Annotated in this window: 59 protein-coding genes (2 of these 59 cut by a window edge); 10 read left to right on the forward strand and 49 right to left on the reverse strand. The window is 51.4% G+C overall.

Going from position 1 to position 57,671, the window contains the following annotated elements:
* The 24 genes from EDM56_RS31770 to EDM56_RS04005 form a co-directional block, all read right to left on the reverse strand.
* Window positions 1–243, reverse strand: the 5' portion of a protein-coding gene (locus tag EDM56_RS31770; protein WP_246009248.1) for a D-alanyl-D-alanine carboxypeptidase family protein. The gene continues 954 nt to the left of window position 1, outside the view; only the first 243 of its 1,197 coding nucleotides appear in the window; its start codon is at window positions 241–243; its stop codon lies off the left edge, out of view.
* Window positions 244–947: 704 nt separating this feature from the next.
* On the reverse strand, window positions 948–1,310 hold the full coding sequence (locus EDM56_RS03895; RefSeq protein ID WP_122916565.1) for a YraN family protein: 363 nt from the start codon (window positions 1,308–1,310) through the stop codon (window positions 948–950).
* Entirely contained in the window at window positions 1,307–1,600 is a 294-nt protein-coding gene (locus EDM56_RS03900; RefSeq protein ID WP_122916566.1) for an EscU/YscU/HrcU family type III secretion system export apparatus switch protein, read from the reverse strand. Before EDM56_RS03900 ends, EDM56_RS03895 begins: the two co-directional genes overlap by 4 nt.
* Window positions 1,597–3,360 carry a hypothetical protein gene (locus EDM56_RS03905; RefSeq protein WP_122916567.1) on the reverse strand — a complete coding sequence of 588 codons (1,764 nt, stop codon included), beginning with the start codon at window positions 3,358–3,360 and terminating at the stop codon, window positions 1,597–1,599. The genes EDM56_RS03900 and EDM56_RS03905 overlap by 4 nt, the downstream gene beginning before the upstream one ends.
* 17 nt (window positions 3,361–3,377) lie before the next feature.
* Complete coding sequence (locus EDM56_RS03910) at window positions 3,378–4,163, reverse strand: ribonuclease HII (RefSeq protein ID WP_122916568.1); 786 nt, start codon at window positions 4,161–4,163, stop codon at window positions 3,378–3,380.
* A gap of 144 nt (window positions 4,164–4,307) precedes the next feature.
* On the reverse strand, window positions 4,308–5,189 hold the full coding sequence (ylqF, locus tag EDM56_RS03915) for a ribosome biogenesis GTPase YlqF (RefSeq protein WP_122916569.1): 882 nt from the start codon (window positions 5,187–5,189) through the stop codon (window positions 4,308–4,310).
* Window positions 5,190–5,218: 29 nt separating this feature from the next.
* Window positions 5,219–5,782: a signal peptidase I gene (gene lepB / locus EDM56_RS03920; RefSeq protein WP_122916570.1), complete on the reverse strand. Its 564-nt coding sequence runs from the start codon at window positions 5,780–5,782 to the stop codon at window positions 5,219–5,221.
* A gap of 112 nt (window positions 5,783–5,894) precedes the next feature.
* The gene (gene rplS, locus EDM56_RS03925; RefSeq protein WP_122916571.1) at window positions 5,895–6,242 is read right to left on the reverse strand and encodes a 50S ribosomal protein L19; all 348 of its coding nucleotides are present in this window, start codon (window positions 6,240–6,242) and stop codon (window positions 5,895–5,897) included.
* A gap of 188 nt (window positions 6,243–6,430) precedes the next feature.
* Window positions 6,431–7,159 carry a tRNA (guanosine(37)-N1)-methyltransferase TrmD gene (gene trmD, locus EDM56_RS03930; RefSeq protein WP_122916572.1) on the reverse strand — a complete coding sequence of 243 codons (729 nt, stop codon included), beginning with the start codon at window positions 7,157–7,159 and terminating at the stop codon, window positions 6,431–6,433.
* Between the two features lie 9 nt (window positions 7,160–7,168).
* Window positions 7,169–7,687 carry a ribosome maturation factor RimM gene (rimM, locus tag EDM56_RS03935; RefSeq protein WP_122916573.1) on the reverse strand — a complete coding sequence of 173 codons (519 nt, stop codon included), beginning with the start codon at window positions 7,685–7,687 and terminating at the stop codon, window positions 7,169–7,171.
* On the reverse strand, window positions 7,632–8,102 hold the full coding sequence (locus tag EDM56_RS03940) for a YlqD family protein (RefSeq protein WP_122916574.1): 471 nt from the start codon (window positions 8,100–8,102) through the stop codon (window positions 7,632–7,634). The genes rimM and EDM56_RS03940 overlap by 56 nt, the downstream gene beginning before the upstream one ends.
* 132 nt (window positions 8,103–8,234) lie before the next feature.
* Entirely contained in the window at window positions 8,235–8,462 is a 228-nt protein-coding gene (locus EDM56_RS03945; protein ID WP_122916575.1) for a KH domain-containing protein, read from the reverse strand.
* A gap of 23 nt (window positions 8,463–8,485) precedes the next feature.
* A complete protein-coding gene (rpsP, locus tag EDM56_RS03950) occupies window positions 8,486–8,758 on the reverse strand; it encodes a 30S ribosomal protein S16 (protein ID WP_122916576.1) in 273 nt (90 codons plus the stop codon).
* Between the two features lie 93 nt (window positions 8,759–8,851).
* Window positions 8,852–10,297: a signal recognition particle protein gene (gene ffh, locus EDM56_RS03955; RefSeq protein ID WP_122916577.1), complete on the reverse strand. Its 1,446-nt coding sequence runs from the start codon at window positions 10,295–10,297 to the stop codon at window positions 8,852–8,854.
* Window positions 10,298–10,308: 11 nt separating this feature from the next.
* The gene (locus tag EDM56_RS03960; RefSeq protein ID WP_122916578.1) at window positions 10,309–10,647 is read right to left on the reverse strand and encodes a putative DNA-binding protein; all 339 of its coding nucleotides are present in this window, start codon (window positions 10,645–10,647) and stop codon (window positions 10,309–10,311) included.
* A 121-nt stretch (window positions 10,648–10,768) separates the two neighbouring features.
* Entirely contained in the window at window positions 10,769–11,308 is a 540-nt protein-coding gene (locus EDM56_RS03965) for a GNAT family N-acetyltransferase (protein ID WP_122916579.1), read from the reverse strand.
* Window positions 11,309–11,314: 6 nt separating this feature from the next.
* Complete coding sequence (ftsY, locus tag EDM56_RS03970; RefSeq protein ID WP_122916580.1) at window positions 11,315–12,316, reverse strand: signal recognition particle-docking protein FtsY; 1,002 nt, start codon at window positions 12,314–12,316, stop codon at window positions 11,315–11,317.
* A 22-nt stretch (window positions 12,317–12,338) separates the two neighbouring features.
* The gene (gene smc / locus EDM56_RS03975) at window positions 12,339–15,911 is read right to left on the reverse strand and encodes a chromosome segregation protein SMC (RefSeq protein ID WP_122916581.1); all 3,573 of its coding nucleotides are present in this window, start codon (window positions 15,909–15,911) and stop codon (window positions 12,339–12,341) included.
* A gap of 201 nt (window positions 15,912–16,112) precedes the next feature.
* Entirely contained in the window at window positions 16,113–17,837 is a 1,725-nt protein-coding gene (locus EDM56_RS03980; protein ID WP_183192281.1) for a methyl-accepting chemotaxis protein, read from the reverse strand.
* 199 nt (window positions 17,838–18,036) lie between these two features.
* Complete coding sequence (locus EDM56_RS03985) at window positions 18,037–18,789, reverse strand: SDR family NAD(P)-dependent oxidoreductase (protein WP_122916583.1); 753 nt, start codon at window positions 18,787–18,789, stop codon at window positions 18,037–18,039.
* 36 nt (window positions 18,790–18,825) lie between these two features.
* Window positions 18,826–20,172 (reverse strand): glutamine synthetase family protein, encoded by a 1,347-nt coding sequence (locus EDM56_RS03990; RefSeq protein WP_122916584.1) that lies wholly within the window; start codon window positions 20,170–20,172, stop codon window positions 18,826–18,828.
* 4 nt (window positions 20,173–20,176) lie between these two features.
* A complete protein-coding gene (locus EDM56_RS03995) occupies window positions 20,177–21,364 on the reverse strand; it encodes a M20 metallopeptidase family protein (protein ID WP_122916585.1) in 1,188 nt (395 codons plus the stop codon).
* Between the two features lie 67 nt (window positions 21,365–21,431).
* The gene (locus EDM56_RS04000) at window positions 21,432–22,772 is read right to left on the reverse strand and encodes an APC family permease (protein ID WP_122916586.1); all 1,341 of its coding nucleotides are present in this window, start codon (window positions 22,770–22,772) and stop codon (window positions 21,432–21,434) included.
* Window positions 22,773–22,804: 32 nt separating this feature from the next.
* Window positions 22,805–23,962, reverse strand: a complete 1,158-nt coding sequence (locus EDM56_RS04005; protein ID WP_246009249.1) for an amidohydrolase family protein — start codon at window positions 23,960–23,962, stop codon at window positions 22,805–22,807.
* A 299-nt stretch (window positions 23,963–24,261) separates the two neighbouring features.
* Here EDM56_RS04005 and EDM56_RS04010 point away from each other — a divergent pair, with 299 nt between their 5' ends.
* Window positions 24,262–26,046, forward strand: coding sequence for a sigma-54 interaction domain-containing protein (locus EDM56_RS04010; RefSeq protein ID WP_246009250.1), 1,785 nt, complete (start codon window positions 24,262–24,264; stop codon window positions 26,044–26,046).
* A 56-nt stretch (window positions 26,047–26,102) separates the two neighbouring features.
* On the forward strand, window positions 26,103–26,729 hold the full coding sequence (gene cdaS / locus EDM56_RS04015; RefSeq protein ID WP_122916588.1) for a sporulation-specific diadenylate cyclase CdaS: 627 nt from the start codon (window positions 26,103–26,105) through the stop codon (window positions 26,727–26,729).
* Window positions 26,730–26,809: 80 nt separating this feature from the next.
* Here the strand turns inward: cdaS and rnc are convergent, their stop codons facing one another.
* From rnc to EDM56_RS04080, 13 genes are all read right to left on the reverse strand, one after another.
* On the reverse strand, window positions 26,810–27,496 hold the full coding sequence (rnc, locus tag EDM56_RS04020) for a ribonuclease III (protein WP_122916589.1): 687 nt from the start codon (window positions 27,494–27,496) through the stop codon (window positions 26,810–26,812).
* 30 nt (window positions 27,497–27,526) lie between these two features.
* Complete coding sequence (gene fabF / locus EDM56_RS04025) at window positions 27,527–28,768, reverse strand: beta-ketoacyl-ACP synthase II (RefSeq protein WP_122916590.1); 1,242 nt, start codon at window positions 28,766–28,768, stop codon at window positions 27,527–27,529.
* 120 nt (window positions 28,769–28,888) lie between these two features.
* Entirely contained in the window at window positions 28,889–29,122 is a 234-nt protein-coding gene (gene acpP / locus EDM56_RS04030) for an acyl carrier protein (RefSeq protein WP_122916591.1), read from the reverse strand.
* Window positions 29,123–29,197: 75 nt separating this feature from the next.
* On the reverse strand, window positions 29,198–29,938 hold the full coding sequence (gene fabG / locus EDM56_RS04035; protein WP_122916592.1) for a 3-oxoacyl-[acyl-carrier-protein] reductase: 741 nt from the start codon (window positions 29,936–29,938) through the stop codon (window positions 29,198–29,200).
* Window positions 29,932–30,882, reverse strand: coding sequence for an ACP S-malonyltransferase (fabD, locus tag EDM56_RS04040; protein WP_122916593.1), 951 nt, complete (start codon window positions 30,880–30,882; stop codon window positions 29,932–29,934). Before fabD ends, fabG begins: the two co-directional genes overlap by 7 nt.
* Window positions 30,883–30,900: 18 nt before the next feature.
* The gene (locus EDM56_RS04045) at window positions 30,901–31,905 is read right to left on the reverse strand and encodes a beta-ketoacyl-ACP synthase III (RefSeq protein ID WP_122916594.1); all 1,005 of its coding nucleotides are present in this window, start codon (window positions 31,903–31,905) and stop codon (window positions 30,901–30,903) included.
* Window positions 31,906–31,910: 5 nt separating this feature from the next.
* A complete protein-coding gene (gene plsX / locus EDM56_RS04050) occupies window positions 31,911–32,918 on the reverse strand; it encodes a phosphate acyltransferase PlsX (protein WP_122916595.1) in 1,008 nt (335 codons plus the stop codon).
* A 24-nt stretch (window positions 32,919–32,942) separates the two neighbouring features.
* Window positions 32,943–33,530, reverse strand: a complete 588-nt coding sequence (gene fapR, locus EDM56_RS04055; protein WP_122916596.1) for a transcription factor FapR — start codon at window positions 33,528–33,530, stop codon at window positions 32,943–32,945.
* A gap of 97 nt (window positions 33,531–33,627) precedes the next feature.
* The gene (locus EDM56_RS04060; RefSeq protein ID WP_122916597.1) at window positions 33,628–34,590 is read right to left on the reverse strand and encodes an ABC transporter ATP-binding protein; all 963 of its coding nucleotides are present in this window, start codon (window positions 34,588–34,590) and stop codon (window positions 33,628–33,630) included.
* 51 nt (window positions 34,591–34,641) lie between these two features.
* Window positions 34,642–35,430: an ABC transporter permease gene (locus EDM56_RS04065; RefSeq protein WP_122916598.1), complete on the reverse strand. Its 789-nt coding sequence runs from the start codon at window positions 35,428–35,430 to the stop codon at window positions 34,642–34,644.
* Between the two features lie 2 nt (window positions 35,431–35,432).
* Window positions 35,433–36,215, reverse strand: a complete 783-nt coding sequence (locus tag EDM56_RS04070; protein ID WP_122916599.1) for an ABC transporter permease — start codon at window positions 36,213–36,215, stop codon at window positions 35,433–35,435.
* 125 nt (window positions 36,216–36,340) lie between these two features.
* Window positions 36,341–36,511, reverse strand: a complete 171-nt coding sequence (gene rpmF / locus EDM56_RS04075) for a 50S ribosomal protein L32 (protein WP_122916600.1) — start codon at window positions 36,509–36,511, stop codon at window positions 36,341–36,343.
* Between the two features lie 193 nt (window positions 36,512–36,704).
* On the reverse strand, window positions 36,705–37,220 hold the full coding sequence (locus tag EDM56_RS04080) for a YceD family protein (protein ID WP_122916601.1): 516 nt from the start codon (window positions 37,218–37,220) through the stop codon (window positions 36,705–36,707).
* 178 nt (window positions 37,221–37,398) lie between these two features.
* Between EDM56_RS04080 and EDM56_RS04085 the strand changes: the two genes are divergently transcribed.
* The gene (locus tag EDM56_RS04085) at window positions 37,399–38,616 is read left to right on the forward strand and encodes a nucleotidyltransferase (RefSeq protein ID WP_246009261.1); all 1,218 of its coding nucleotides are present in this window, start codon (window positions 37,399–37,401) and stop codon (window positions 38,614–38,616) included.
* Here EDM56_RS04085 and EDM56_RS04090 read toward each other — a convergent pair.
* Together EDM56_RS04090 and EDM56_RS04095 are read right to left on the reverse strand one after the other, a co-directional pair.
* On the reverse strand, window positions 38,600–39,640 hold the full coding sequence (locus tag EDM56_RS04090; RefSeq protein ID WP_246009251.1) for a SepM family pheromone-processing serine protease: 1,041 nt from the start codon (window positions 39,638–39,640) through the stop codon (window positions 38,600–38,602). The two genes, EDM56_RS04085 and EDM56_RS04090, sit on opposite strands and share 17 nt — an antisense overlap.
* Window positions 39,637–40,434 carry a patatin-like phospholipase family protein gene (locus EDM56_RS04095; RefSeq protein ID WP_122916604.1) on the reverse strand — a complete coding sequence of 266 codons (798 nt, stop codon included), beginning with the start codon at window positions 40,432–40,434 and terminating at the stop codon, window positions 39,637–39,639. The genes EDM56_RS04090 and EDM56_RS04095 overlap by 4 nt, the downstream gene beginning before the upstream one ends.
* Before the next feature lie 141 nt (window positions 40,435–40,575).
* Between EDM56_RS04095 and ylbJ the strand changes: the two genes are divergently transcribed.
* Window positions 40,576–41,805: a sporulation integral membrane protein YlbJ gene (gene ylbJ, locus EDM56_RS04100; protein ID WP_122916605.1), complete on the forward strand. Its 1,230-nt coding sequence runs from the start codon at window positions 40,576–40,578 to the stop codon at window positions 41,803–41,805.
* Between the two features lie 11 nt (window positions 41,806–41,816).
* Here ylbJ and coaD read toward each other — a convergent pair whose 3' ends face one another.
* Both coaD and rsmD read right to left on the reverse strand, forming a co-directional pair.
* A complete protein-coding gene (gene coaD, locus EDM56_RS04105) occupies window positions 41,817–42,299 on the reverse strand; it encodes a pantetheine-phosphate adenylyltransferase (protein ID WP_122916606.1) in 483 nt (160 codons plus the stop codon).
* Window positions 42,296–42,868 (reverse strand): 16S rRNA (guanine(966)-N(2))-methyltransferase RsmD, encoded by a 573-nt coding sequence (gene rsmD, locus EDM56_RS04110; RefSeq protein ID WP_122916607.1) that lies wholly within the window; start codon window positions 42,866–42,868, stop codon window positions 42,296–42,298. The genes coaD and rsmD overlap by 4 nt, the downstream gene beginning before the upstream one ends.
* A gap of 437 nt (window positions 42,869–43,305) precedes the next feature.
* On the opposite strand from rsmD, the gene EDM56_RS31360 reads away from it, so the two are divergent.
* The 3 genes from EDM56_RS31360 (at window position 43,306) to EDM56_RS04125 (ending at window position 44,787) form a co-directional block, all read left to right on the forward strand.
* Window positions 43,306–43,449: a hypothetical protein gene (locus EDM56_RS31360; RefSeq protein ID WP_183192282.1), complete on the forward strand. Its 144-nt coding sequence runs from the start codon at window positions 43,306–43,308 to the stop codon at window positions 43,447–43,449.
* 170 nt (window positions 43,450–43,619) lie between these two features.
* A complete protein-coding gene (gene lgt, locus EDM56_RS04120; protein ID WP_122916609.1) occupies window positions 43,620–44,402 on the forward strand; it encodes a prolipoprotein diacylglyceryl transferase in 783 nt (260 codons plus the stop codon).
* 145 nt (window positions 44,403–44,547) lie between these two features.
* Complete coding sequence (locus tag EDM56_RS04125) at window positions 44,548–44,787, forward strand: hypothetical protein (protein ID WP_122916610.1); 240 nt, start codon at window positions 44,548–44,550, stop codon at window positions 44,785–44,787.
* Here the strand turns inward: EDM56_RS04125 and EDM56_RS04130 are convergent.
* The 7 genes from EDM56_RS04130 to EDM56_RS04160 form a co-directional block, all read right to left on the reverse strand.
* Complete coding sequence (locus tag EDM56_RS04130) at window positions 44,755–45,927, reverse strand: MFS transporter (protein WP_183192283.1); 1,173 nt, start codon at window positions 45,925–45,927, stop codon at window positions 44,755–44,757. The two genes, EDM56_RS04125 and EDM56_RS04130, sit on opposite strands and share 33 nt — an antisense overlap.
* 269 nt (window positions 45,928–46,196) lie before the next feature.
* On the reverse strand, window positions 46,197–47,216 hold the full coding sequence (locus tag EDM56_RS04135; protein ID WP_122916612.1) for an inorganic phosphate transporter: 1,020 nt from the start codon (window positions 47,214–47,216) through the stop codon (window positions 46,197–46,199).
* Window positions 47,209–47,826, reverse strand: a complete 618-nt coding sequence (locus tag EDM56_RS04140; protein ID WP_122916613.1) for a DUF47 domain-containing protein — start codon at window positions 47,824–47,826, stop codon at window positions 47,209–47,211. The genes EDM56_RS04135 and EDM56_RS04140 overlap by 8 nt, the downstream gene beginning before the upstream one ends.
* Before the next feature lie 263 nt (window positions 47,827–48,089).
* Window positions 48,090–48,644, reverse strand: a complete 555-nt coding sequence (locus tag EDM56_RS04145) for a GGDEF domain-containing protein (RefSeq protein ID WP_183192284.1) — start codon at window positions 48,642–48,644, stop codon at window positions 48,090–48,092.
* Between the two features lie 207 nt (window positions 48,645–48,851).
* The gene (locus EDM56_RS04150) at window positions 48,852–50,567 is read right to left on the reverse strand and encodes a diguanylate cyclase (protein WP_122916615.1); all 1,716 of its coding nucleotides are present in this window, start codon (window positions 50,565–50,567) and stop codon (window positions 48,852–48,854) included.
* A complete protein-coding gene (locus EDM56_RS04155) occupies window positions 50,554–53,607 on the reverse strand; it encodes an ATP-binding response regulator (RefSeq protein ID WP_122916616.1) in 3,054 nt (1,017 codons plus the stop codon). Before EDM56_RS04155 ends, EDM56_RS04150 begins: the two co-directional genes overlap by 14 nt.
* 15 nt (window positions 53,608–53,622) lie before the next feature.
* Window positions 53,623–54,006, reverse strand: a complete 384-nt coding sequence (locus EDM56_RS04160; RefSeq protein WP_122916617.1) for a response regulator — start codon at window positions 54,004–54,006, stop codon at window positions 53,623–53,625.
* 359 nt (window positions 54,007–54,365) lie between these two features.
* On the opposite strand from EDM56_RS04160, the gene EDM56_RS04165 reads away from it, so the two are divergent.
* Entirely contained in the window at window positions 54,366–55,712 is a 1,347-nt protein-coding gene (locus EDM56_RS04165) for an APC family permease (RefSeq protein WP_122916618.1), read from the forward strand.
* Between the two features lie 53 nt (window positions 55,713–55,765).
* On the opposite strand, the gene EDM56_RS04170 is transcribed toward EDM56_RS04165, so the two are convergent.
* Entirely contained in the window at window positions 55,766–56,023 is a 258-nt protein-coding gene (locus EDM56_RS04170; protein WP_122916619.1) for a DUF2573 family protein, read from the reverse strand.
* 140 nt (window positions 56,024–56,163) lie between these two features.
* On the opposite strand from EDM56_RS04170, the gene EDM56_RS04175 reads away from it, so the two are divergent.
* Together EDM56_RS04175 and EDM56_RS04180 are read left to right on the forward strand one after the other, a co-directional pair.
* A complete protein-coding gene (locus tag EDM56_RS04175; RefSeq protein ID WP_122916620.1) occupies window positions 56,164–57,237 on the forward strand; it encodes a type III polyketide synthase in 1,074 nt (357 codons plus the stop codon).
* Window position 57,238: 1 nt separating this feature from the next.
* On the forward strand, window positions 57,239–57,671 hold the 5' portion of the coding sequence (locus EDM56_RS04180) for an isoprenylcysteine carboxyl methyltransferase family protein (protein WP_122916621.1). Its footprint extends 74 nt past the window's final position; only the first 433 of its 507 coding nucleotides appear in the window; its start codon is at window positions 57,239–57,241; its stop codon lies off the right edge, out of view.

The raw sequence follows: 57,671 nt of genomic DNA on the forward strand, positions 1-57,671 counted from the left end.
ACTTGATTCTGACCCTTCTGGTGTCACTGGTTTCCCCAGGGTAACTGTTGGTTGAGCAAGATTGCTTGGCTGTTCGTCTCCACCTCCATGCTGAGACACATCCTCAGCACACCCTGCAACGATAGGCAGCAACGCCCCGCATATCCCAATTGCTACGACGAATGAACAGCCATTTTTCCATAATCGCATGCTTGACGCCTCCATCGCGACGAAATCGTCCGTTTTTCCCATTTTACCATACATTTCCGCTTCTTCCCTTTCCTGATCGTACTGCTAATTCACAAGTAAAAAGCCACCCCTCCATTCACGGATATAGGTGACCTCTCCTCCTGCAGGCTATGCACGATTATTTTTTTCGCTACTACGCGTAGGCGACAGTAATCACCCCACCAGGATCCGTCTCGGAACAGTGCCGGCAGCAGGTTATCACAGATCTGCTCGAATGCCTGCTCTTTTTGTTCAGGTGTAAAATCGGTGAAGAACGGACCGCTAAACAGTCAATCCAGTGTTTCATTCCTTCATCGCCATCTGCCTGCGGGGTTAGGCGTTCAAAGAGCAGCGCATATTCCACATGGAACCCTTGTTGCTCCAGCAAGCCAGTATATTCTCCAATCGTTGGGAATTACAATGGATTTCGCAATTCCGCTTCCAAGCCACGCTCTTTCAACGATTCAAAAACAGTTTGTGAGACACGCATCGGCCGTTTCATCCAATGGAGTGCGGCATTCGAAAATTCGGCAAAATCTATAAACGTTATTTCACATATAGCTAATACCTATATCAATACACAAAAAAGGAACCTCCTTTCAAAACAGGAGGTCCATCAAAGTGTTGGAGGAGTTCATCGCGTCGAGTACATTACATACTACGCAGCGAGTTCTCGCTCTGATGTAGACGTTTCCCCAGTAGGCACGCCTATTTGTTCGATCCCAATCTTTCTGACGGATTCAGAACGCATTTTGCAGATGCTCGATTTTTGGTGGTTCGGCGTTTTGCAGCAATATCGAGATAACGTCAAACCGCAGAATTTCCCCGTTGCCACCATGCTCCTGCAGGTAGGCAAGAGCAGTTTGGCGGAGCTTTTGCCTCTTTTGCACCGTAATTGCTTCTGTCGGTGTCCCATGCGTCAAACTTCTGCGTGTTTTTACCTCGACAAAAACGAGCGTACTACCTTGGCGGACGATTCTGTCGATTTCCCCATGACGCGTTCGAAAATTGCGCGCGAGTATTTCATAGCCTTGCTCTTGCAAATACGCTTCCGCCATATCTTCACCTGCCTGTCCCAACTGGCTGCGTGAATAGCCCTTCATGTTTTTTTCCCTTGTTTATCCAAACGATAGACAAACGCGAGGATTCCTGCCACGACTTGATACAGTTCAGGTGGAATTTGCTGATTGAGATCAAGCTTGCCCAACACTTCAACCAGTGAAGGGTCTTCTTGCACTGGGATACTGTGCTCTTTTGCTTGCTTTAAAATGTTGTCTGCAATATAGCCCTTGCCTTTCGCCACCACCACCGGCGCGTCTGCCACACCTGCTTGATAACGAAGGGCAACTGCTTGTTTTCGCTTGGTTTGTTCCTGTAATGGCTCATCACTCATACGCGGATATCCATCCCTTTGTATTCATTCAGCATCGATGCGCGACCCGATTTGACTTCTACGGTGCTTGTGCTCTTTGATCCTTCCGGGATCGGCAGTGCCCGCAAATTGGATAGCTGATAGCCTAGGTCCCGCAGCTCGGCAGAAAGTGCCCCTTTGCCGGCAGAGAGCAAAGGTTCGATCCATTGCATGTTGTTGAACACTTGAATGCCGATGATCCGATTGACAATCGACACATCTACCATGGTGATTCCCAACTGCTCCATATCCAAATTGAACAACAGGCGGCAATTGTCCGAATCGAGTTGTCCGCCATCTTTTTTCTTTGATTCAATCTGTATGAAAGCGTTCTGCTCCCCTTGGTCCGTCCGCATCGGTATTTGCATAACAATCTGTGCCAGCGCTTGATTCGGCGGCTGTACCAGCATGAGCTGCTGGCCTGTTACCTGCGCAAGTAAACTGTCGGCAGCCTCCTTCAGCCCTGGTGATTGATGTGCAGCAGGACTTTGTGCGATTTGCATGGCAAGCGACTTGATGTTATCAAGTGTATCGGCCTGCTGTGGATCGATTTTGCCTGTCACACTTTGCTGTAAAAGATGCCGTTCATGTGTGATGCCCAATTGTCGAAACAGCTCTTTCAGCGGATTGATCGTCTCCTGTGAGGAACCATCCACTTGACCGGAAAACGTGCGGGTATCGTCTAATGTTTGATGGGATTGTACGTGCGCTTCCGCCGTTTGCGCATCGGGTTGACCGATACTCCCTACAAATGATCCAGCTTGTACTTGCAACCCTTTTTGCGTGAGCTGTGGTTGCGAGACAGTTGATGGTGATACGCCTGAATCCGCTCCGCCTTTCGCCTGAATTTGCTGCAATGAGTTCAGCTCGTTTGGTTTGCTGCCTTCTTTTGGGACAGACACCGGTAGTTCAGTAGGTTGGCCAGCGCGCACATCCATACGTTCAGTTCCTTTTTGCTGTGGTTGACCACCTTCTCCTGTGGTGATCGACTCGATCAAGTTGCCCAACACTGCGAGCCGCTCCTTCAATTGCAAAGCGGTCTGCTTCAGAGCGGTAGTCGTATCTGGAGTAACTGCGCTTTGCTGAATCACGCTTTTTGCTCCGGATGCCTGCTCAGTTGCCCCTTTGCTAAATCCGTCTATCTCAGCCGTTGTTGAGGCCAAAAACCGATCAAGCTCATGAGAGACAGCCTGTAGCGCCGTCCCGATCGTTTGTGTCGGAGATAGGAACGCCTTTACCGCTCCTACCACGTCTTTGGTCAACGGCAAGCCGCGTTTCATCGCTAGGACGAATGCCTCTGTCGTTGAAGCAGACGGGGACAGCGCTTTGGCAATCGTTTCAAAGGAGTTGACGATCTCTTTTGTAATCGGGGCGTTTTCTTTCACCAACGCTTGTACGATCCCTTGGCTGTCTTTTGATTCGGGAATTCCCAGCGACTTCATCAAGCCATCGATTGTCGGTGCCTGTGCTTGCTGCGGACGATCTGTGTCCGTCAACACTTTCAGCGTGACCATTCCTGATGTTGGCTGCACCTGTAGCCATGCCTTTTGACCCGCTTCTAAGCTGGCTTCCAGCTTGGCCATAACCGGCATGCCGCCGATCTGCACGAGAGCAAGATTGTCTGGAAACAGCTTTTGTACCGTGCCGCGAAAAACTTGACCCGGGATGAATTCAACGGGTGTTGCGCTTTGTACGGATGCTCTTCCGACAAACGATTGCAGCAATTGCGATGTTTGCAGCACGTGTTGCTCCCCCCTTTTTACTCGCCGGTGACCCACTCCTTCACGCCGGTAAATGAACGCCGATGGATTGGTGATGGGCCGTACGCTTCTATCGCAGCCAAATGTTCCTTTGTACCATACCCTGCATTTTTCTCAAAGCTGTACTGCGGATATTGCCGCGCGTATTCTTCCATGAGCCGATCGCGCGTCACCTTCGCCACAATCGATGCCGCCGCGATTGAAACACTTGCCGCATCACCGCCAATGATTGGCACTTGTTCAAATGGCAAATTCGGTAATGTGACAGCATCGATTAGACACACGTCAATCGGCACGGATATGGCGGCGATCGCCAGCTTCATCGCTTCTTTCGTCGCTTCCAAAATGTTGATTTGATCGATCCGTTCCGCATCGACTGTACCGATGCCGACACTGGTCGCTTCTGCCACGATCCGCTCATACAGTCTGTTTCGCTCGGCGACAGGCACTTTTTTCGAGTCATCTAATCCTGGCAAAACGAGTTCTTCCGGCAGTACGACTGCGCAAGCCACTACCGGCCCTGCCAGCGGTCCACGCCCTACCTCATCAATTCCTACTATGTATCGCTTGCCTGCTTGACGCTGTGCGTGCTCAAAACGGTTCATTTCGTTCCATTTGGCTTCCAGCATCGCCTTCTTGGCAGCCCGCTGTTCGATTTGTTTATAGAGAGCTTGTACGCCTTTTCGCTGGTCCTCGCGCAGCATCGCGAGCAGCTCGGCGGACGGTTCTTGCGTGCGTTCCAATTCAGTTCGTATTTCTGTTATCGACATTTCCGCTAGTTTCATTGATCGGTTTCTCCCTTACCATTGCTTCTTTTCTTATTTTGGCGATAGACAGACGGTACGTCAAATAATTTTCGATTCCAGCCCGCCCATGCATGTTTAATGGAAACTTTTCTTGTACGTAAAAAAAGCTGCTGACCACAACAGTCAACAGCTTTCCGTTTCTTTCGTTTGTTCAAGCCAATCCACTGGCCGTTCGATGGTAATTGTTCCGAGTCTGCCGGAACGCAGCTCACGCAGAAAAATTTCCCCTGCCTTATCATAGTCGATATGGCCGCCTGACACCAAGCATCCGCGTTTTCTTCCGACTTCCTCAAGCATGGTCAGCTTGTCTTCCGGCAGTTCCTTGAGCTTGAACCGCTCAATCAGCTGTTCCGGATAATATTTCATCATATACTCGATCACAAACAGCGCAACCTCGCCAAAATCAATCAGCTCATCCTTGATCGCGCCACTTGCAGCCAAGCGCAAGCCCACCATCTGATCCTCGAATTTGGGCCACAATATCCCTGGCGTGTCCAGCAAATCCAGCGTATCGCCCATCTTAACCCACTGCTGGGCTTTGGTTACCGCCGGTCGGTCCCCTGTTTGGGCCACCGAGCGCTTCGCCAATCGGTTGATCAACGATGATTTGCCGACATTCGGGATGCCGAGAATCATGATGCGCACAGCACGTGCCTGCATGCCTCTCTCAGTCCGCTTATTCAGCATATCGGCAGCCAGCTCATGGCACAGCTCTGGCAATTTGCCGACCCCTTTGCCGGAGAGTGCATCGATCGGCAGCGTCCGCAGCCCCTGTTCTTTGAAGTAATTGATCCACAGGCTGGTTGCTTTTTCATCCGCCAAATCGGCCTTATTGAGCAAAATGAGACGGGGCTTTCCGCTCACGATCTCATCGATCATCGGATTGCGGCTCGATAACGGCAGACGGGCATCTAGCAACTCGATCACCACGTCAATTTGTTTCAGTCGTTCCGTCACTTGGCGTCGTGCTTTTGCCATGTGCCCCGGAAACCATTGAATCGTCAATACGTTCACCTACTTCACGTAAATCCGGTCTAGCGGGTCAAGCGTCCTTCTTGAATGGGCCAGAACACGAACTCCGCCCGGCCTACCACCGTACCCAAATCCACAGGGCCGATCATGCGGCTGTCCCGGCTGTTTTGCCGATTGTCACCCATGACGAAAATGTGGTTTGGCGGGATTTGGATCGGACCAAAATTCTCGGTTAACGGCAAACCTTCCGCTTTCGCTTCTTCCCGTTTTTTGGCCAAGTAAGGTTCGTCCACTTTTTTGCCGTTAATAAACAGCTCATCATCGCGGACTTCCACCGTTTCACCCGCTACCCCGATTACCCGTTTGATATAATCCTTGTCAGCCTCAGCGTGGAAAACGATGATATCGCCACGCTGCGGTTTGGAGAGATAATAAATCGCTTTGTTGACTACCAAGCGCTCATTGTTATGTAATGTTGCTTCCATCGATTCGCCTTCTACAATAAATGGCGCAAACAGAAACGTCCGAATGAAAAAGGCAAACACGAGTGCGATAACTAGAGCTTTGATCCATTCCCACGCTTCTTTTTTCCCCTTGCTGGAGGAAGTCGCAGTCGCTTCACTCATCTTTATTATCCTCCTGCTATTCCGTTTTCTTGCGTCATAATTTGAAAAAGGAGGACTGGAAATCCAGACCTCCTTCTTCTAAGCGATACTAGATAGTATCACCGTACGTTCATTATCGGCGAATTTCTTTAATACGAGCAGCTTTACCCACGCGTTCACGCAGATAGTACAGCTTCGCACGACGAACTTTACCGTGGCGAACGATTTCAATTTTATCGATTTTCGGTGTATGCACCGGGAATGTACGCTCAACACCAACACCGTACGAAATTTTACGAACAGTGAAAGTTTCGCTAATACCGGTACCGCGACGACGAATAACTACGCCTTCGAAGAGCTGGATACGCTCGCGCTGACCCTCGATAACCTTAACGTGAATACGAACCGTATCACCAGGACGGAAAGCAGGAAGATCCTGTTTCAGTTGTTCTTGTGTTAATTCACGGATCACTTGTTTCATTGTGAATTCCCTCCTTCCAATCAGACGTTCTTACTCGTGCTTCTCACACAGCCGTTTGCTGAGCTGCGAGTAGCGGACCGCCTTAGTCAGCGGGCAAAATTGCCACAAGAAGTATAATAGCATATCGCCCAGAACTGTTCAAGTCTATTCTTCCTATTTTTTTCATCCGATTCGAAGATTTCTGCTTCTTATACTTCCTCGCGAATCTCGCGCAGCAGTTTCTTCATTTCCTCGGTCAATTCAATCCGTTCCAATAGGTCCGGCCTGCGCTCGAGCGTGCGTCTCAGCGATTCCTTCAGCCTCCAGCGTTCGATATTGGCGTGGTGGCCGGACAACAGGATGTCTGGCACCTTCCAGCCGCGGAACTCGGCAGGACGCGTATAATGCGGGTATTCGAGCAAGCCGGTGGAAAAGGAATCGGTGACTGCCGAGCTTTGGTTGCCCAACGCTCCAGGCAAAAGTCGCACGATGCTGTCAACGACCACCATCGCCCCCAGCTCGCCACCGGTCAGCACATAATCGCCGATCGAAATTTCATCGGTCACCAGATGCTCGCGGATGCGTTCATCGTAGCCTTCGTAATGCCCGCACAAAAACACGAGATGCTCTTCTTTGGCAAGCTCCTCGGCCATTTTTTGATTGTATGGCTTGCCCTGTGGACACATGAGGATGACTCGCGGCTTAGCGTCTCCTGCAACCGCCTCGACGGCCCGGAAGAGCGGGTCTGGCTTTAGCACCATACCGCCCCCGCCTCCGTATGGCGTGTCATCAACTGTGCCGTGTTTGCTTTCGGAGTAGTCTCGGAAGTTGGTCACATGAAACGACACGATCTCCTTTTCAGCCGCTTTGCCGAGAATACTTGAGCCAAGCACCCCTTGAAACATTTCTGGAAACAGCGTTACTATGTCAATCCGCATCTTTTCCTCCTACAGTAACCCTTCCATCAGATGGCACACGATCCGCTTGTTCTCGATATCCACCTGTTTGATGCACGCATCAATGTAAGGAAGCAGGATTTCCCCACGCTTTCCTTTTACGACCCACACGTCGTTTGCTCCTGGCTGCAGCACCTCTGTCAGCTTGCCCAGCTCCTCGCCTTCTTCCGTGAACACTTGGCAGCCGATCAGTTGATGAATGTAAAACTCACCGTCGCGGTTCGGAATCAAATCGTCCTCGGAAACCTTCAACTCGCCGCCCTTGTATTTTTCCACAGCTTCAATGGTATCGAAGCCTTCAAATGTGAGCAGCTCAAATTCCTTGTGTTGTCGTCTTGTCGCGACCTTAACCTCGATCGGCTGTGCGAGTGTTGGATGGAACAAGAGAAGAGTCTTACCTTTCTTAAACCGCTTATCGGCGAAATCGGTCGTCGAAACCACCCGGACTTCACCCTTAAGGCCTTGGGTGTTCACCAGCTTGCCCACCGTATAAAAATTCGTTTGATCCATTTCGTTCTCCCCCTTGGCGGATGGCGTGTACAATCCCGTTTTTTACAATGATTTCCGTTCCGGTCATGATGTCATTCCAGTTGTCTCCGATTTGCACCTGCACGCTGCTTTGTACTGTCGTATAGGGCAGTTCACTGCCGATCGGCAGCTGTTGTGACTGCTCCAGCTGGAATTGAATTCGCTCAAGCTTTTCCCTGCGGTTCTTTTCCTCCCGTGCAATCCGCTCTTCTGCCTGCTGGCGAGCAGCCTGCGACTTTCCCTGTGCTTCGTGCAGCAGCCTTTTCGAATAGAATTCCCACTGCCGTAATTCTTCTTGCACCTGTCTGATTTGCGCCTCATATTCGTGGCGTAGCCGTTCACGCGATTGCTCTGTCAAAATCAATTTCACAGGAATTTGCCGTTGTATCGTGATCACACGCATCCCTCCTGATAAGAATCAAGGATGACCGACCGCGCCGATGCGAACCGTCTACATGCGCTAAAGGCTAAACCTCGATTCATACTTACATGTTGAAAAAAGACTGGGAGGCATGCTCCCAGTCTTTACTCAGACAATTTCAACCGTGATACGCTTGTCTGTTTGTGCAGCAGCGGCTATCACTACGGTTCGCAGTGCCTTGGCAATTCGTCCTTGTTTGCCGATAATCTTGCCCATATCATCAGGATGAACGGACAATTCGAAAACAAGGAGGCGCTCTTTGTCGACTGCGTTCACTCGTACTTCTTCAGGATGATCGACGAGAGCTTTAGCGATCGTTTCGACCAACTCTTTCATGTCACAACCCCCGTACGAGATTCTTACTTACCGTATTTGGTCTCATGAACTTTTGTGAGAACGCCTGCTTTGGAGAGCAGGTTGCGCACTGTATCAGTTGGAGCTGCACCGTTCAAGATCCATTGAACAGCTTTCTCCGAATCGATATTGACAACAGCCGGTTGAGCGACTGGATTGTAGTAACCGATCTCTTCGATAAAGCGGCCATCACGTGGGGAACGAGAATCTGCTACAACTACACGGTAGAAAGGAGCTCTCTTGGAACCCATACGTTTCAGACGGATTTTTACTGCCATGTTGTTTCACCTCCTATATTGGTCAACGGTATACGTTGGAAAACTTATATGTGAACTATCGCACAGGTGCGAAAGAAGTTCAACCTCATCGGTTTACTTGAACGGTGGCTTGAAATTGAATGGGAAGTTCATGCCGCCTTTTTTCTTGTCGTCCGGCATCATCGGCAAACCGCCTTTGTTGCCAAACGGAAGCTGCAGGCCTCCACCCTTTTTCTTACCCAATTTGTTCATTTTTTTGTTCATCTTGTCGGACATGCCGGAGAACTGCTTCATCATCTTCTTCATTTCTTCGAACTGCTTGATGAATCGGTTGACTTCCTGTACGGTCGTGCCGCTTCCTGCTGCAATTCGTTTCCGACGATTGGCATTGAGAAGGTCTGGATTGGCGCGTTCCGCCTTGGTCATCGACTGAACGATGGCTTCCGTGCGGCCCAGCTGCTTTTCATCCACTTTCAGATCCTTCATCTTGTTCATGCCTGGCAGCATGCCGAGCAAATCTTCCAGCGGCCCCAGCTTGCGCATTTGCTGCATGGAGTCGAGGAACATGTCAAAGGTGAACTCCCCTTGACGCATTTGCTTCTCCATCTGCTTGGCCTTTTCCTCATCGACCGCTTCCTGCGCTTTTTCAATCAGGCTGAGCACGTCGCCCATACCCAAAATACGCGAGGCCATCCGGTCGGGGTGGAAAGGTTCCAAAGCATCGAGCTTTTCGCCCATCCCGGCGAACTTGATCGGTTTGCCGGTCACCGCTTTGACGGAGAGCGCTGCACCACCGCGCGTGTCGCCATCCAGTTTGGTCAAGATGACACCGGTCAACTCCAATTGTTGATTGAAGCTATCCGCTACATTGACCGCGTCCTGACCTGTCATCGCATCGACAACCAGCAGGATTTCATCAGGCTTGGCTACTTCACGCACCTGCTTTAGCTCATCCATCAGCGCTTCGTCGATATGCAGGCGGCCTGCGGTATCGAGGAGCACGTAATCGAGATGGTTCGCTTTCGCATGTTCCAACGCTTGTTTGGCGATTTCCACCGGGCTCACTTTATCGCCCAGTGCGAACACAGGGGCGCCAACTTGTCCCCCTAAAACTTGCAATTGCTTGATTGCCGCTGGACGATAAATGTCGCAGGCAACCAGCAAGGGTTTCCGATTTTGTTTTTGCAGATATTTCGCCAGCTTACCGGTCGTCGTGGTTTTCCCTGCCCCTTGCAAACCAACCATCATGACAACGGTCGGTGCTTTCGGTGCAACAGCGATCTTGGCCACGTTACCGCCCATCAACTCAGTAAGCTCTTCGTTTACCACCTTGATGACCATTTGGCCTGGGGTCAAACTTTTAAGTACATCTTGGCCGATTGCCCGTTCTTTGACGCGGGCGACGAAATCTTTTACTACTTTGAAGTTAACGTCTGCTTCCAGCAGGGCAAGTCTCACTTCGCGCATCGCTTCGTTAACCGATGCCTCGTCGATCTTCCCTCTGCCGCGCAGTTTGTCAAATGCGCTTTGCAGACGGCTGGCTAAGCTTTCAAATGCCATGCGAGCCCCTCCTATTCCATCTCTGACAGCATGTGAAGCAAAGTTTTCAGCTTATCTCTCGCTTCGCTTTCTTGAAGCTCATCTACCAGTCCTGCCATCTCTTGATATACTGCCTGACGCCGTTCGTGGCGAACAAGCAGCTGAAGCTTCTCTTCATATTCGAAAAGCTGCTTCTCGGCTCGCTTGATGTGGTCGTAGACGGCCTGTCTGCTGACCTCATGCATTTCGGCGATTTCACCGAGCGACAAATCATCCAGGTAGTACAGCTCCAGGTACTCACGTTGCTTGCCCTTTAAGAGCATCGCATAAAAGTCAAACAAGAGATTTACCTGATTGGTTTTCTCTAACATCGAACCAATCCTTTGCTGTGAGGTACTCGACTATCTCTGTAAAGATTTTTTCTTTACAGCGATGTTTATTATAGTACCCAATTCACATCTGACTGTCAAGCTTTTTTGTTGACATCATTTTTTATTCTTCAGACGTCCGAGCAAAAATAAGATGATCCTCCCAAACGCCATTAATGTTGAGGTACCGCTTGGACAGTCCTTCGTTACGAAAACCTGCTTTTTCGAGCACTCGGATAGAGCGGACGTTATGCGGCATCACGCCTGCCTGGACACGGTGCAAGCCCGCCTCGTCAAAGGCGAATCGCCCGGCGAGCTTGACTGCTTCCGTCATGAAGCCCTGCCCGTTTTGCGACTGGTCAATGAAGTAGCCGATGGTGCAGTTTTGCCAAGCACCGCGAACAACATTGGCCAGGTTCACTCTACCGATCAAGCGTGCGCTCTCAGCGGTACATATGCCGAAACCGTAGGCTAGCCCCTTCTCCCAGTTGACATGGGCCAGCTCGATTGCTGCCAGCTGCGCTTCCAAGGTGTAATGGTCTGTTGGCTGAATCGGCTCAAAGGGCTGAAAAAACGCTTGGTTGCGGCTGCGCAAATCGAGCAGCTCCCCTGCATCGGACGCGAGCAGACGACGCAAAAACACCTTTTCTCCCTCAAGCCTCATCCCACATTACTCCTTTTCTTCCGTTTCTTTTTCTTCAATCAGCCCGGCAAACAGCGCATGGACGAATTGCTCCGGATCGAATGGCTGCAAGTCATCCATTTTTTCACCCAGACCGACGTACTTCACCGGAATTTGCAGCTCATTGCGTATCGCGATGACGATACCGCCTTTCGCCGTTCCGTCGAGCTTGGTCAACACAATGCCTGTTACGCCAGCCGATTGGCCGAACGTTTTTGCTTGTGACAGCGCGTTTTGGCCGGTTGTCGCATCCAGTACAAGGAGAACCTCATGAGGTGCATTCGGAATTTCGCGCTGCAGCACACGGTACACTTTGTTTAGCTCTTCCATCAAGTTGACTTTGTTTTGCAGACGGCCAGCCGTATCGCACAGCAAAATGTCTGCGCCGCGCGATTTGGCTGCATGTACGGCATCAAAGATCACCGCTGCCGGATCAGCGCCCTGCGAGTGCTTGATCACTTCGACGCCGACGCGATCGCCCCACACTTCCAGCTGTTCGATCGCTGCCGCGCGGAACGTGTCGCCTGCCGCCATGATGACCTTTTTGCCCTGCTGCTTGAACATGTGTGCCATTTTGCCGATCGTGGTTGTTTTACCCACGCCATTGACGCCGACAAACAAAATCACGTTCAGGCGGCCAGTCTCGACATTCAGCTCTGTACTGGCAGTGTTATCGTTTTTCAGCAGATTGACCAGCTTCTCGGACAAAATCGGCTGCAGGTCAAGCGCATTTTCGATTTTATGCTTACGTACCTCAGAGCGTAGCTCATCGATCAGCTCCATGACGGTATTGACGCCGACATCGGCTGCGATCAAAATCTCTTCCAGCTCTTCAAAGAAATTTTCATCCAGCTTTTTATAGCGGCGAACCAGATCTTCGACCTTTTCCACCAGCAAATCGCGGGTTTTGGCCAGACCGTCGGTAAACTTCTGGGTTACAGCCTCCGATTTTTGCACGATCGCATCTTTTAATCGTTTGAAAAAGCTCATCGTTCACGTTCCTTCCTTTTCATTAAGAGGCGCTTTCTATCATCTTTTTGGTATCTTCCAGCTTAACGGAAACGAGCTTGGATACGCCACCTTCCTGCATGGTGATACCGTACAGCACGTCCGCCGATTCCATCGTCCCTTTGCGGTGCGTGACGCAAATAAATTGGGTTTGCCCGCTGAAATGGCGCATGTACTCAGCAAAGCGGGTCACGTTCGCCTCATCCAGTGCGGCTTCCACTTCATCTAATACGCAGAACGGCACCGGTTTGACTCGCAAAATTGCAAACAACAAGCCCATCGCAGTCAAAGCGCGCTCCCCACCAGAGAGAAGCGCCAGGTTTTGCAGCTTCTTGCCTGGAGGCTGGGCCACGATGTCGACCCCGGTTTCCAGCAAATTGTCCGGCATCGTAAGGATTAGATCGGCACGCCCTCCGCCGAACAGCTGAACAAACACGTCGCGGAATTGCTCGCGGATATCTTCAAACGTTTCTTTGAAGCGACGGGACATTTCCGTATCCATTTCCTCGATGACCTGATAGAGCATGGCTTTTGCTTCCGACAGATCGGCTTCCTGCGAGGAAAGGAACTGCATTCGCTCAAACAGACGCTCATATTCCTCGATGGCACCGAGATTCACCGTACCAAGCGCTGTGATTTTCTGCTTCAAGAGTGCGACTGCCTGCTGCTCTTCGGCAAGCTCGCCTTGTGCCGGATATTTTTGCTTCGCCAGATCATAGCTCAGCTCATATTCTTCGGTCAATTTATTCAATAGATGATCGAGCTCGACGTCGTACCGGTTCGTTTTCACTTCTTCCTGATGGACGGCATCCTCGAGCGCTTTCACTTTTTTACGAATATCTTTGGCGGCAAGCTCCACTTGCTCCAGCTGGCTGTATAGAAGTGCCCGCTCACTGCGGCGTTCGCCAATCAAACCGGCGACCCGATCCTTGTCGGCCCGCAGCTCGGCGATTTTGCTTTCCAGCTCTGCCTCGACCACTTCATTGCTGCCTTCCAGATCGTCGAGCGAGGCCAGCGTCCGGTTCGCCTCCTCCCACTCCGTCGAAAGCGTCAGACGCTGCTGTGTCAGACGATCGACCTGCTCCAGACGAGCACGGTGCTCCTCTGCCGCCTGTGCACAAGCCACTTTTAGGGATGTGATCCGCTGGTTCATCTCTTCTTTGCTCGCGATTTGCGCTTGGCGTTTCGCTTCTGCCTCGGCAATCGTCTGGGACAACAGCTCTTCCTCGCGCGCTAATTCAGCAAGACGCGCTTCCAGCTGTGTGAGTTTGACCTGCGATTCCGCTACTTCTTTTTGGCACGCTTCCTTGTCTTGCTCAAGCATATAGAGTCGATCAGATAGCGTTCGCCCTTCCGAATGCGTCTGCTGGGCCAGGCTTTTCAGCTCCTGCTCCTTAACACGCAGCGACTCCCCTTCGTTGCGAAGTCGTTCTTGCTCCTGCTCCCGCTGTACGGCAAGCGCGCGGTGGGCACGGATCACCGTCTCCTGCTCCTCGATTTGCGCTGCGAGTGCAGCCATGGTCGCTTCCAGCTCTTCTGCCTGCCGATTGCGTCCAAGCAGGTTCGTGGAGTTCTTTTTCAATGCCCCCCCTGTCATGGAACCGCCCGCATTGACAATATCCCCGTCCAGGGTGACGATGCGGTAGCGATAGGAGAAGGAGCGCGCCACACGGTTAGCCTGTTCCAGCGTTTCGGTGACGATCACATTGCCGAGCATGGATTCCACGATCGCCCGGTATGTATCCGAGAACGAGACGAGCTCGCTGGCGATCCCGACTACGCCTTCCGCTTGATCCAGCTTGCGCCGATCCTCTGCGCTGAGCTGTCGAGAGCGAATAACATCGAGCGGCAAAAACGTCGCCCGTCCGGCGTTGTGCTTTTTCAAATAAGCGATTGCTTCGCGACCCGCCGCTTCGTTCTTCACGACGACGTTTTGCAAGGCGCCGCCCAAAGCAACCTCGACCGCCGTTTCGTACCGCTCCGGCACGGTCACCAGCTCTGCAACCGCCCCGTGAATGCCTGCAAAGCCTTTTTCCCGCGCTTTTAAAATCTCTTTAACACCTTGCTGGAAACCGGCGAAATCCGCCTGCATTTCCTTGAGCAAATCAAGGCGAGATTTAGTCGCCTCACGACGTTGTTCCATCTGCTGCATTGTGCGGCGTTGCGCTTCCAGCTCTTGCTGGCCCTGGCGCTGTTCTTCCATAAGCTGTTTATACGATTCCAGTGCGGAAATGATGCCGCGCTCGATCTCTTGCAGCGATTGCTGAATCTGTTCGACTTTTCCGAGACGCGCTGCATCTTCCTCTTCCAGACGGGTATGCTCTTGTGCAAAACGGGCGAGGCGTGCCTCATTGGCTGTGATCAACTGCTGTTCCCGGCGTACTTCATTGCGTTGGTTCGCAGATTGATTCATCGTTTCAAAATAATCGCCTTTCAGCCGGTCGACATCGTCAGTAAGGGCCTGAACCATGCTGGCGAGCTCCGCCTCTGCCTTTGCAAGCAACCCTTCGGTTTCTCGGCGCTTTTCTTTTGCATTGGTTGCCTTGTCCTGCTCAGTCGCAAGCTCGCTGTCTACGTCGCGCTGCTTTTGTGTCAAACGGTGCATCTGCTCCATCGTTTGATTTCGGTTGGATGCAAGGTTGCGCAGCCGTTCCTTCAAAACTTCGCGCTGCCCTTCCACCTTTTCCGTCTCTTCGCTCACTTCAAGCAGTACTTGCTGCAGCTCGTCTAGCGACTGATCCAGTTGGTTGACCTTCAGCTTGGCTTGCTCGACATCCGCTTCTTTTGAAGAAGCTTCTGTTGAATGCGCGATCAGCTCCTCTTTCAGCTGCTCCGCCTTCTTGCTCGCTTCCTGCCACTTCTCATGCGTCAAATCAATTTGCTGCACATATAAGGCAACTTCGCGTTCCACGAGCTGCTGGTGCAATGTTTTATACGTTTTGGCTGTCTCTGCCTGTTCGGAAAGCGGACCGATCTGTTCGTTGATTTCGCTCACAATATCGTGGATGCGCACCAGATTTTGCTCCGTCTCCTCCAGCTTTTTCTGAGCCTCGCGCTTGCGGTTCTTGTACTTGACGATCCCCGCTGCCTCCTCGAAAATTCCGCGTCTTTCTTCGGACTTGGTGCTCAAAATCTCTTCAATTTTGCCCTGTCCAATGATCGAGTAGGCTTCGCGACCGAGCCCGGTATCCATGAACAGCTCCATAATATCCTTTAAACGGCACGAACGTTTGTTAATCGAATATTCACTGTCGCCAGAACGATAGACACGGCGCGTGACCGTCACCTCGGAATACTCCAGATCAAGCGAACGGTCGGTATTATCCAATGTCAACGATACTTCTGCAAAGTTGACCGGCTTTCGCGAATCGCTTCCGGCGAAAATAATATCTTCCATTTTCGCACCGCGCAGCGATTTGGCGCTCTGCTCCCCCAACACCCAGCGGATGCTGTCGGAAACATTGCTCTTTCCGCTCCCATTCGGCCCTACAACGGCGGTCACGCCAGGCACGAATTCGAACTCTGTGCGGTCCGCAAACGATTTGAAGCCGATCAGCTCTAGGCGTTTTAAGTACATGCGTACTCCTCCTACTAGAAACGCTCCCAATGAATCTAGGAGCAAACAAAATCACTTTAACTGTATTATTCTATCATAACCGCGTGTATTAGCGAAGAAGGGCCTTAAGAATCATGCGATATCGACAAGCTGCAATAGGCGCTCGCCAACCAAGAAGACAACAAACACCCGGTTTTCGACGGGTGTTTGTCATTTTTTCTCCTATTCGGTTTTAAACTGATCGATGACGCCAGACAGCTCCTCCGCCACGCCTGTAAGCTCTTGGGCGATCGTGGCCAACTGATGGACCGCACGGCTTTGTTCAACAGAGCCAGCAGCCACCTGCTCGGATGCAGCTGATGTTTGGCGCGTGACATCGGCGATTTGACCGAGATAGTCATCGAATTCTTTGCGGGTTCGATCTAATTGAACGATTGTGCCGCTTAAATTGGCAGCTATTCCTTCGATCTGACTGGAAATGGCACCAAGCCCTTCGAACGATTGCTGTGTTTGGCGGAACGCCTCCCTTTGCTCGCTAACAAGCTGCTTGCTTTCGTCAATTTGCACCGTCATTTCTTCTGTACGCGCTGCGAATGATTGTAAGATCGCATCGATCTGCATGATCGCTTGTGCCGACTGGTCAGCCAGCTTGCCGACCTCATTGGCCACAACTGCGAACCCTTTGCCATGCTCACCGGCACGTGCCGCCTCGATTGAAGCATTGAGCGAGAGCAATCGTGTTTGATCGGCAATTTCTTTTACTTTCAAACCGATGTCTGCAGCATCCACTGACGCCTGACGCAAATGGATCGAGGCAGACTGCAGCTCCTCAAACGACTGCGTGCTTTTATTTCCGCGCTCCAAAAGCGTGCGGAACAGCTCCTGCGCTTCCGTACCCGCACGGGCCAGCTCGACCGCCACATCCTTGAATTGGTCGACGCTCGTCGCAACTTCTTCTACTGCATTTTCAACTACTTTTGATTTTTCCACAGCATTTTCCAGTTGTTCCGTCTGATGAACGGCCCCTGCCGCCACCTCGTTCATGACGCTTGAGAGCTCCTCGCTTTGGGCGAGCGTCTCCTCAGAGATCGCAGCCGTGTTTTGTGAGTGGTCGCGCAGTGCGGCAGCATTCACTTTCACCCGCGTAACCAGTTCTTTGATGCTCTCGATCATCCGGTTGTTGTAATCGCTGATGTCGCCAAGCTCATTGTCGACTGTACGAACCGAACGCACCGTCACATCCCCGCGCGTCACCTGTTCCATGCTCGTCTTAACCGAATTGATCTGTTTGATCATCCGCTCCACAAACAACGTGATGACCGCAAGCGAAACGAGCATAAGCAAGGTGACGGTCGGTATGAGGATGCGCAGCGAGAATCCGCGCATTTGCGCTTCGACTTCATCGACGGTTTGGGCGGAAATGGCTATCGATAAGTAACCGTACGTCTGTGCATCGTTCTTTAATGGAATGACGACGGTAAAATACTTGCCCCATTTTGGATCATCGGTGATGTCGGATACCGAGTAGCCGTTTTGCTTGATGGTCGCGACATCGAGATCATCATTCATGATCGGTTCCCCATAAGGGGCTGCTTGTTCCCGAGGCAGACCGTCGATGATCACGCTCCACTTCCCGTTTACTTGTCCCAATGTATTCAAATACATCGCACCTACGCTCGTCCTCAACTCGTCGAAGCGTGCACGGAGCTGTTCATACTCAGGCGACGCCCCTGATGGATTTGCCAGAAATTTGCGATAAAGATCTGCGTCAATTTGGTTATCGAGGCCTCTTACAATTTTGAGCGCATCTGACTGCAGCGTCGAGAACGCCGTTTTTTTCACCAAATACAAGCCTAGCCAGCCCGCCGCCACGCTCATCGCTACCAGCACAGCAACGACTGTCCACAACAACGATCCTCTCAATCCCATGCGTTTTTTTCTTTTCATGATTGTACGATTTTCCCCCATTTTTTTGTTTTGTAAGTTAACTTTTCCCCTATCTTTTAAAATTCGGCTTTCTACTCGGAATTCTTTACCATTTTTTAAATGAGCATGAAAGTCACAGAACAACAGCAATAACAAATAGGGCTGCATATGGTTCGCAGCCCTTCACATCACTTATTACGTTTGTTACAGTCGCATTACGCTACGCCAGCTCGCCGCCGTCGATCGGAATTTGTTGACCGGTAATGTACTGCGCTTCATCAGAAGCCAGGAAAGCGAACAGTCCAGCTACCTCTTCCGGCATCGCATGGCGCTTGAGCGGAATGTTTTGGTTCACTTTATCCAGCATCTCGGGCGTGTACTCAGCCAATTGCATTGGCGTCAGGACATACCCTGGGCAGATCGTGTTGACGCGAATGGTTGGTGCCAGCTCCAGCGCCATCGTACGGGCAAGGAGGTTCACGCCGGCCTTCGAGGCGTTGTAGTCGGCATAGTACGGATGACCGACAACACCGTTGGTTGAAGCGGTCATCAGGATGACTCCCTTCCCTTGCGCCAGCATCCGTTTGGCTGCTGCCTGCGCGGTGTAGAAAATACCGTCCAGATTCGTGCCAATCACTTTGCGCCACTGCTCGGGTGTAATATCGACAAAGTTGGCTCTCACACTGATCCCCGCATTGGCGATTAGCACATCGACCCCGCCCATTTTGTTGTCGATTGCAGCAAACACGTCGTTGACTTCCTCAGGATTGCTGACATCCACTTTTAACCCGTACGTGATTTCGGGATGCTCTTCCAGCACACCCACCAATCTATCCTGGTTAAAATCCAAGATGGTTACGATCGATCCTTCTGCCGCAAAGCGCAGTGCCGTCGCGAGGCCAATCCCGCTAGCTCCACCGGTAATGACCACCCGTTTATTTTGCAAGCTGTCCACATATTTTCCCGTCGTCATCGTACTACCCCTCCCATACATTTGCGATTCTTTTCCTTAGAAGCGCCTTGCAAAAAGGTTACGTTCCCACTCGCCCACCTGACGGGCATATTTGTCCCATTCCGTCCGCTTCACTTTGATGAATTCTTCCCATATTTCACGACCGATGGCACGAGCCAAAATCGTGTCTTGGCTCAAGCTGTCCATCGCCTCCTCCAAAGTCCGAGGCGCACGCGAGATTCCCCGCTCCTTCATTTCCGTTTCCGTCAGCCAGCTTACATCGTCATTTGCTGGCTCGCCGGGATGAATGCCGTTTTGGATACCAGCCAAACCAGCTGCAACCAGGCAAGCGGATAAGAGATACGGATTGCAGGTGCCGTCCGCTCCGCGGAACTCAAAGCGTCGAGCTCGCCGCTTTTCCGGGATGCGTACCAATACAGAGCGGTTGCCTGCACCGTAGCAAATGTGCGCTGGCGCCCACGTTCCCGGCCGCATCCGTTTGTACGAGTTAATGCTTGGCGCACCGATGGCAATCAGCGATCGTCCGTGCTGCAGTAAGCCGCCGATAAAGTGATATGCTTTTTCCGAAAGGTCGAGCCCGCGTTGGTCGGTAATATCTGAGAACAGGTTCTCGCCCGCCTCATTATACAGGCTCATGTGTACGTGCAGACCGCTTCCGGCCAAATGATCGAACGGTTTCGGCATCAAAGTGCCGACGAAGCCTTGCTTACGTGCGATCTGCTTGAAGAGATGTTGGAATGTCACCTGATCGTCCGTCGCTTTTAACGCTGGCTGGTAGCGCAAGTTGATCTCCAGCTGACCTGGACCGTATTCGCTGGAAATTTGCTCAGTCTTCACATTCATCGCTTCCAAGGAATAGATGAACTCCTGGATGAACTCCTCCTGAATATCCACGCCATCTGTCGAGAAGCAATGGCTGTTGTCGGCAGGGACGAGCTTTCCGTTTTCCTCTTTCAGCAAATATGCTTCCTGCTCATACGCCATGTTCAGTGTGCCGCCCAAAAGCGATTCCACTTCCGCCAGCAACCGCTTCAACGCATTGCGCGGACAGCCGATCCACGGGTCTCCGTTGATGTCGACCAAGTCACACAGCATGCGCGCTGTATTTTTGCGGTACGGAACGATCGCGAACGTGCTCGGGTCCGGTACCGCGAAAAAGTCGCCGTCCCCCGCTTTGTACATCGGATCCGGGATGTATTCGTCAAAAATATCAAAGCTCATGATCGCCGCGCTGAAGTTAACCCCTTTTTCCATGGCATCGCGCAAGCTGGCTGGCCGGATCGTCCGACCACGCGTGACGCCCGCATAATCCAAAAATTCGATGCGAATAAATTCAATCCCTTTATCTTCTACCAACGCAAGAACTTCCGCTTTTGTATACATTGTCTTACTCCCCTTCTTCTAGCCAGTTTAAGGCGAACTGTGTGAAGATCTTGCCGCCGATTGGGATAATTGCTTCGTCAAAGTAGAACTGTGGATGATGGAGATCAAAACTGTCCTTTTCCGACTGCTTGATGCCGAGCCGGAAGTAGGTGCTAGGAACCGCTTGGGCAAAATAACCGAAATCATCGGCTCCCATGGAGGGATGTGGCAGTGTATGCAAATTCGTTTCACCAATAACGCGCGCGGCGCTTTCGGCGAGTCGATGCAAAACGCGGGCATTATTGTTCACAGCCGGATTGCCATCATCGTAAGAAACGTTGGCCTTGCCGCCGTATTGCTGGGCGATGCCCTCCACCAGCTCGATGAACTTGCGCTTGCAGTCGATCCGAACCTCTTCCGTCAGGCTCCGGATCGTCCCGTCCAGCGTCACGGCATCGGCGACCACGTTGCTCGCCACTCCCCCGTTGATTTTGCCAACGTGAATGACAAGCGGTTCGACAGGATTGCTCATTTTGACGCGCAAATACTGCAGAGAACGAATGACTTCGGCTGCGATCGCGATCGCATCGACCGCTTGATGCGGACGCGCACTGTGTCCGCCTTTGCCCATGATGTGAATGGAAAAATCATCGCAAGAGGCGGTTACGCTCCCTTCCCTCACGCCGACGGTGCCAAACGGTAGATGCGGCCACAAATGTAGGGCCACTGCCGCTTCGATCGTTGGCTCCGACAGCACACCGGCTTCGATCATTTTTTTGGCTGCTCCATCCGCTTCCTCACCGGGCTGGAAAATGCAGCGAACCAAACCGCGAAACCGGTCACGATGTTTCCACAGATGATAGACCGCTCCAAGTAAAATCGTCGTATGGCCGTCATGGCCACAGGCGTGCATGACACCCGGGTTTTGGGAAGCAAACGGCACACCGCTTTTCTCCTCGATCGGCAATGCGTCGATATCGGCGCGCAGCGCAATGGTGCGTCCGGTGCCCAATCCTCCGTGAATATCGACGACGACACCCGTCTCACACATAATTTTGCTTGGTATCCCCCACTCATTGAGCGTCCGGACGATTGTTGCACAAGTTTCATGCTCTGAAAACGATAGCTCGGGATGCTGATGAAGCTGCCTTCTAACTGCGTACAAGCGTTCATCGATGGCAGAATCCCACGCCCACTCTGTCCCGATTGACATGTTCGATTGCTCCTTTCACACACGGCTAACGGCTCGTTTGGTCAAGCCCGTCAATCCGCACTAGCCGTTACTGAAGATCCATCTGGATCGGTTTGTCTTTGTACACTTTTGTATGAATGACGATGTAGATAATCCCGAGAGCAAGCCAGATCGAGCCTACTTTGAGCGCAAGCGCGTCCATCGAACTGATGACGTAGCCGATGACGCACATTCCGATAAGCGGCAGAATCAGGTGGCCAAAAATGTTTTTTGATTTTTTTCGGATCATGAAGTGATTGATCACCGTGATATGCAGGATCAAAAAGCCGGTCAGTGCGCCAAAGTTGACCAAATTGGTGAGCACCGGCATCGCATCTTGAAAACCGAGGCTTACCACCATAGAGACAATCGCAACCAAAATCGTGCTGACATAGGGGGTTTGGTATTTTGGATGCACTTTGGCCAGTGCACGCGGTAGCTTTCGGTCACGTCCCATCGAAAACAAAATCCGCGAGATGGCCGCTTGGGAAACCAATGCCGAGGATATGCCCCACGAGAAGACAGTCGCCAAAATCGCTACGGTCTTGAGCCATGCTCCGCCTGCGATCCCAGCTATGTCATAGAACGCGGTGTCCAAATTGTCGAGCGTCGTGCCGCGAGCCAGGTCGCTTGCCACCCATGTTTGGGCGACAAACAAGAAGCCTACTGAAAGGAGAGCTGCCACGCTCGCACGTCCCACAACTTTGTTGCCACCTTTCACTTCTTCTGCCATCGTGGAAATCGCATCAAAGCCGAGGAAGGAAAGTACAGCGATAGATACCGCGCCCATCACGAGATTGATGTTGAAATTTTCGGCATCAAACAGCGGTTTGATCGTAAAGCCTCCACTGCCTTTTCCCGCAAACAAAGCCGTGATGCCCGCGATTAAAAAGATAACGAGAACGGCGAACAGCAGGATCAAGGTATATTTGTTTGCTTTTGCCGTGAACTCAACCCCGCGAATGTTGATAAAGGTATTGACTGCGATAAACATGACAATCCACAGCCACCCCGGCACGCCAGGCACAAGGGCAACCAAGGCGTTGGCGCTCACAACATAGCACAGCGACGGAATGAGGATATAGTCGAGCAAAATCGACCAACCGGAAACGAAACCGACGTATTCATTCAACCCGCGCTGCGCATAGGCGTACACAGAGCCTGCCACAGGGAACGCCTCCGACATTTTGGCATAGCTCAACGCCGTGAAGATCATCCCGGTCATCCCGATCAGATACGCAAGGGCGACCATACCTTTGGAGGCATCCGACACGTAACCGAATACGCCAAACGGGGCGATCGGCACCATAAAAATCAATCCATAGATCAGCAAATCCCAAAAGCTCAGCGCTCGTTTTAATTCTTGTTTATAGCCAAACTCTTCGATCATTCTATATACCCCCTATTGGTACGCTGCTTGATCTATGATTTTGTGCTCGGATAAACCTCTTCAAAATTTTTGTAGAGTACGCCTTCCGCGATGTGATACGCGACATCCTGGTCGATGTAATCGCGTTCAATCCAGCCATCCAACACGCGGGCAAAGCATTCCTTGAACAGATGCACACCCAGCCAGTTCATTTCTGGACACGTAAACGCGTCGGACCCATACATCACCTTGTTGAACGGTGCGAACTCAAACACTTGCGACAAAATACGCTCAACCCCGTGCCCGATAAACGGATTTTGCAGCGAGATGTCCATGTATACATGCGGTAGAATGCTCGTGATAAAGGCCGCTTCCTCTATCCACGGATAACCGCCGTGAACAAGGTGGACTTTTGTTTCCACATGTTTTTTGTCACGCAGCATGTCCAGCAAAAACGATGGACTGGCCTTTGGCAAAATAACTTCGCCATCCCCAACGCCTGTATGGATGTGCATGACCTTGTCGGCGAGTTGGCATTCCTCCATTGCGACATGCAGGCAGTAATCGCGGAGCGCCTTTGCCTTGGCCCGGGAATCACTGCGGAAATGCGGGTAGTCGTCACGGGCTTGTGCCTCATCCATCGGCGCGATTTCCAATCCGCTGCGATAGGCGATAATCGATTTGAGGCCAAGCATATCGTTGTTTTTCAAGGCGTCTCGAAGCTCTGCCCGATACGCTTCGATAAATCCGCCAAAATCAGCATGCTGTTCACGGAGCCGCACCATCACCGGTTCGATGCGGTAAATCTCCCATGAAGGAACGCCTGTCAACTGATCGTAGTCCTCCTTGGAAAGCGGCGGCTGCGGATAGCCGAAATCAAGCAAGTGACCCGCCAGATTGGCGTCCCGGAACAGGCTTTGCGTATAGGCTGCCGGATCGTGTACCAATCGATTGCGGTGGGCGACAACCTCTTCCGCGATTGGCTCGCACGCAAAAAATTTCGCAAGACGCTGTATCGTAATCTGCATGTACATGTTAGTGCCGGGAAACGGTAGCTTCGGGTTCGTACGGGTCGTTTCCTTGAACATATCGGGAATAACGGATAATGAGAGCTTTTGCACAAAGTCCACAACCGACAACGGTGTGGAGGAAAGCAAGTACGGGTGGGCATGAACGTCAATCGCTTTGATGCTGCGCAGGTCTAGAGTCACAATCTCTTCCTCCCTTTTTCGAACTCGTCAAACAGCATTGCAACAGTTATGCCAAACCAGATAACCGCATGATTCCTGGCATTTCGACGTTATTCCACCGAAAAAAATGTTGCATCGAAAAAAAATATTGAAAAATATTTTTCTGAAGATTTTAAATTGAAGTCGTTGTTGAAATAATCGGTTTGAATTTTCACGTTCGCTGTACTATAGTAAAGGGATATCACGGAATTATCGTGTAATTCTGTGAAAGAATGCCCGCATTTGCGAAAATAATTTTTCCATCATAGGAGGGCTCTTTCGTGCCTGATCTTTCCCAGATTGGATTGCGTAAAGTATGGAACGCCTGTTTTGAAAGCATGGCGATCACGAATGAACGCGGCGATGTGCTAGATATGAATCGTTCAGCCATGCGCCTTTTTTCGCTCAGTTCGGTATTTGCCGCCCCCATCTCCATCTTTGAGCTAATCGCTGACATGAGTTTGCAAAAGTATTTCAAACCAGATAAGGAAGCGACCGGCATCCCGGTCTCGTTCGGAACCCAGGAACTTGTCGCCAACGTACTGCCCACCCAGACACAATCCGGTAGCCTTTATTATCTGATCATTCTCAAAAACATCACCCAGCAGCAAAAATTGAAATACCAGCTTCAAGATTTGCATGACACCAAGCTGCTCTACGATGCGGTGCTCGATGAAGTAGACCAGGGGCTTTCTGTCATCAACCACGAAGGCAAAATTCTTTTCTACAATCGAAAAATGGGTGAAATCGAGCTCAAGGAGCCTTCCGCTGTCAAAGGAAAACGCATCTTTGAAGTATGGCCCGGGCTTACGGAGGAGACGAGCACCTTGCTTGCTTCCATGAAGCTGTCAAAGGTGTTGAACCATCGCGAAACACACTTTACCAATACAGGCAAAGCAGTCACCACCTTGACGCGAACCTCCCCCCTTTTGGTGGGCGGCAAAAAGCTCGCAACGATACAGGTGCTAAAAGACATATCCGAGCAAAAGCAATTGGCCGAAACTATCTCCCACCTGCAAAACCAAAAGCCACAGGATGACGGTGAGCCTGCCATGTCTGGCGCCGCCAATCACACGCGATTCGAGTTTAAAGATATCGTGTTCGTGAGCCGCGATATGCGCCAAACGGTCGAGCAAGCAAGACGTGCGGCTCGATCTAGCTCGAACGTTCTCATAATTGGTGAAACAGGTACCGGCAAGGAGCTGTTTGCCCAAAGCTTGCACAACGAAAGCCCGCGGAAAAAGGAACCCTTTATCGCTCAAAACTGCGCCGCCCTCCCTGAAAGTCTATTGGAAGGCTTGTTGTTCGGGACAAGCCCGGGCAGCTTTACGGGCGCGATCGATCGGCAAGGACTGTTTGAACAGGCGGACGGTGGAACATTGCTTTTGGATGAAATCAATTCCATGGGATTAAACCTGCAAGCCAAGCTACTGCGCGTGCTCCAGGAGAAAAAGTCACAGCGTCTCGGCTCGGCCAAAGTAGTGGATGTCGATGTACGCATCATTGCGACGATGAATGAGGACCCGCTGGAAGCGATTCGCAACGGTCATTTACGAGAGGACTTGTATTACCGTCTGAGTGTGGTCAATATCACCATCCCGCCCCTGCGCAAGCGCAAGGAGGATATTCCGGCACTGATCGAATCGTTCATCGCCAAGCATGCGACCGCATTGGGTGTGACAGTCGATGAAATCGATCCGGATGTGTACCAGTATTTGCTGCAATTCAACTGGCCAGGCAATGTCCGCCAGCTGGAGCATGTGATCGAGGGCTGTCTCAATTTGATGTATGATGAGCGAGCCATCACCTTTGAGCATTTGCCCCATTCGTTCAAAGACAATATGTTGCAGAACCTCGCCAGCTCAGGTGAGCTCGCCGCCACAATGTCCTCAGTACCTTTTTCGCTGGGCGGTACGCTGGAAGAACAGGTCGCTTTGCTTGAACGCAACTTAATTATGAAAGCGCTTAAAGAGTCAAACGGGAACATTACGCGCGCTGGAGAAAAGCTGGGCCTCTCGCGCCAAAATTTAAATTACAAGCTGAAAAAATACAACCTGCAGCAATAGGACAAGATAAACGTAACAATCCTGCAGATCGTGCGTGCATCAGGGAGGGATGGCCAATGGCTACCGCAACGGTTCAGAATGACTGCGACTTTTCCCCAATGAAAGAAAAGCTCAAGGAGCACCTCACCCAAACTAATGAGCAGCTGGGCCTATTGCTCAGCTCACTCGATCGCGACGGCTCTTGTCTCTTACATGAATTTGAGCAGATCATGAACCGGTTTTCACAAATCAAAGCCACTGCGGCTGCCTTTTACTTGCGATGCTATTTGTCCCCTTATACCGACAGCTATTTGGCTCTTTCCACCGGGATCCAGCATCTATCGGAACGTCGGCACGGCGCGCTCATCGTAATCGAACGCAACGATCCGACAGAGTCTTTCATGCAAAAAGGCATCCCAGTTGGGGCCATGTTCACACATTCCTTGTTGGAATCGATTTTTTATCCGGGCAGCCCTTTGCATGACGGAGCCGTCTTGATTAAAGGGAACCAGATCATTTCGGCTGCCCATGTACTGCCGCACTCCACGCTTTATTCCGGCGAGAAAAAACTCGGGACGCGGCATCGCGCCGCGATTGGGATGAGCGAACAAACCGACGCGCTTGTCATCGTCGTCTCTGAAGAAACGGGGCGAGCCTCCTTTGCGTTGGATGGGACGCTCTATCCATTGGCGGTCATCGACTGAGTGCAGCGCTTCAACACGCTGCCGAAAACGCAAAAAAAATCCGCCTTTCTGCCAGTTGCCTAACAGAAAGAACGGATTTTTTATTTTGCTCCCAATTTGATTAATGCACGGGCTGCAGCCTGCTGCTCCGCTTCCTTTTTCGAGCGACCGGTCCCGACGCCAAGTGCTCCGTTGTTGAGAAGCACCTCGGAAACGAACTCACGATTGTGGGCCGGTCCCCGCTCTTGGACGATGCGGTATGTGATTTCGCCCAAATTGTCTTGTTGGACGAATTCTTGCAGCTGGCTCTTGAAGTCGGTGATCTGGGTGAATTGCCCTTTGTCAATCAGTGGGAAGACATAGGCATCGAGAAACTGAAAGACTGCTTCCAACCCTTGATCCAGATAAAGTGCGCCAATGAATGCCTCAAACACGTCTGCGAGCAAAGCCGGTCGCTGTCTGCCGCCGGTCAGCTCCTCTCCTTTACCAAGAAGAACGAGCTCGCCAAACTGAAACCGTTCAGCGAACTTCACCAGTGAAGGTTCACACACGATCGCAGCTCGCAGCTTTGTCATTTCGCCTTCAGTCATTTTGGGAAATGTCCGGTAAAGAAATTGCGAGATGCTCAATTCCAATACGGCGTCTCCTAAAAACTCAAGACGTTCATTGTCCTGGATTTTTCTGCCTCTTTGTTCATTTACATACGAAGAATGGGTGAAAGCCTGCCGCAACACGCTTTCATCGCGAAAGCGTACATTTATGTTCGTCTGCAGCTCTGCAAAATTCATCACCGCACCCCCAATCCGAGACATCGTCTTTTATGCCTGGTATCGTTTAAGCACAATCGTTGCATTGTGACCGCCAAAACCAAATGTATTGGAGAGAGCCACATCAACGTGCGCTTCGCGAGCTTTGTTCGGTACATAATCAAGATCGCATTCGGGGTCTGGGTTTTCCAAATTGATTGTCGGTGGCAAAATTTGATCGCGCAGGGCGAATGCTGTTGCGATCGCTTCAACACCACCTGTAGCACCGAGCAGATGGCCCGTCATCGATTTGGTCGAGCTGACCGCCAGTTTGTACGCATGCTCCCCGAAAATTTGTTTGATCGCTTGCGTTTCCGCAATGTCGCCTTGACCGGTAGATGTACCGTGCGCATTGATGTAACCGATGCTATCCGGCTCGACTCCCGCATCTTTCAGCGCGAGTTTCATACAGCGGGCAGCGCCCTCGCCGTTTGGAGACGGAGCTGTGATATGGTGCGCATCCGCACTCATGCCATAGCCGATCACTTCAGCGATAATGGTTGCGCCGCGTTTTTTCGCATGCTCCAGCTCTTCAATCACCAGCACGCCCGCTCCTTCGCCCATGACGAAGCCATCGCGATCGCGGTCGAATGGACGGCTCGCTTTTTGCGGCTCATCATTGCGCGTCGACATCGCCTTCATCGAACAGAATCCCGCAAATGCCATCGGTAGCACCGTCGCTTCCGCTCCTCCGGTTACCATTGCATCCGCATGTCCGTATTGAATCAGGCGGAACGCGTCACCGATTGCATTGGTCCCTGTTGCGCACGCTGTAATCGCGCTGGAGGTCGGACCCTTGGCGCCCAATTCGATGGAAATCAAACCGGATGCCATATTCCCGATCAACATCGGAATGAAAAACGGACTTACCCTGCGTGGTCCTTTTTCCAGCATGACACGATGCTGTTCTTCAAACGTGGATAATCCACCGATACCGGAACCGATGTAGACACCGATTTGATCGGCATTCTCTTCATTGATTTCCAAACCGGAGTTCTTCATGGCCATTTTGGCAGCAGCCAGTGCGAATTGCACGAAACGGTCCGTACGACGCACTTCTTTTTTGTCCATGTAGTCTTCTGGCACGAAATCTTTCACTTCGCCAGCAATTTGTGTCGGATAATCAGTGACATCAAAGCTCGTGATTTTATCGATCCCCGACTTACCAGTGCGCAGGCTTTCCCAGAAGGTATCAACGTCGTTGCCCACAGGAGAAATGACGCCAACGCCCGTAATCACCACTCTTCGTTTCATTCGCTTCACCTCTATATGTAATAAGCATTTCGCTTTCATTACGGATTGAATGTGGATAAAAGTGGAAAGTCCGCATATGTGAAGGGAGGAGCCCCGCCGAAACGAGACTCCCTTCTACAATTACTTGTGGGACTCTATGTATTTTACTACCTCGCCCACAGTAGTGATTTTCTCAGCATCTTCATCGGAAATCTCCAAATCGAACTCATCCTCGAGTTCCATAACGAGCTCCACTACATCCAAAGAGTCAGCACCCAGGTCTTCTTTAAAAGAAGCTTCCAAAGTAACTTTGGACTCATCTACATTCAACCGGTCAATCACGATTTTTTTCACTTTCTCAAAAACGTCTGCCATCTTACTTCACCCCCTCTCCAAGTATTATAAGGGATGTCCCTTGTAAAAACCAGTTGAATCAAGGATTCGAACGGGTTACATGTACATGCCGCCATCGACATGCAAGGTTTGTCCTGTCATATAAGCAGCCGCATCGCTCGCCAAAAAGTGCACGACATTGGCGATTTCATCCGCTTGCCCCAATCGTGCGAGCGGAATTTGTGTCAGCAGGTTAGCTTTTACATCCTCAGGCAAAACGTCTGTCATGTCCGTTGCAATGAAGCCTGGAGCCACTGCATTCACCGTGATGCCACGGGACGCCAGCTCACGCGCTGCGGTTTTGGTCAGGCCGATCACGCCCGCTTTCGCCGCCACATAGTTGGCTTGCCCAGCGTTGCCGAGCACGCCCACCACCGAGGTGATATTGATGATTCGGCCGCTGCGCTGTTTCATCATCGGACGAGTAGCCGCCTTGATGCAGTTAAACACACCTTTGAGGTTCGTGTCAATCACATCGTCCCATTCTTCCTCTTTCATACGCATCATCAAGTTATCGCGGGTAATCCCAGCGTTGTTAACCAAAATGTCAATTTGACCGAAAGTGTCAAGAGCCGACTTGAACATGTCGTTCACTTCATCCGCACTGCTCACATTCGCTTTCACCATGATCGCTTCGCGACCCAGCTCCTTGATTTTCGCTACGGTTTCAGCCGCTGCTGCCTCGCTGCCCGCATAGTTGACGACGACGTTGCAGCCGTCAGCTGCCAGCTTAAGCGCGATCGCGCGTCCGATGCCGCGTGATGCGCCTGTTACGAGCGCCACTTTTCCTGTTAGCATAAAATACCTCCATCCAGCAGTTCTGCAAGCGATTCCGCGTCTTGCACCGAGTAGATTTTCACATCACCTGGAGCAATCTTTTTAATCAGTCCGGCGAGCACTTTGCCAGGTCCGATTTCGATGAACGTGGTCACGCCCTTCTCCGCCATCCACGCGACAGAATCCTCCCATAGAACGGGGGATGCCACTTGATCGACGAGGCTGGTTGCAATGTCCTCTGCGCCTGTTACCGGACGCGCCGAAACGTTCGCCACAACCGGGAAGGATGCTTCACTGATCGCGATGCCTGCAAGCACTTCTTTCAGCCGATCAGCCGCTGGCTCCATCAAGGAGGAGTGGAACGGTCCGCTCACATTAAGTGGAAGGACACGTTTTGCCCCCGCAGCCTTCGCACCCTCGCCTGCCAGCTTCACGCCTTCCGCGCTTCCGGAAATGACGATTTGGCCTGGACAGTTGAGGTTTGCCAGCTGAACCGGGTTACCGCCGGCCGTTACTTCTTCGCACACCACATGCAGCGCGTCCCGTTCCATTCCAAGAACTGCCGCCATGGCGCCTTGGCCTGCTGGAACCGCGCTTTCCATGAATTGACCGCGCAGTCTGACTGTTTTCACGGCATCCTCAAACGTAAGGGCGCCAGCTGCGACAAGCGCGGAATACTCGCCGAGGCTGTGGCCTGCGACAAAATCAGCCTTGATGACAGGCTGTTTTTCTTTAAGCGCCGCTAGTACTGCAACGCTCATCGTCAAGATTGCCGGCTGCGTATTGGCAGTCAGCTTCAGTTCTTCATCTGGACCTTCAAAGCAGAGCGTAGACAGCGAAAAGCCGAGCGCTGCGTCCGCCTGGTCAAATATATTTTTAGCCGCGGCCGATTGTGTAGCCAGTTCTTTTCCCATGCCAACAAACTGGGAGCCTTGGCCCGGGAATACGAGTGCAATTTTACTCATCTTGTTAACTCCCTTCCGTTAGGCTTGCTTTGTGCACCATGTCAAAAGTGCCGCGCCCCACGTCAATCCGCCGCCGAATCCAACCAGCACTAGATTGTCGCCTTCTTTCACGCGACCTGCTTCCACCGCTTCATCCAGTGCAACCGGGATGGAGGCGGAGGACATGTTGCCGTAGCGATCCAGGTTGATCGCGACTTTGTCTTCGGAAAGGCCAAAGCGTTTCAAAGCTGCCTCGATGATCCGCAGGTTCGCTTGATGCGGCACCAGCAGGTCGATGCTCTCTTTTTCCAGTCCCGCTTTTTCCAGAACTGTTTCCGTTGCGGAGTTCATCACACGGACTGCGAACTTGAATACTTCGCTACCGGCCATATACATGTAATGGAGCCCTTGCTCTACCGTTTCCGCGGTTGCCGGCAAGCGCGATCCGCCTGCAGGCAGGTTCAGCAATTCGCCGCCCGAGCCGTCTGCACCGAGATCGAACGCCTTGAAGCCGTAGCCTTCTGGTACTGGCCCCAATATCGCTGCACCAGCCCCGTCACCGAACAAAACGCATGTGTTGCGGTCTTCGTAGTTGGTAATTTTGGAGAGCGATTCTACCCCGATCACCAGCACATAGCGGTACATACCGTTTGCAATGAACTGGGAAGCAGTCGTTACACCATACAAAAAGCCTGTGCACGCTGCCGATATGTCGAGTGCGGATGCTTTTTTCGCACCTAGTTTATCTTGCAAAATGCAGGCGGTGGATGGGAACATCATGTCCGGCGTTACGGTAGCCACGATGATCATATCCAGCTCTTCCGCCGTGATGTTCGCTTTCTTCAGCGCTCGTTGCGCTGCTTCATAGGCGAGATCGGAGGACGCCTGTTCTTTGGACGAGATTCGGCGCTCACGAATCCCCGTGCGCGTCACGATCCATTCGTCATTCGTCTCCACCATTTTTTCCAAATCCGCATTGGTCAGCACTCGTTCAGGCGTGTAGGAGCCTGTGCCGAGGATGCCGACAGGTCGCAATTGAGCCATCTGTTTCACTCGCTTTCGGTTTGTATATGTAGATCGAGTTCTTGCTGAATCAAGCCGTTTACGTCATTTTCCACATAGCGGGCTGCTGCCAAAAACGCGTTTTTGATCGCCAGTGAACTGGACGAGCCATGCGCCTTAAAAACCGGAACCATCAACCCGAGCAGCGGTGCTCCGCCGTACTCGGCATAGTCCATCCGCTTTTTGAACCGAACCAAGCTCGGTTTCAATAGAAAGGCTCCTACTTTATTCAAGAAACTGGAAGTAAACTCCTCTTTCAGCATGGAGAATATCGTGGAAGCGCACCCTTCGATCGATTTCAGCAATACATTTCCCGCAAAGCCTTCGCAAACGACGACGTCGCAGGAGCCTTGCATGATATCGCGCGCCTCCACATTACCGATGAAATGAGTTTTGGAGAGCGCGAGCAGCGGATAGGTGGCCTTGCACAGCTCGTTTCCTTTCGTCTCCTCCGTACCGACATTGAGCAGACCGACCTTCGGATCCGGGATGCCCATGCCCTTGTCGGCATACACGCTGCCCATGATCGCATATTGCAGTAAATGAACGGGCTTTGCGTCTACATTGGCGCCGACATCGAGCAAGAGCGACGCTTTTCCTTGCACATTCGGAATAAACGCAGCCAGCGCAGGGCGTTCGATTCCTTTCATCCGCCCTGCGATCAGAAGACCGGCTGTCATCAAAGCGCCCGTATTCCCCGCGGAGATACAAGCGTCCACTTTTCGCAGCTTGGCTAAATCCATCGTTACGACCATTGACGAATCTTTTTTACGTCGGACCGCACGCACTGGTTCATCCTCTGCCTCGATGATCTCGGTCGTGTGGTGAATCTCAATTCTGGAGGGGATGGTTGCGGGCATGTGTTGTCTGATGGCAGTCTCGTCTCCTACGAGCACAACCGTAAGCGACGGGTTGGACTGGATGGCGAGCAATGCACCTTCCACCACGCTTTTCGGAGCGTGGTCGCCTCCCATCGCATCGATAGCGATACGCAAATCATTTCCTCCTTTACTCATTGCCTACAATTGTGGTTCCGCTTCCCATGCGGCTGCACGCACGACACGGAAGCTTGCAGAAAAGACAACTTCATTTTGTACTCTCGTCTCAACGCGCACGCGGCTCTCATCCCCACTGCTTGAACGGACCACCGCTTTGGCGACCAGCCGTTCACCAAGCTTGACGGGACGGATAAACCGGATGCGCGCCGTCGCAGTCAGCGCGACATCTGCATTGATCAGCGCGACTGCGAGCGAATTTGCTTGTGCAAATATATAATGTCCTCTGGCAATTTGCGTGCGGGTAAACACATGCTCTTCCTTGATGTCGAGCACGGAGATTCCCTGCACATCCAATTGCAGATCGACAACCTCACCGATCACTTCATCAATCCCCAGTGACTTTACCGGGTCCAAGCTGCGTTCCGCCACCGACTTGATCCGCTCACGCAGCTCCGGAATACCAAGCTCTAGCCGATCAAGCCGGATGGTCTGGATGCTGACGCGAAAAGCTGTCGCCAAGTCTTCATCCGTTGCGAAAGGATTTTCTTTTAAATACTGGACGAGCCGCGTTTGTCGATCTTTTTTCGGCAATCGGGCGATGGTCGCCACCCCCCAATATGTATAGACATATCGAACCTAATTTACGATCAGAAATTAATACCTGGTGCCAAAACTAGTATATTCGACATGCGGTATCATTACAACCCTAATAAATCCGGCGAATTAATTCTTCAATCTCCGGCTCCGCAAGCGTAATATCAAGCGGATCACCCCATTTGCTGATTTCATCGAGGATAACTGGGGTCGAAATCGTGCGTTTATCGTAAAAAACCTGTACCTGCATTCCGTTCGTCTCAATGCGCTCGATACCGCGAATCTGCTGGATCTGTGGCGTCGAGGCAAATTGCACCGTGCATGTGGTCGGCAGTCCGATCTGCTCGCGCAGCGCGGACAAACTGCCATCCATGACCAGCTTCCCGTGATTGATGACAATGATGCGCTGACACAATTCAGCAATGTCATCCATGTCATGCGTGGTCAACAAAATGGTTTTTCGCTCCACCCGGTTGATTTCCTTCAAAAACCCGCGAATTCTTTCTTTGGCGACCACATCGAGACCGATCGTGGGCTCATCCAGAAACAGGATTGCCGGATCATGCAGCAGGGCCGCCGCCAAGTCGGCTCGCATGCGCTGGCCAAGTGACAGTTTGCGCACTGGCGTATTAATGAAGCTCCCTAGTTCCAGCAGATCGTCATACCGTTCCATAGCTAGTGCGTACTGTTTCTCGTCAACTTGATACATGGCCTGCAAAATTTCGAACGAATCGCGCACCGGCAAGTCCCACCATAGCTGTGTTCGCTGCCCAAACACGACGCCGATCTTTTTGGCAACCTCTCTACGCTGCAGCTGTGGGCTCATGCCCGCCACTTCAACCGATCCGGCGGAAGGATGGAGAATACCTACAAGCATTTTGATGGTGGTAGACTTGCCCGCACCATTTGGCCCCAGATACCCAACGAATTCTCCTTCCTCAATCGCAAAGGAAACGGACTCAACCGCTTTTTTCGCCGAGCCTACGCCTGAAAACAACGCGCGGAAGCTGCCGAGCACTCCCTTCGCATTGGGTCTGTGCCAAAATGTTTTCTCAAGCCCGTCGGCTACGATCATTTCCTTATCTCCCTTCTATTATCAACCAAGAACACAAAATCACTTTGCTGCTCACGAGCCTGTGCTATGGTAATGTTTGATACCGAAGCGCCAAAACCAAAGGGCCACAAGCAAGTATCCGATCACCACGCCCGGAGAAACCAGCAAATAATACCAACTGCCCCCTTTGTGCAGCAAATATAGTGCCGGTATGTAATTAATGAAGCCGACAGGGAGCAGGCCCAGAAATACGAGCTTGAGCCAATCCGGGTACAAGCTGATCGGATAGTTCGCTGCATTGGACGGGGCATAAAGCGTGAACGCCTGCAAATCCTTCACCTGTGACGTCCAAAAAGCAGTTGTTGCGGTTATCAATGAAATCGAGAACATCATCACGCACCCGAGCAGTATCGCCACCGGCAAATACGCGATGAGAAGCCAACTCACCTCTCCTTGGCGAAACAACCCGGCGAGTGAAACACCAAGCACCACGATCCCTTGCAGCACACCCCCTACTTTCCCCAAATCCACCCGTTTGGTCAGCAACAGGAACAACGGCGGCATCGGCCGCACTAGCAGCTGATCGAATTCCCCCTGGATGATATATTTTTCAAACTCGTGGATTTCCGCAGCAATCGTCCGATACATAGACATCGCACAGGAGATGATCCCGTATAACACTCCGATCTCATAGAGGCTCCAGCCTTTCACGTGATCAAACCGTGCCAGCACTGCGCCTAGCAGTAAAAAGTCGAGCACCGACAGGCTAGCATTGGCAAACGCGGTCATGATGAAGTTGCCTTTGTATTGCAGCTGTGAGCGAATATTGGTTTTCAACATCTTCCAATAAAAGGACCACATGGCTATCCTCCTTGAATTTCGGTTCTGCGCCGCGCCCTGCCGGTCAGCACGAGGCAGACGATGGTCAGGACGATCGACCAGATCGCTTGCAGACCGAGCACGCCGTACGAAACTTGTTCCAGATACAACATGGTCGGATAGTAGAGCACACCAGCGAACGGCAGTCCGAGCGCAAGCGTACTAAGCCAATGCGGAAACAGATCGATCGGCACAAATTGGCCGCCGAGACCAAACAGCAAGGTGATGAGCACATTATGCAAACCGCTGATTTCATTTGTCCAAAAAGAAGTGAGGCCAACGAGAAAAAACAGGAGCAAACTGATGTAAACCGCGAGTAAAATGGAGAGCAAGGCAACGATGTAGGTGAAAGGCTCGCGAGGAAGATAAAAGCCAACTGTAGCGGAATAGACGATGGCGATTGGCAGCGTGCGGTACAGGAGGTTGTAGCAAATCTTGCCCGCTTCCTGTGAGATTACAAACAAAAAATAGCTCACAGGCCGCATGAGGTCGAGGCTGACCGCACCGGTGCGCACCTGAAGATGGATGCCCAATCCCGGGCTGAGGAATGTCGTGATCCAAAGCATGATTTGCGTAAACGCGATGTAATGCGCCATGGTGGAAGGGTTGTAAATACTGTCCGTGTTCCCCTTGCCTTCCAGCACGCCAGCCCAAATAGCGATGAACACGAATCCGAAAATGGTGCTGGCAAAATTGTTGATGATATGTGCCATGCGATACTGAAGATTGCGACGAAAGCTTTTTACAAGAAGCAACCAATAAACCATCTCATTCCCCCTCTTTTGCAAAAACGAGAATTTCTCGAAAACGCAACGAAGGCAGCGCCAAGAAGCTTGGCGCCACCATGTTTTTTGCCGAAAGAAAAAAGCAAGGTGAGGTATCACCCTGCTTCTTATTTTGCTACTTTTTGACCTTTGTAGTGTCCGCAGCTTCCGCAAACGCGGTGAGCCAGCTTGTGTTCGCCACAATTGTCGCATTTGATCATGCCTGGAATCTCTAATTTGAAGTGCGTACGACGCATTCTTTTACGAGTTTTGGAAGTTCTCCGTTGAGGTACTGCCATCTTACTTACACCTCCTTCAATTCTGTTTCAAGTAGGCCTCGATAGGAGGAAGCACACAAGTGCTCTTCACACTGAGAGGAAGCCTTCTATTCATGATCGGCGGCATCGGACAAGCCAAGCGCGCCAGTCATTCAAAAATGAAGCGTGAATCTGTTACAATACACATTGCTTCATATTGAACCTTTGTCCAAGATTACTCGTTGTTCTTTTGGAAAAAGTCAGCCAAACCGGCCAACCGCGGATCGATGCGTTCGTTTTTGCAGCTGCATGGCTGCTCATTGCGGTTAACGCCGCACGTTGGGCATAATCCTTTGCAATCCTCGGAACAAAGCGGGAACGTTGGCACTTCCAGGAGAAAATCCTCTGAAAGCAGTGGATCCAGCTCAATCTCTTCTCCATCCAGCAGTTGAATGTCGCTTTCTTCGTCAAGCACCAGCGATTCGTCGTTGGTAAACGACTCGGAAAACGGCACATGCATGTGCTGGGTGAATGTGGTCAAACAGCGAGCACAGACATAATTGACATCTGCCTCCATATCCCCATTCACATAATAGAGATCTCCCAGCTTGGCAGCCTCACCGACTGCTTGCACGGGTGTGACACTGCGAATTTCTTGATGGCGCGATTTGATATCGTCGGCATCCAATGTCACTCGGAACGGTAGTGGTTCACCTTTACGATGATCCAGTTCACTCAATCGAATAATCATGTTTTTTCACCTCAAGCGCAACAAAGATGATTATAGCTTTTGCCCAAATCTTTGTCAACCAATTTTCCTTGACAGCACGTTCGTTCCATCCCACCGCATTTTCCAACGGTTGCTAAAAAGATAGCACTCTACTACACTATGGAGCAAGAAAAAAAAGGAGGAACTTTGTTTGAAGACGGTGGGATTAGTCGTCGAATACAATCCGTTGCATAACGGTCATTACTATCATTATACAGAAGCCAAACGGGTCACGGGCGCAGACGCCTGCGTGATCGTGATGAGCAGCAATTTTTTGCAGCGCGGCGAGCCTGCCTTGCTCTCTAAATGGGCGCGAGCAGAAATGGCGCTGCAGGCGGGCATCGACCTGGTTATCGAGCTTCCGCTACCCTATTCTTGTGCCACCGCCGAGCTGTTCGCGTTGGGGGCCGTTTCGGTGCTCGACCGAATCGGTGTGGTCGATTCCCTCTGCTTTGGCAGTGAAAGCGGTGAGATCAGTTGGATCAGCGATCTAGCTGAGCTGCTCGCTGATGAACCGGAAGCTTTTTCCCTTTCGCTCAGGGCTCATCTCGCAAAAGGCCTTTCCTACCCGTCCGCCTACGCACAGGCTGCATCGGAAATGCTGGACCGCGACGGTTCACCGGATGCCGATTTAGCCTCGCCCAACAATATTTTGGGACTCAACTATTTGCTTGCCCTCAAACGGCTCGGCAGCCGCATTCAACCTGCAACCATCAAGCGGCAAAAAGCCGAATATCATCAAACGACGATCACCGATGCCCAAATCGCAAGTGCCACAGCTATCCGCAAGTTGATTTTTGGCGATGATGCTGGCTTTGAAGAGCTTGCACCCTATGTTCCCCCCACCACACTTGCCATTATACAGCGTGAGTTTGAGCTCGGGCGCGGGCCAATCAATTGGGAACGATTCCGCCATCCTCTCTTTCACCGGCTTTTGCAGCTCTCGCCTGAAGACATCGCTGGTTATCATGAAGTCGGCGAGGGTATCGAGCATCGGCTGAAAGCGGCAGCAAGACAAGCTACCACGGTCGCGGAGCTGGTTGCCGCCACGAAAAACAAACGCTACACGTGGAACCGCATCCAGCGTATGCTGACAGCCGTCCTGCTTGACATGAAAAAAAGTACGATGGCTGAGCTTTCCTTAAAAAATGGAGCGCCTTATGCCCGGATTCTCGGCTTCTCGCAGGTCGGCAAGCAGCTTCTGCACGAGGCGAAAAAGAAGTCGTCCATCCCGCTGATCACAAAAGTGACGGACGGGCTGCATCCGATGCTGGACATGGAAATTGCCGCTGTTGCCGTCTACAGCCTGGCCCAGCCAGAGCCGGGAGATCGCCCCTTCACGGCTGAGTACCGACGCCCGCCTATTGTTTTGGCGTGAGCGATTCTAAGTAGACCAGCGCGTCATCCAGCTTTTTGACCGGAACGATCTTCATCTTAGCGCCGACCCGCTTCGCAGTCGCCAGCGCCTCCTGATAGTTCGATACGGGCGCATCCGAATCGTCAGGGGCAAAGAATATTTCTGCGCCCGCATTTTGCGCTGCGATGATTTTGTGGTTGATGCCGCCGATGCGTCCGATTGTCGCATCCGGATTGATCGTGCCTGTACCGGCGATCCGGTACCCTTTTGTTAGGTCGATATCCGGGCGCAGCTGATCGTAAATTTCCAGCGTAAACATCAGTCCAGCAGATGGCCCCCCGATGTTTTCCGAGTTGATGTTTACTTTCTTCGGCACTTCAATCAGCGTCTTGTCTGCCGGTCTGATCCCGAATCCTGGACGAGCTTTCTGCCCGGTGTCGGCCGGCAGCTCGACTAACGTCAAGCTTGCTTTTTGCTCTTGTTTGTCTCTGAGATAGGTAAGCGCGATCGTGTCACCCGCCTTTTTGTTGGCAAGGGCTGCGAACAGCTCATTCGTGTCGGTGATTCGCTTATCGTCCACCTGTGTGATGATGTCCCCCACCTTCAGCACTTTTGCTGCAGGCATGCCTTCCAGCGTCCCGTTGACCAGTACGCCCAGCTTCTGTATCTTGACGGGGTAGCCCGCTCGTCGGAAGGCCATCGCTTCAGCCGTCATCTGTGAATCCTGCATGACCCCGAGCTCACGTTTGGTGTAATCTTCGTTCGACTCCCCTTTGTTTAGGACGAGGTCGCGATCGATCAACTCGGCATCCGGCGAAAATTTGGAGTACACATACCAGGCGATGTTAGCCTGTCCCATCCGCACGGTAGTCAGCATGAACGCGCCCTTCTCATCCTTCTTTCCGCCCTCAACGCTGATGATCGGCGACAGCTCCATGGCTGATCCCGGTCTCGTGACGTAGTATGGCAATGGTATATACAGACTGATGGTCAAAAGGCCGATCAAAACCACGATCAGCCAGCGTGATTGGCGTACGCTTTTCACTGTTGGTCCTCCCATTTTTCAATCAACTCGATGATTTTCTCTACATGCTCTCGTGCGCACCGTTCCCCTTCAGCGATAATCTCCTGAATGCCGCTGTACGCGATGCTGCTGTATTGTCCTACGTCCGGCCGGATCACCAAGTCCGCTGAAACAATCCGATGGCGCAAAATCTCGCGTTCCATTACATCGATCGCCTGCGCGATCACTTCAAAGATGGATTTGACTTGAATCTGCGTATCAAATTGCGCCACATCGACGGCGATCACAATATCGGCTCCTAGCTCCCGCGCCACGGTAATCGGCACTCGATCAATGACGCCGCCGTCCACGAGCAACCGTCCATCCACCTTTTCCGGCACAAAGATGCCTGGAATCGAGATGCTTGCGCGCACCGCCTGATCGATCGGCCCTTTCGTGAAAACCACGCGCTCCCCGCGTTCGATGTCGGTCGCAACAATCGCCAAAGGGATATTCAGCTGTTCGATATTTTTCCCATGCGTCAAGAGTCTTATCAATTCTTTGATCTTCTGACCGGCGACGAACCCTAGGTTCGGCACAATTACATCAAGCCAATGCTTCCGTTTCAAATTCAATGCCAGCTTTTCCATCATGTCCGGTTTGATGCCATTGGCGTAAAACGCGGCGACCAGGCTGCCCATGCTGCTGCCGGCCAAAAAATCCACCTCGATCTGATGCTCTTCCAGCACCTTGAGCACGCCGATGTGCGCGAAGCCACGCGCTCCGCCCGATCCGAGCGCCAAACCGATCTTGGGTCGTCTTTTGCCTGCTGCCATGTGCCGCCCCCCTTTCCGAGTCACCATTTCTTAGCTTATGTATGAACCATGCGCTTCATTTCGCTTTCGTGGGAAGCTTGGGCGAATAGTTTCACTACCTTGGACGTAGACATGTACTATCCTGATCCGCAGGAGGGACGTATGGCTCGCCGTTCGCATTTTCTCACGTTGTTTGTTGCGCTTTTTTCCATTGGCTTGGTTATTGCACTCGTTTCAAATCCGCAAACATCGTTTCAAGCCGCCCTGAGGGGCTTGAATATTTGGTGGGAAGTGGTGTTTCCCGCTACACTCCCATTCATTGTGTTGTCGGAAATCTTGATGGGGTTTGGCGTCGTTCATTTCGTCGGCGTGCTACTGGAACCGCTGATGCGTCCACTTTTTAATGTGCCGGGCACGGGAGGCTTTATCTTGACGATGGGATTTGCTTCCGGCTATCCCGTTACGGCCAAACTAACCACCAGCTTGCGGGAATCGGGAAACATCACCCGAGCGGAAGGAGAACGACTCGTATCATTTGTAACGACCGGTGATCCGCTATTTGTTATCGGGGCGGTTGCCGTCGGCTTTTTTCACAACGAGCAGCTTGGCTTCATTCTCGCCGCAACCCATTACGTATCTGCGCTATTGCTCGGAATCATGTACCGGTTTCACGCGCCTCGCGACCTATCGACGAAGCCGATCAGCAAAAATAAGCTTCCTTTACTGCTTCGCGCCTTGCAAGCCATGCATCGCGCACGCCTCAATGACGGCAGAGCCTTTGGCCGCTTGATGGGCGATGCCGTTCATTCGGCTTTGCAGACGCTCCTGATGATCGGCGGCTTTTTAATCGTGTTTTCGGTCATTTTGCAGCTTCTCAGCACGCTGAACATCACGCAATTTCTTTCCGCTGTCATCACGGTGCTGCTCTCTCCGTTTGACTTGCCGCCGCAGTTTGCCAAGGCGCTCATTTCCGGGATATTCGAGGTAACGCTCGGCGCACAAGCCACGAGCGAAGTGCCAGGCCAGGTGTCGCTCATGTGGAAAGCCGCGATCGCGAGCGCCGTCATTTCTTGGGGTGGTTTGAGCGTGCACGCACAGGTAGCGAGCATCCTCGCGAATACCGATATCCGCGTCGCTCCCTACTTGTTAGCCCGCTTTATCCACGCGATCATGGCTGCCATTATGACCCTGATTTTCTGGGGCCCACTCACGCGCATGACAGAAGGAATCGCAGCCAGCAAGCCGGTGTTTCAAGTGTATGACCAGCCGCGCATGCTGCATGCCTGGAGTGATTCGCTCAGTCACAACGGCTTGACCGCCACACTCATCTTTATCGTGCTGATCATCATCAGCCTGTTGCTGTATCGACAAGCATCCCGCCCCACTCGCTGAGGCGGGCTTTTTTAGTTATTCTTCATTTTTGCAAGAATCGCTTGCTCAACCACCGGCGGGACCAGATCGCTCACTGGCGCATGGTAGCGCGCGACTTCCTTCACGATGCTGGAGCTGAGATACGAATACTGATTGCTGGTCATCATGAAAAAGGTTTCGACGGAATCATCCAGCTTTTTATTGACCGACGCCATCTGCATTTCGTATTCAAAATCGGAGACTGCACGCAGTCCCTTGATCAGCACTTGCGCTTTCCGCTTTTTCATATAGTCGATGAGCAGGCCGCCGAATGTGTCCACCTCCACATTTGGATAATCGGCGGTAACGCTGCGAATCAGCTCCATCCGCTCTTCCACGGAAAAAAGCGGCGTTTTTTTCGAGTTCGTCAAAACAGCCACAATCACTTTGTCAAAAATGGCGGCTGCCCGCGAGATGATGTCCAGGTGCCCGTTTGTAATCGGATCGAAACTGCCGGGACAAACTGCGATTTTCATTCTTGTGCCTCTCCCTTCGGTTCATAGCGATAAATGCTGATTGTCGTATCCCCGTATGTCGCCTGCTTCTGCAGGACACAATCAGCGATTTGCTCACCCAGCTTAAATTCGGTATCATGCTCGGCCACGATCCAGCAGCCATCTGCCAACAATCCTGTATCCTGCAAAATCGCCATCTCTGCCGCAATTTTTTGATAAGCATACGGCGGATCAAGAAAAACGACGGAAAACTTCACATCGCGCTTGGTCAGCGCCTTAAGCGCGCGCGCTGCGTCATTGCGGTACACTTCTGCTTTCTCTGTCGCCTGCACCTTTTCCAGATTGCCTTTTACGACGGAAACGGCCTTGGCATCGGCATCGACGAAAATGACGCGCTCTACGCCCCGACTCAACGCCTCGATTCCGAGCCCTCCGGTTCCTGCATATAAATCGAGGGCAACCCCACCTGAAAAATAAGGGCCGATCATACTGAATATCGATTCCTTGACTTTGTCGGTCGTTGGCCTCGTGCCTTTGCCCGGAACGGCCGCCAAGGCTCTTCCTTTAAATTCGCCTGCAATTACTCTCATTGTGCTCACCTAATTCTTTTCGTTGTAAGACGATATGTGACGATGGTTTGGTGGTCGCATATCGGGAATGCTCTCATACTATCACATCCACGAATGAGCCGTAAAATTGCGATTGGAAAATTTTTCAGGAACTTTTTCCATCGATGTATAAAAAATACCAGGTTGGCAAAGAATAGGAACAAGCGACGCAAGGGTGTCGCTGACAACCGCGGAGAAGACTTACGTTTCCCCATAAGCTCTTCCTCCGGTTTCTCCTCTCCCATAATTGAAATGCGGACCAAGCGAGCTTGTACGTTGGATAGGAACGTACCGGCATTGGTTCCCTGCGCGGGAACGTTCGGACCGCTACCTCATCCCTAACCGGATGAGGTATTTTTTTGCGCATAGCGGTTACACTAGCCGTGCTACGCATTCTCGCTTAAAGGAGTGAGGCAGTAATGGCAGAAAAGGAACCATCCAAGCAAAAGCTCGAGGCATCCGCGATGCAGTCGTTGGCCGATCGCACCGGACAAAACCAGGAGCAAGCACGCAATATGCAATCGGCAGCTGACCAATCTGACATGGAAAAGCACGGTCAATAATCATATCCGCACTTGGGACATGTGCAAGCTTTTCCCATACCTTTCAGAGTCACCCTTTTCCGGAGATCAGCCTCACGGAAAAGGGTTTTCTTTTTTCGTCCAAAGAGGTAAGCCTTGACCAATTGTGCTATACTGTCCAAAGGAAACTTGACGTTAGGGGGAGAAATACCTTGATTAACCCGATTGCCTTCTCGATCGGACCGATTTCCGTGCACTGGTACGGCATCACGATGGGTCTCGCTTTTTTTCTCGGTACCTATCTCGCGCGCTATAACAGCAAACGCGCCGGCATTGATCCTGATCACGTGCTGAATATGGTAGTGTGGATTATTCCCGCAGCGATCATTTGCGCCCGCGCGTATTATGTGGCGTTTGAATGGGAGCATTACAAAGATAACCTGTTTGATATGATCGCTGTTTGGAAAGGCGGGCTGGCGATTCACGGCGGTTTGATCGGCGGACTGATTGCAGGCACACTGTACATCCGCAAGCACAATCTGCCATTCTTCCAGCTGGCGGACATCATGATGCCAAGCGTCATTTTGGGGCAAGCGATTGGACGCTGGGGCAACTTCTTGAACCAGGAAGCGCATGGCGGTCCCGTCTCTGCAGAATTCATGTCCCATTTTCCGGCATTCATTCGCAATCAGATGCTGATCGGCGGCCAGTACTACCATCCGACTTTCCTGTATGAGTCGCTATGGAATTTGCTCGTGTGCGCGATTCTGCTCTTTATGCTCTATCGTTTCAAACGGTTTGACGGACAAATTTTGTTCAGCTACATGATCCTTTACTCGATCGGGCGCTTCTTTATTGAAGGCATGCGCACCGACAGTCTCATGCTCGGAGGGCTACGCGTCGCTCAGCTGGTCAGCCTCTCCCTCGCGCTGGCAGGTGTGGTGCTCATGATCGTTTTCGCCAGAAAGCCGCGGGAACGTCATCCATCCGTGTAAACATTACTAGCGAAAGATGAAAAGCCATCCCTTCTGTCATAGACAGGGATGGCTTTTTTGCAAGCAACGATCTGGTTTAATGGCCAGCAAATCTGGCAATGCTGATTACTACTACTTTTCGAATATTGCGTAAGGGTGTGATTGAATGGAAACCAACTTACTTCAGCAATACCTTTCGCGACCAGTCACGGTCTATTTCGCCCCACATATGATCGCTTCTCCTGATGATGAGGCGGAAGAAGGCCAACTGCTTTCGTATGATGCAACCGGCATTTTGCTGAAACAGACGAACGATTCGATTCTGTTTATTCCAATCGACTGCATCCGTTCGATGAGCATCCGGCCCCATCCATCATTTTGGCAACGACTGACGGGCGCTGTCTGAAAAAGTCCTGGCCAACAGCATCGCGATCCCGGTCACCACTCCTTGTACGACCACAATCATGACAGGCAGCGATATGACCATGAGCAGGGCAGGTGCTACAAGGAATCCGAGTAAATAGCCCAAACGGACAAACAGCGCCTGAATACCCAAAACGCGCCCACGGTATGCGCCGTCGCTCGTTTGAATCATCGTTCGCTGGTACAGCTGCGCTCCTGCATCAAACACTCCGGCTGCAAACAAGAAACCGAGAATCACAGCTTGCTGGCTGGACCAAAACACCAGCGAAATCGTCAGGGAGAATGCGACCATCGTCGTAAGAAAAGCCGGAATCGCTCGCAATCGGACTTTTGCAAACACAAAAGAGCCCACCACTCCCCCTGCTCCCATCATCGTCCACATCAAGCCGTGAAACGTCGATTGATGCGACAAATCGCGCTGCGACAAAAGCGGTAACCCATAATTCCATGCCGTGCCGCCAAACGCAAAGAGAAAGGCAAACAGGATGAGATGGAGGTAGACCCGCTCTGCTTTTAGATAGGCGAATACTTCCGCCAAGTCTGTTCCCCACTTTCCTTTTGACTCGTTTGGCACCCGCCGATGTGTGGTTTGCCATCGCATCCTGAACAGCATAACCGCCGACACCAGGAAGGTCAGTGCGTCAAAGGCGACGATCCAACGGAACCCCCACAGGTCTGCGACATATCCGCTCACAGCAAAACCCAATACGGTCACAATCATCGTAAGCCGAACAATCCGGCTGTTCGTTCGCTTCACATTCCCCTCGCCAAACAACGAGGCAATCGATGCGTCAAAGCTGATTTGAAACACGTTGTACATGATCCCGGCGACAAATGCGGCGATAACCGCGGTTAGCGGATGGGGAACTATTGCGATCGATCCGATGACGACGGCACAGACAAGATCACTTGCGATCATACACAACCGCCGGTCAAAGCGATCGGCGAGCACGCCTGCAAACAAGCTAGACAAAACCGCCCCCGCCTGTCGGGCTAGAAAATAAGCCATCAGCCACACGGGACTGTTAGCAAAAACAGAAAACAAAGCGGAAACCGCGATCAAATTCATACGCGAGCCAAAATCGGAAAGCGCATTGACGTACAGATACAATTGTTTATGCAAGCTCCAAACCTCCATAGTCCGGTTTGGTTTCTGACGCCCCCTTATGGGGTTTGTACACTGATTATGGCAGTTGACATGCGCAAGCCTCCTTTTTTGAGCAAGTATGGGAAAGTCGTTCCTTTTTGGCGGCACTTGTTCTGTAAGTTCGAGGGGCGCCGTCTCCAAAGCCATAATAAGTGCGTGACTTTTGTCACGATTCTATTTTATCGTAAAACGGGTAAAAGAAAAAAGTGCACCCGCCATGATTGGCAGGTACACTTTTTTGGTTTTTACAAAAATACGTCATAGACGATATAACAAGCAGCTGCAAGCAATGCCGTACATGGCAGCGTAATGACCCATGTCACGACGATGCGGCCGGCTACTCCCCATTTGACGGCGGAGAATTTTTGTGAGGCCCCTACCCCCAAAATCGAGGAGGTAATGACGTGCGTCGTGCTGACTGGCAGCTTCAGTGCCGTAAAAATGGTGATGATCATAGCGGAGGACACGTCTGCGGAAAATCCGCTGATCGGCGTCATCTTCATGATTTTGCCACCCATGGTTTTGATGATGCGCCATCCGCCGACCGAGGTACCGAACGCCATCGCAATTGCCGCTGAAAATTTTACCCACAGCGGAATTTCGATGTTGCCGCCCGGTGCATCCAGGAAGCCGCCGGACGCCATGGCAAAAGCGATGATCCCCATCGTTTTTTGGGCATCGTTGGCACCGTGGCTGAAAGATTGCCAGGATGCGGAGAGAACTTGCAAAATGCGGAAATTTTTGTTTGTTTTGTGGTAAGGAGCATTGGCAACCAATGAAGACACGATTTTAATCATAATGAAGCCGATGACAAACGCAACGATTGGCGACACGATCAAAGCTTGTACAATGCTGATAAAACCAGCGGCATTGATGGCACCAAATCCGGCAGCTCCGACAACCGCTCCAGCAACCCCGCCGATGAGCGCATGGGAGGAAGAGCTCGGAATCCCGAACCACCACGTGATCAAATTCCAAAGAATCGCGGAGGTCAGTGCCGCGAGGACAACCACCAAACCGTTTTGCAGCTTGAACGGGTCAGCAATGCTTCCCCCGATCGTTTTGGCCACACCGGTATAGGTCAGCGCACCGATCAAGTTAAAACAAGCAGCCATGATGATCGCGAGACGCGGACTGATTGCCCGGGTAGAAACGGAGGTGGCAATCGCATTGGCCGTATCATGAAAGCCGTTGATAAAGTCAAAGCTCAAGGCCATCAGAACGACCAGGATCATAATCACCAAATCAGGCGAAACACTATGCATTCTTCAGCACGATCCCTTCTACCAGGTTGGAAACATCCTCGGCAAAGTCAGCACAGTCCTCCAGTTTGTCGTAAATCTCTTTTAATTTAATAGCTTCAATCGGGTCCTGGCCAGGAGCGTTCAAGAGCTGCGAGACCATCTTCCGATAATTTCGATCCGATTCGTGTTCCAGTTCCTTGATTTCGCGCGCGATGCCTGTGACAACTGCATGGTCCAGCTTGCGCAAGGTGCGGATCAGTTCAATCAACTTGGCTGTGCATTTTGCGAGAATGTTGGCCTGTGCCAAAAGACCTGGATCAATTTGCTTTACCTGATACAAGAACATCCGGTCAGCAACCCCGTCGATCAAATCTAGTACCGTATCAAGCGTGTGGGCCAAGGAGTGAATATCCTCACGCTCCAACGGGGTAATAAAAGTGGAGTTCAGCTCGTTCATGATTTTGCGAACAAGTGCGTCTCCTTCTTTTTCGACCTCTTTGATCGCCGCTACCTTGGCTTCCACCTCTTGATAGTTGCCGACCATTTCACTGAACAGGTGTGTACCCTTGTGTACAATGGCAGCGAGCTGCTCAAAGTGATCGAAAAAGTTGTGCTTCTTGGAATTAAACATACCACACACTCCTTATGAATAATTGCGCCTTTACGATTATAACCAAACAACGTGTTAAGGTAAATTTAAATTCGCACGATAATATGTATTGATTTTGTTAACGTTTTGTAAAGTTTACGTAAATGTTAGCGTTTTTCCAGTGACAAATTTCTTTTTTTATGACCACCTCCCGTTAGTCTTCACCATTTCACGTAAAAAACTACGGTTTTCCCAAATAAAAAGCGCACGATCTGCCATAAAATTGGCAAGAAACATGCGCTTTATCAGGAACCCGCTACCATGCAGTTTTTCGTTTTTTTCGCCTCATACATCAGCTTGTCCGCGCAAAGGGCCAGTTCATTGCTTGTACGCGCGTGAACGGGAAATGTGGCTATTCCGATGCTTGCTGTCACGCCGTTCATCTCACGAGCGATATTGGCTCTGAGTCGCTCGCCAACCAATAGCGATTGCTGCGTATCGGTATGTGGAAGCAGGATGACAAATTCTTCGCCACCCCAGCGTCCGACCTCATCGTGATTGCGCACTGTTTCTTGCAAAACGCGAGCGAAATGGCACAACAGCCTGTCCCCAGCCATATGCCCGTGCGTATCATTGTATTTTTTAAAATCATCTAAATCGAGGAACATGAGCGTGACCGGATAATCATACCGTTCAGCCCGTTCAATCTCTTTTTCGAGCATATCTAGGAAACGGCGGTGGGAAAGCATGCCGGTCAACGAATCATGATATGCCATCTGTTGAATGATTTCGTACCTCCGCCCAAGCAAATATCCGCAAACAATATGAACGACCAGCATGAGGAAAAACAAAGCGAACATGGTCCTCCCGGAAGAGAGCCACGCGGTTATGATCCAAAATAGGCTCAGGAGCATCCCGACTATCGATCCTATCCAGCGATATACCATTTGCCCACGACCCTTCTGGCAACCGATTTGTGATCGTCTGATAGTACTACTATAGCGGGAGAATTTGCCCAATTCAATATCCCGATTCTCATTTCCAGCAGATTCCCGAGGCGGTTCTACCTATATTTCCAAGAGTCTTTTGGCACGTATTTCCAGCTCAACAAGCGAGAAAGGCTTGGACATATAGTCATCTGCTCCCAGCATTAACCCACGAATCACATCGTCTTCATGCTTGCGTCCGGACAGCATCAGCACCTTCACTTTTTGCAGATGGGGCATCTGCTTCATCTGTTCGAGCAAATGATAGCCGTCCATTTTAGGCATGATGCCGTCTAGTACGCACAAGTCAACGACATTGTTGCGCAGTACGTCCAAAGCCGATTCGCCATCGGAAGCTTCAATTATATCAAGAGGCAAATGTCGCAAACGCGATGCAACCATGGAGCGGATGATTGCATCATCGTCAGCCAGCAGCACGCATTTTCGCCGCCCCCCCTGATGGTCCTCCACATCTACGGTTGAAAGCGGCTGTGTGCCGTCGCTCAACACCACTTGATTCCGCCCTTGCTCTTTCGCCCGGTACATTGCCTCATCTGCATGCCTGATCCATTCGTCAGCGCTCCATTCCGGCTGCCATTGCGCAGCTCCGGCCGAAAACGTGATGGAATAGCTTTCTCCTTCAAGCGTCGCCACCGGTGCCTGCCTGATCATGCCAAGTAGCTCTTCGAGAATCGCCTGCGCATCCTCTCCCGTCGTGTCGGGGAACAAAATAACAAACTCCTCCCCGCCAAAGCGCGCAAGCAAATCAGTGGAACGAATCCGACCGTTCAGCGTGTGAGTCAGTCCCTGTAAAACAAGGTCGCCCACATGGTGGCCGTACGTGTCATTCACCCGCTTAAAATGGTCCACATCGATGAAAGCAAGAGACAATACACCCTCATTGCGTCGCACCCGCTCCATCTCCATGGTCAGCTGGTTGTCAAAATAGCGCCGATTGTACACGCCTGTAAGCGGATCAAGAAACGCCATCTGCTCGTAGTGCCGCGTTCTCATCAGCAAATTGTTGATCCGTGCCTCCAGCTCCTCGTAATGAAACGGCTTTGTCACATAATCGTCTGCACCCAGGCGGAAACAACGAATTTTGTCCTCCAGCTCCTCTTTACCCGACAACACGATTAGCGGAAGCCACTTCAACGTAGGCGACTCCTTCAAAAACTCAAACAGCTCGTAGCCGGAGTCCGGATGCATCAAGAGATCGAGAATGATCAGGTCGTATTCCTGCTGCCATAGAAGCACTTTGGCGCTCTCCACCCCGTCTGCCTCTGCGATCTCGTAATGATCGAGCGACAGTCTGCGCATCAAATAGGAGCGCAGCACATCATCGTCATCGATCAAAAGAATACGCCCGTGATTGAATTCCTTTGAAGCTGACGCCTTCGGCCGGGTTTCATCCAGCTCCATTTCCTTTCGACTGATGTCATATTCCATCGACAGGCCCAAAATCAGCTGGCTGCTTTTTTTGATGAATTGGTCCGCTTGCTTGCGGATGAATTGCCGTTCTTCCTCTGAGTCACGTTGAGTCCATTCCCACACATGCACGAGCGCTTCCGCCGCTAAGCCGATCCGTTCGTACCCGAACATTGGCGCGCTTCCTTTTAATGTGTGAACGATCCGGTAAATACCCAGCGCGCTTTCCATATCCTCGGTCTGCTCGAACGTCCGCGCCAATCGCTCCAATTCCTGCAATTGTTTTTTCAACTCGCTGACGAACAACCGCTTCCCTTCCATCAGCAGCGTTTCCTTGTTTTTTTTCTGCGCTTGATTAATCCGGCTCATCTACCTTTTTCACATCCACTTCAATGATATCTTCCTTCACTTTTAGATCAGCCACATGTATGCCTTGCTCCATCAGCGACATGGTGATAGCGGTCTCGTCTTGGAACGGAAAAACCAGATGCGGTTTGGGCTGATTTTGCTTGAGCAGATGCATGACGACCTGCAGCAGCCACTCGACCGCAAACGGTTTTTTCACGTATTTGGCTTTTTCTGTTTCATGGTAGCCGACAGGGGGCTCCAACACCGTTGTTACAATGACAGGTGTCGGATGGTAGTCGGGATGCCGGTTTAATTTGGCGATAAAGTCCCAGCCAGATTGGGCCCCTTCCAACTGGATGTCTACGATGCACAGGAGCGGCTGCCCCTGTTCACTTTCAAGCGCCATCGATGCTTCTTCCGCGGATTTCATCAAAATGATCGGTAGCTCGAGCTTTTCGATCGTTTCGTACATCAGCCTGGCGAGCGAATCATCGTCCTCCAGGATTAAAATCTTCCCGCCGATGCTGCGCGGTATATACTCTTTGAGCTCAATCGTGAAGATGCTGCCTTTTTCGGGCCCCGGGCGAAACGTAATTTTTCCTTTATGCACGTCTAAAATTTCTTTCACGATCGCGAGCCCAAGCCCGGTACCGCCGATTTGGCGTCGGTCGGAATTGTCGACGCGGAAAAACTTCGTGAACAGCTTGTCGATGGAATCCGCAGGAATGCCCAAGCCGTAATCCTGAATTTCAAGCAAAAGCTGTCCTTCTCCCCTGCGAAGCCGGATGTCGATGCACTCCGCTGCTGGCGAGTATTTCAGCGCATTGCTCACAAGATTATGCAGCACCTGTGTAAGCCGATCGTGGTCTGCATACACATAAGCAGGTCCATCTGGCAGCTCGAGATGGATCGCGTGGCTTTGCTTGCCGTTCCACTGCTCGGCTACCTCCTCTACGACCAACCGCAAATCTACGGGTGCAAAATGATATACTTGTCGTCCCGACTCCATGCGCTGCAAATCGAGGAAATCATTGATCAACGTGGAGAGTCGGTTCGCTTCCTTAAAGATGGTTTGCATGTATTTTTTCTGTTTATCCGCGTGCACGTCACGATTTAGCAAGATTTCCATAAAACCTAAAATCGTCGCGAGCGGCGTCCGTAATTCGTGGGAAACGATGCTGACGAACTCGTTTTTCAGCTCATCGATTTTTTCCTCTTCCGTCCTATCGCGGATGACGAACAGAAACCCCTTATCCATGCCCGCTTGCTCTAGAGTAACGGGTCTAGCGTACAGTTCGAAATGGCGCGGAGCTTCAGATTCTTTGCGCAGCATGAAACGCTCGTTGACGAAGTCGGTCTCCTCACTCAAAAGCGTTCCGATCACCTCGCAAAGTGTCCCAGATTCACGCGAAAGCATGATATCAAGCTGCCTGCACAGTTCGAGCAGCTGCTTGCCTACCATATCTTCTCTGCCAAAATTCATCCTCATCTGCTGGCTCGCAAACGCCACTTCTCCTCGCTGATTACACAGTAGGATACCTTCACGAGTCGACTCTAAAATGCTTGTGATCAAGTTGCGTTGGACTGAAATGGCGTGCTTTTCTTGCAGAACCTCCGCATGAAGATTGGACAAGGCAATCGCCTGCTTTTTCCGTTCTTCGTTGATCAGCTGTGCGTAAAAGGCCAGGGAAAACTGCTTGATGAGGCCATGCGCGACCCGCTGTTGCTTTTCGTCTCGTATGTCAGTCCCGTAGGTAGTTAGCAAGAGAAAGCCCATCGCCTCCTGTTTATCATTCAGCAGGGGAAAATATTGATCGACTGCAGACATGTAGCCGCTGTGCAGCCCTTGTTCGCCGAGTGAGAGCGTTCGCCTGGTGGAAATGGGGCGTTTTTCTGCGAATACGCGGGATGCGGGTCCATAAAGCTCCCGCTCCAAACGCGGATATTGGTTCTGGGGATAACCGATGGAATAAATGATATGGTAGCCGCCAGCGTCAGGATCGTGTCTGACGACGATCGCTGCGTCTTGACGGGTGGCATCGAGTAAAGCGGGCAATGCGTTTTCCAAAAACACGGGCAAATCTGTGTAGCCGCTAAGTTTTCCTAGGTAGGAGGAGAGCGTTTCGAGCTCATTTTCGCGCTCCGTTAGCTTTTCCAACGTTTCATGCTGCTCATCCTGCTGTGCGATGATCTCTTCATTTTGCGCTTCAAGCATATCGCGCTGATAGAGCAATTCTTTGTACGTCTGCTCCAGATCATCTCGTCGTTGGGTGAGCGCAGTGGTCATCGTATTGATTCCCTGCTGTAGACGACCAAGCTCGTCTTCACGTTTCAGTTCATCCAAAAATAGGTATTCTCCGCCGGCAATCCGGCGTACTGTCTCTTCTATTTTTAAAACAGGGGCTAGCACCCATTTCCGCATATAGCCGATGAGCAGCCAGCCGGTGGCGGCAGACCCGATCAGCATAATGATCGGAATAAGTATAATTCCCCGGTCAAACGTTTTTTTCTCTGCCAAAACATCGTCGACTTCTTTGCTGTAAATCCCCGTCAACGTGTTGAGGTCTTTGATCATTTGGTTGTAGATGGCGGTGCGTTTTTCGGTTATCGCTTTTTCGCCGGCAGCTGTCTGTGTGTTTACTTGCTTGGCTTTTGCACTGTCCTGCATCAGGACAGTATACTGCTGCCACTGCGTAAGCAGCTTGGCGGAAAGCGCAGCCTTTTCTTTCTTCGAAGGATCGCTTGCCAAGGTAGCGTTCATTTCTTTGAACATCTCGTCCATCGTCGCCTGTTCTTTTTGATAATCCGCCAGTTTGTCACGGTTATCGAGAACGACATACGCTCGGAATGCAATCACGGTTTGCTGGAACTGCTCGCTTACATTCTGCATGTCCGTTTTTTCCTGCATTTTTTGCTCCATCTTCTGATCGATGCTGGTAAACTTTTGATTGATCAGCTGATTGGCCAAAATCACGAACACAGCCAAAATCAAAATCGAGCCAAAGATGAATCCAGACATGCGATTGGCGATGCTGGGCTGTTTTTTCCAAAAAAACGTCATGGGAGGCTCCTCTCTCTAGCTCTCGCCAGGCTCCAGCAATTCAGCAATCACATCGAGAAGCTGCAACGGGCTAAACGGCTTGATCATGTAGCGGCTCACGCCCACATCTCTCGCCCGCTCCCGGTCTTTTTCCTGCGCTTTCGCGGTCAGTAGAATGACAGGTGTGTGCTGGTTCGGATTTTCCATTCCGCGCAGCCATTCACACACTTCAACGCCGGTTAATTCAGGCATCATATAATCAAGGATGATCAGATCGAATGGCTTCGATTTCAACTGATCAAGCGCTTCTTGTCCATCGGATGCTTCCTGCACCTCATAGCCTTCATCTACAAGTGTCTCTGAAAGCAAAAAGCGCAGTGCCACCTCATCGTCTGCAATCAAAATAGTAGCTGTTTTCATTCCGTTCTCCCCATCCATTTTCTTTCAATTCGCTATTTCTCATTTTCTATACATAAACAAGAAACGCGCTGCATCGACACTCCAGTGCGTTTCCATGTTCTTTATCTCATTATTATAGCGCGATACGTGTCATAAAACTACGAGTTTTGTCACGATTTCGCGGATTTCTCTTAACTCCTTTCATGCAAATTTGCATAACGATGCACCAATGCATGATTTTTTCTCATCCACCCGAACCGATAGAGTCGAAAAACTACTCGATAGTAAAGCGCTTACATGATACTTTTGCAAATGTATGAATTGGCACAATTTTTGCTAATTATTTGGTCGAATGTTTTTTATCGAAAGGGGATCGATTTATGAAAGAAAAAGAAACGACTTCACTGAAGCGCTCGCTCAAACTATCCCACGTTGTGATCCTCGGTCTCGGTTATATGACCCCGATGACTGTCTTCGACACATTTGGAATCGTCTCCACGGAGACAGGCGGTCATGTCCCGACAGCGTATTTGCTCGCATTGGTGGCCATGCTCTTCACCGCTTCCAGCTACGGCAAAATGGTCAAAGAGTTTCCTGTAGCTGGTTCTGCGTACACGTATACCCGCAAAACAATCAATCCGCATGTCGGTTTTCTTGTCGGATGGCTTGCCATGCTCGATTACTTGTTCCTCCCCATGATCAATGTGCTCTTGACAAAAATTTACGGTTCCGCTGCCTTTCCTGACGTGCCAGGCTGGATGTGGATTGTCGGTGCGACGCTGATCTTGACCATCATCAATATTTTGGGCGCGAACACAACCGCCAATTTCAATTCACTGCTCGTTCTTTTCCAAGTATGCGTGACCGGTATTTTTGTTATTCTCGCTTATCGTGCGATTTCCGGCGGTCTCGGCACCGGCCAAATTGTTTCCGCTGCCCCATTCGTATCGCCAACGATGTCGTTTGCCACGTTGATGACAGGCGCATCCATCCTCTGTTTTTCATTCCTCGGGTTTGATGCGGTTTCAACCTATACCGAGGAAGCCATTGAACCAAAGAAAACGATACCGCGCGGCATTTTCTTGACTGCTTTGATCGGTGGCCTCATCTTCATTACCGCTTCTTATTTTGGTACCGCTGCTTTCCCTGATGTTTCGATCTTCAACGATCCGGAAGCTCCATCGCCGGAGATTGCCGCTGCACTGGGCGGAGCATTCTTCAAAGCACTCTTCCTCGCGGGCGCTTTGGTTGGAACGGTTGCTTCTGGCCTCGCTTCCCATACGAGTGCCTCTCGCCTTCTATATGCCATGGGTCGTGAGCATGTGCTGCCGAACAAGCTGTTCGGTTATGTCTCGCCTCGCTTCCGCACTCCTGTCATTAATATTATCGTCATCGGGATCTTTTGCTTGAGCGCGCTTGTGTTGGAGCTTGAACAGGCGATTTCCTTCATCAACTTTGGCGCACTGACCGCATTTACCTTCGTCAATTTGAGCGTGATTGCCCATTTCATCATCCGCAAAAAAATGCGTGGAGCGAAGGCTATGTTTCGCTACCTTATCTCTCCATTGATCGGTGCCAGCTTTGTAGGCTACCTGTGGTACAATCTCGACCTGCACTCAATCACGCTCGGTCTTGTCTGGGCGGCGATTGGCATCTTGTACCTCGTCATCACGACCAAAGGTTTTAAGGCAAAACCACCGACGATCGACTTCGAGGAAGCCGTGTAAGAATCGAAAGCCCCTTTCGCCAGAAGCTGTTTTCTGGGAGAGGGGCTCTTTTCTTACTTATTGTTTTTTTCCTGATTCCACTGTTTGATCTGTTCGACGATCTCGCGAATTTTTGCTTTCGCTTCCTGGTGTGCAGGCTCACTCCCCCAATGCTGGACCAATGGCGGCATCGCCTTTTGCATATGGGTGTAAAGTGCCCAAATTTTTACCATTTCCACTCGTTCTTCCGTCGCCTCGCCGGTAAGGAGCTCCGTAAATTTATGCAGCAGCTCATCAACTTCAGGTACTAGCAATTGTTTGGATTCGTTCATGTTCTCCCATCCTTTTCCTCATCTTCTCTTTCCTATCATACTATATCCGCGCTTTCGGTGCTTACGCCACACTCCGGTGAATGGAAGCGGCTCATTTGGGAAAAGTTAGAAACCAGTACGTACGATGAGGAGTGTCGCCTATGCCTCATATTATCAGCGTTGGTACAGCCGTTCCCATCCATGAAGTCTCGATGGAAGCGTCTATGGCGGTATCGCGCAGCTTATTTGCAGATGCCTTTCCCGATATTGACCGTCTACTCTCGGTTTTTGCACACAGCAACATTCGCAAGCGCCATTTTGCGGCCCCGCTCGAATGGCTGACCGAGGACCACCCGTTTGCTGAAAAAAACAAACTGTTTATCGATGTTGCCTGCTCTCTTGGCATGGATGCGATCAACCGCTGCCTTTCCCGCGCTTCATTGTCGGTCCACGATATCGATTGCCTGATTTTCAATACGAGCACAGGGCTTTCCACCCCCAGTATTGATGCCCGCCTTGTCAATCGGTTGGGACTCAGGCAGGATGTAACGCGCATCCCGATTTGGGGACTCGGCTGCGCTGGTGGTGCAACTGGCTTGTCGCGTGCCTTTGATTACGTACGGGCGTACCCGGACGCCGTGGCCGTCCTGGTTTGTGTCGAGCTGTGCGGCCTTACGTTTATCAAACAGGACGTCTCGAAAAGCAACCTTATCGCAACCTCGCTATTTGGCGATGGAGCGGGAGCGGTACTTGTGGCGGGCGATGCGTTTGCCGCGAAACACGGTCTGCAGGACACGCCGCGCTTCCTCTCGCGAAAAACGTGCACCTGGTACGACTCGCTCGACGTCATGGGCTGGGATGTGACCGATGCCGGACTGAAGGTCATCTTCTCGCAAGACATACCGACGCTTGTTAAAAAGCGGATGCGGAGCAATGTGGACGACTTCCTCTCCGAACAGCAGTTGACACGCGCGCAAATCAACCACTTTATTTTGCACCCCGGCGGACCAAAAGTCATCAACGCCTATCAACAGGCGCTCGAGATCGGACATGAGCAAACCCAGCATGCGGAAGAAATTCTGGCGGAATACGGGAACATGTCCTCGCCGACCGTTTTGTTTGTATTGGAAAAAAGCTTGCAGACGCCTTGGCGCAAACGGGAGATCGGCTTGCTTGGCGCATTGGGGCCTGGTTTTAGCTCGGAATTGATTTTGCTCGAACAAGGGGGGACCTGACATGTCGCTTTTTTTCTTTACCGTCTTCTTTGCAATCATTGCACAGCGCCTCGCAGAGCTGCGGCTTGCTCGTCGCAATGCCCGTCTGCTGAAGGCGCTTGGGGGAGTAGAGGTCGGAAGCGAGCATTACAAGTACGTCATCTGTTTGCATGTCATGTTTTTTGTCTGTCTACTGACAGAAGCCTCTCTGCGACACCACGGCATCAGCTCCTGGCAATGGTTCTGCTTCCTGCTGTTTCTCGTGGCGCAGCTTGGCCGTTACTGGTGCATCAAAAGCTTGGGCATGTTCTGGAATACGCGCATCTTGATCTTGCCAGGGGCACGGCCCGTGCGAAAAGGCCCCTACCGCATTCTGCGCCACCCCAACTACTGGATCGTTGGATTCGAGCTCTTGCTCCTTCCGCTCGTCTTTTCAGCCTACGCGACCGCAATCA

Source organism: Brevibacillus fluminis, assembly GCF_003710825.1.
GTDB classification, from domain to species: domain Bacteria; phylum Bacillota; class Bacilli; order Brevibacillales; family Brevibacillaceae; genus Brevibacillus_D; species Brevibacillus_D fluminis.

Coding starts and splice junctions, on each gene's coding strand:
- EDM56_RS04045 (WP_122916594.1), bottom strand. CDS start 31,905: ATGGCTCAATTGCGACCTGTCGGCATCCTCGGCACAGGCTCCTACACG.
- EDM56_RS04065 (WP_122916598.1), bottom strand. CDS start 35,430: ATGTGGTCCTTTTATTGGAAGATGTTGAAAACCAATATTCGCTCACAG.
- EDM56_RS04140 (WP_122916613.1), bottom strand. CDS start 47,826: ATGTTTAATTCCAAGAAGCACAACTTTTTCGATCACTTTGAGCAGCTC.
- fabG (WP_122916592.1), bottom strand. CDS start 29,938: ATGCTAACAGGAAAAGTGGCGCTCGTAACAGGCGCATCACGCGGCATC.
- EDM56_RS31360 (WP_183192282.1), top strand. CDS start 43,306: ATGGCAGAAAAGGAACCATCCAAGCAAAAGCTCGAGGCATCCGCGATG.
- EDM56_RS04145 (WP_183192284.1), bottom strand. CDS start 48,644: ATGTTCGCTTTGTTTTTCCTCATGCTGGTCGTTCATATTGTTTGCGGA.
- EDM56_RS03900 (WP_122916566.1), bottom strand. CDS start 1,600: ATGAGTGATGAGCCATTACAGGAACAAACCAAGCGAAAACAAGCAGTT.
- rnc (WP_122916589.1), bottom strand. CDS start 27,496: ATGAATTTTGCAGAGCTGCAGACGAACATAAATGTACGCTTTCGCGAT.
- lepB (WP_122916570.1), bottom strand. CDS start 5,782: ATGAGTGAAGCGACTGCGACTTCCTCCAGCAAGGGGAAAAAAGAAGCG.
- EDM56_RS04165 (WP_122916618.1), top strand. CDS start 54,366: ATGAAAGAAAAAGAAACGACTTCACTGAAGCGCTCGCTCAAACTATCC.
- EDM56_RS04000 (WP_122916586.1), bottom strand. CDS start 22,772: ATGATCGAAGAGTTTGGCTATAAACAAGAATTAAAACGAGCGCTGAGC.
- rpmF (WP_122916600.1), bottom strand. CDS start 36,511: ATGGCAGTACCTCAACGGAGAACTTCCAAAACTCGTAAAAGAATGCGT.
- EDM56_RS03990 (WP_122916584.1), bottom strand. CDS start 20,172: ATGTATACAAAAGCGGAAGTTCTTGCGTTGGTAGAAGATAAAGGGATT.
- EDM56_RS04155 (WP_122916616.1), bottom strand. CDS start 53,607: ATGACGTTTTTTTGGAAAAAACAGCCCAGCATCGCCAATCGCATGTCT.
- EDM56_RS04175 (WP_122916620.1), top strand. CDS start 56,164: ATGCCTCATATTATCAGCGTTGGTACAGCCGTTCCCATCCATGAAGTC.
- EDM56_RS03945 (WP_122916575.1), bottom strand. CDS start 8,462: ATGAAAGAGTTGGTCGAAACGATCGCTAAAGCTCTCGTCGATCATCCT.
- coaD (WP_122916606.1), bottom strand. CDS start 42,299: ATGAAAATCGCAGTTTGTCCCGGCAGTTTCGATCCGATTACAAACGGG.
- EDM56_RS04150 (WP_122916615.1), bottom strand. CDS start 50,567: ATGAGCCGGATTAATCAAGCGCAGAAAAAAAACAAGGAAACGCTGCTG.
- EDM56_RS03895 (WP_122916565.1), bottom strand. CDS start 1,310: ATGAAGGGCTATTCACGCAGCCAGTTGGGACAGGCAGGTGAAGATATG.
- EDM56_RS04080 (WP_122916601.1), bottom strand. CDS start 37,220: ATGATTATTCGATTGAGTGAACTGGATCATCGTAAAGGTGAACCACTA.
- EDM56_RS04070 (WP_122916599.1), bottom strand. CDS start 36,215: ATGGTTTATTGGTTGCTTCTTGTAAAAAGCTTTCGTCGCAATCTTCAG.
- cdaS (WP_122916588.1), top strand. CDS start 26,103: ATGGCTACCGCAACGGTTCAGAATGACTGCGACTTTTCCCCAATGAAA.
- ffh (WP_122916577.1), bottom strand. CDS start 10,297: ATGGCATTTGAAAGCTTAGCCAGCCGTCTGCAAAGCGCATTTGACAAA.
- acpP (WP_122916591.1), bottom strand. CDS start 29,122: ATGGCAGACGTTTTTGAGAAAGTGAAAAAAATCGTGATTGACCGGTTG.
- rpsP (WP_122916576.1), bottom strand. CDS start 8,758: ATGGCAGTAAAAATCCGTCTGAAACGTATGGGTTCCAAGAGAGCTCCT.
- EDM56_RS03985 (WP_122916583.1), bottom strand. CDS start 18,789: ATGACGACGGGAAAATATGTGGACAGCTTGCAAAATAAACGGGTGGTC.
- EDM56_RS04060 (WP_122916597.1), bottom strand. CDS start 34,590: ATGATCGTAGCCGACGGGCTTGAGAAAACATTTTGGCACAGACCCAAT.
- EDM56_RS03910 (WP_122916568.1), bottom strand. CDS start 4,163: ATGAAACTAGCGGAAATGTCGATAACAGAAATACGAACTGAATTGGAA.
- EDM56_RS04170 (WP_122916619.1), bottom strand. CDS start 56,023: ATGAACGAATCCAAACAATTGCTAGTACCTGAAGTTGATGAGCTGCTG.
- rimM (WP_122916573.1), bottom strand. CDS start 7,687: ATGGATCAAACGAATTTTTATACGGTGGGCAAGCTGGTGAACACCCAA.
- trmD (WP_122916572.1), bottom strand. CDS start 7,159: ATGCGGATTGACATAGTAACGCTGTTTCCAGAAATGTTTCAAGGGGTG.
- fabD (WP_122916593.1), bottom strand. CDS start 30,882: ATGAGTAAAATTGCACTCGTATTCCCGGGCCAAGGCTCCCAGTTTGTT.
- ftsY (WP_122916580.1), bottom strand. CDS start 12,316: ATGAGCTTTTTCAAACGATTAAAAGATGCGATCGTGCAAAAATCGGAG.
- EDM56_RS04160 (WP_122916617.1), bottom strand. CDS start 54,006: ATGAAAACAGCTACTATTTTGATTGCAGACGATGAGGTGGCACTGCGC.
- fabF (WP_122916590.1), bottom strand. CDS start 28,768: ATGAAACGAAGAGTGGTGATTACGGGCGTTGGCGTCATTTCTCCTGTG.
- EDM56_RS03995 (WP_122916585.1), bottom strand. CDS start 21,364: ATGTCAATCGGGACAGAGTGGGCGTGGGATTCTGCCATCGATGAACGC.
- ylbJ (WP_122916605.1), top strand. CDS start 40,576: ATGGCTCGCCGTTCGCATTTTCTCACGTTGTTTGTTGCGCTTTTTTCC.
- rsmD (WP_122916607.1), bottom strand. CDS start 42,868: ATGAGAGTAATTGCAGGCGAATTTAAAGGAAGAGCCTTGGCGGCCGTT.
- smc (WP_122916581.1), bottom strand. CDS start 15,911: ATGTACTTAAAACGCCTAGAGCTGATCGGCTTCAAATCGTTTGCGGAC.
- EDM56_RS03960 (WP_122916578.1), bottom strand. CDS start 10,647: ATGTTAGAGAAAACCAATCAGGTAAATCTCTTGTTTGACTTTTATGCG.
- EDM56_RS03980 (WP_183192281.1), bottom strand. CDS start 17,837: ATGAAAAGAAAAAAACGCATGGGATTGAGAGGATCGTTGTTGTGGACA.
- rplS (WP_122916571.1), bottom strand. CDS start 6,242: ATGAAACAAGTGATCCGTGAATTAACACAAGAACAACTGAAACAGGAT.
- EDM56_RS03965 (WP_122916579.1), bottom strand. CDS start 11,308: ATGAGGCTTGAGGGAGAAAAGGTGTTTTTGCGTCGTCTGCTCGCGTCC.
- EDM56_RS04125 (WP_122916610.1), top strand. CDS start 44,548: ATGGAAACCAACTTACTTCAGCAATACCTTTCGCGACCAGTCACGGTC.
- EDM56_RS04135 (WP_122916612.1), bottom strand. CDS start 47,216: ATGCATAGTGTTTCGCCTGATTTGGTGATTATGATCCTGGTCGTTCTG.
- EDM56_RS04095 (WP_122916604.1), bottom strand. CDS start 40,434: ATGGCAGCAGGCAAAAGACGACCCAAGATCGGTTTGGCGCTCGGATCG.